At 39.2% G+C, this 57,671-nt stretch carries 49 protein-coding genes (2 of these 49 running past the window's edge); 14 read left to right on the top strand and 35 right to left on the bottom strand.

The window, feature by feature from the left end:
- From CRO16_RS09355 to CRO16_RS09385, 7 genes are all read right to left on the bottom strand, one after another.
- On the bottom strand, window positions 1–997 hold the 5' portion of the coding sequence (locus CRO16_RS09355; RefSeq protein ID WP_097056120.1) for a sulfate adenylyltransferase subunit 1. It extends 260 nt beyond the left edge of the window; 997 of the gene's 1,257 nt are visible here — the first part of the coding sequence; its start codon is at window positions 995–997; the stop codon falls past the left edge of the window.
- Window positions 998–1,008: 11 nt separating this feature from the next.
- Window positions 1,009–1,914, bottom strand: coding sequence for a sulfate adenylyltransferase subunit CysD (cysD, locus tag CRO16_RS09360; protein ID WP_097056121.1), 906 nt, complete (start codon window positions 1,912–1,914; stop codon window positions 1,009–1,011).
- Complete coding sequence (cysC, locus tag CRO16_RS09365) at window positions 1,907–2,506, bottom strand: adenylyl-sulfate kinase (protein WP_097056122.1); 600 nt, start codon at window positions 2,504–2,506, stop codon at window positions 1,907–1,909. The genes cysD (CRO16_RS09360) and cysC (CRO16_RS09365) overlap by 8 nt, the downstream gene beginning before the upstream one ends.
- 200 nt (window positions 2,507–2,706) lie before the next feature.
- Complete coding sequence (locus tag CRO16_RS09370; RefSeq protein WP_097056123.1) at window positions 2,707–3,174, bottom strand: DUF2061 domain-containing protein; 468 nt, start codon at window positions 3,172–3,174, stop codon at window positions 2,707–2,709.
- The gene (gene cysQ / locus CRO16_RS09375; RefSeq protein WP_097056124.1) at window positions 3,164–3,967 is read right to left on the bottom strand and encodes a 3'(2'),5'-bisphosphate nucleotidase CysQ; all 804 of its coding nucleotides are present in this window, start codon (window positions 3,965–3,967) and stop codon (window positions 3,164–3,166) included. Before cysQ (CRO16_RS09375) ends, CRO16_RS09370 begins: the two co-directional genes overlap by 11 nt.
- Before the next feature lie 222 nt (window positions 3,968–4,189).
- The gene (locus tag CRO16_RS09380) at window positions 4,190–5,263 is read right to left on the bottom strand and encodes a DegT/DnrJ/EryC1/StrS family aminotransferase (RefSeq protein WP_097056125.1); all 1,074 of its coding nucleotides are present in this window, start codon (window positions 5,261–5,263) and stop codon (window positions 4,190–4,192) included.
- A gap of 60 nt (window positions 5,264–5,323) precedes the next feature.
- Window positions 5,324–6,769, bottom strand: coding sequence for a lipopolysaccharide biosynthesis protein (locus CRO16_RS09385; RefSeq protein ID WP_097056126.1), 1,446 nt, complete (start codon window positions 6,767–6,769; stop codon window positions 5,324–5,326).
- Between the two features lie 140 nt (window positions 6,770–6,909).
- On the opposite strand from CRO16_RS09385, the gene CRO16_RS09390 reads away from it, so the two are divergent.
- Window positions 6,910–7,854 (top strand): O-fucosyltransferase family protein, encoded by a 945-nt coding sequence (locus CRO16_RS09390; protein ID WP_143544494.1) that lies wholly within the window; start codon window positions 6,910–6,912, stop codon window positions 7,852–7,854.
- Between the two features lie 8 nt (window positions 7,855–7,862).
- Complete coding sequence (locus tag CRO16_RS09395) at window positions 7,863–8,873, top strand: glycosyltransferase family 10 domain-containing protein (protein WP_179670521.1); 1,011 nt, start codon at window positions 7,863–7,865, stop codon at window positions 8,871–8,873.
- 44 nt (window positions 8,874–8,917) lie between these two features.
- Here the strand turns inward: CRO16_RS09395 and CRO16_RS16455 are convergent, their stop codons facing one another.
- The 12 genes from CRO16_RS16455 to CRO16_RS09450 form a co-directional block, all read right to left on the bottom strand.
- The gene (locus CRO16_RS16455; protein WP_394341393.1) at window positions 8,918–9,013 is read right to left on the bottom strand and encodes a hypothetical protein; all 96 of its coding nucleotides are present in this window, start codon (window positions 9,011–9,013) and stop codon (window positions 8,918–8,920) included.
- 140 nt (window positions 9,014–9,153) lie between these two features.
- A complete protein-coding gene (locus tag CRO16_RS09400; RefSeq protein ID WP_097056129.1) occupies window positions 9,154–10,410 on the bottom strand; it encodes a sulfate adenylyltransferase subunit 1 in 1,257 nt (418 codons plus the stop codon).
- 32 nt (window positions 10,411–10,442) lie between these two features.
- A complete protein-coding gene (locus CRO16_RS09405; RefSeq protein WP_097056130.1) occupies window positions 10,443–10,850 on the bottom strand; it encodes a GxxExxY protein in 408 nt (135 codons plus the stop codon).
- Between the two features lie 39 nt (window positions 10,851–10,889).
- Window positions 10,890–11,795 carry a sulfate adenylyltransferase subunit CysD gene (gene cysD / locus CRO16_RS09410; RefSeq protein WP_097056131.1) on the bottom strand — a complete coding sequence of 302 codons (906 nt, stop codon included), beginning with the start codon at window positions 11,793–11,795 and terminating at the stop codon, window positions 10,890–10,892.
- Complete coding sequence (gene cysC / locus CRO16_RS09415) at window positions 11,788–12,384, bottom strand: adenylyl-sulfate kinase (RefSeq protein ID WP_097056132.1); 597 nt, start codon at window positions 12,382–12,384, stop codon at window positions 11,788–11,790. The genes cysD (CRO16_RS09410) and cysC (CRO16_RS09415) overlap by 8 nt, the downstream gene beginning before the upstream one ends.
- A gap of 114 nt (window positions 12,385–12,498) precedes the next feature.
- Window positions 12,499–12,963 carry a DUF2061 domain-containing protein gene (locus CRO16_RS09420; RefSeq protein WP_097056133.1) on the bottom strand — a complete coding sequence of 155 codons (465 nt, stop codon included), beginning with the start codon at window positions 12,961–12,963 and terminating at the stop codon, window positions 12,499–12,501.
- Entirely contained in the window at window positions 12,953–13,666 is a 714-nt protein-coding gene (gene cysQ / locus CRO16_RS09425; protein WP_317042522.1) for a 3'(2'),5'-bisphosphate nucleotidase CysQ, read from the bottom strand. Before cysQ (CRO16_RS09425) ends, CRO16_RS09420 begins: the two co-directional genes overlap by 11 nt.
- A gap of 222 nt (window positions 13,667–13,888) precedes the next feature.
- Window positions 13,889–15,283, bottom strand: coding sequence for a UDP-glucose 6-dehydrogenase (locus tag CRO16_RS09430; protein ID WP_097056134.1), 1,395 nt, complete (start codon window positions 15,281–15,283; stop codon window positions 13,889–13,891).
- A 76-nt stretch (window positions 15,284–15,359) separates the two neighbouring features.
- Entirely contained in the window at window positions 15,360–15,728 is a 369-nt protein-coding gene (locus CRO16_RS09435; protein ID WP_097056135.1) for a four helix bundle protein, read from the bottom strand.
- Window positions 15,729–15,896: 168 nt separating this feature from the next.
- Window positions 15,897–17,177 carry a nucleotide sugar dehydrogenase gene (locus CRO16_RS09440; RefSeq protein WP_097056136.1) on the bottom strand — a complete coding sequence of 427 codons (1,281 nt, stop codon included), beginning with the start codon at window positions 17,175–17,177 and terminating at the stop codon, window positions 15,897–15,899.
- Window positions 17,177–18,184: an SDR family oxidoreductase gene (locus CRO16_RS09445; RefSeq protein ID WP_097056446.1), complete on the bottom strand. Its 1,008-nt coding sequence runs from the start codon at window positions 18,182–18,184 to the stop codon at window positions 17,177–17,179. Before CRO16_RS09445 ends, CRO16_RS09440 begins: the two co-directional genes overlap by 1 nt.
- An 87-nt stretch (window positions 18,185–18,271) precedes the next feature.
- A complete protein-coding gene (locus CRO16_RS09450) occupies window positions 18,272–19,282 on the bottom strand; it encodes a LacI family DNA-binding transcriptional regulator (RefSeq protein WP_097056137.1) in 1,011 nt (336 codons plus the stop codon).
- Between the two features lie 114 nt (window positions 19,283–19,396).
- Here CRO16_RS09450 and CRO16_RS16175 point away from each other — a divergent pair, with 114 nt between their 5' ends.
- The 4 genes from CRO16_RS16175 (at window position 19,397) to CRO16_RS09470 (ending at window position 21,422) form a co-directional block, all read left to right on the top strand.
- Window positions 19,397–19,540, top strand: a complete 144-nt coding sequence (locus CRO16_RS16175) for a hypothetical protein (protein ID WP_179670522.1) — start codon at window positions 19,397–19,399, stop codon at window positions 19,538–19,540.
- An 86-nt stretch (window positions 19,541–19,626) separates the two neighbouring features.
- Window positions 19,627–19,950 (top strand): phosphoribosylpyrophosphate synthetase, encoded by a 324-nt coding sequence (locus CRO16_RS09460; RefSeq protein WP_097056139.1) that lies wholly within the window; start codon window positions 19,627–19,629, stop codon window positions 19,948–19,950.
- Between the two features lie 64 nt (window positions 19,951–20,014).
- Entirely contained in the window at window positions 20,015–20,506 is a 492-nt protein-coding gene (locus CRO16_RS09465) for a Dps family protein (protein WP_097056140.1), read from the top strand.
- Window positions 20,507–20,510: 4 nt separating this feature from the next.
- A complete protein-coding gene (locus CRO16_RS09470) occupies window positions 20,511–21,422 on the top strand; it encodes a mechanosensitive ion channel family protein (protein WP_097056141.1) in 912 nt (303 codons plus the stop codon).
- Between the two features lie 251 nt (window positions 21,423–21,673).
- Here CRO16_RS09470 and CRO16_RS09475 read toward each other — a convergent pair whose 3' ends face one another.
- Entirely contained in the window at window positions 21,674–25,321 is a 3,648-nt protein-coding gene (locus tag CRO16_RS09475) for a metallophosphoesterase (RefSeq protein WP_317042523.1), read from the bottom strand.
- A 131-nt stretch (window positions 25,322–25,452) separates the two neighbouring features.
- Between CRO16_RS09475 and CRO16_RS09480 the strand changes: the two genes are divergently transcribed.
- Window positions 25,453–26,643 (top strand): Pycsar system effector family protein, encoded by a 1,191-nt coding sequence (locus CRO16_RS09480; RefSeq protein WP_097056143.1) that lies wholly within the window; start codon window positions 25,453–25,455, stop codon window positions 26,641–26,643.
- Here CRO16_RS09480 and CRO16_RS09485 read toward each other — a convergent pair.
- The gene (locus CRO16_RS09485; protein WP_245858977.1) at window positions 26,563–29,010 is read right to left on the bottom strand and encodes a GAF domain-containing protein; all 2,448 of its coding nucleotides are present in this window, start codon (window positions 29,008–29,010) and stop codon (window positions 26,563–26,565) included. The two genes, CRO16_RS09480 and CRO16_RS09485, sit on opposite strands and share 81 nt — an antisense overlap.
- Window positions 29,011–29,129: 119 nt before the next feature.
- On the opposite strand from CRO16_RS09485, the gene CRO16_RS09490 reads away from it, so the two are divergent.
- Complete coding sequence (locus CRO16_RS09490; protein WP_097056144.1) at window positions 29,130–30,254, top strand: TlpA disulfide reductase family protein; 1,125 nt, start codon at window positions 29,130–29,132, stop codon at window positions 30,252–30,254.
- Between the two features lie 68 nt (window positions 30,255–30,322).
- Here the strand turns inward: CRO16_RS09490 and CRO16_RS09495 are convergent, their stop codons facing one another.
- Both CRO16_RS09495 and CRO16_RS09500 read right to left on the bottom strand, forming a co-directional pair.
- On the bottom strand, window positions 30,323–30,994 hold the full coding sequence (locus CRO16_RS09495) for an SIMPL domain-containing protein (RefSeq protein ID WP_097056145.1): 672 nt from the start codon (window positions 30,992–30,994) through the stop codon (window positions 30,323–30,325).
- A gap of 43 nt (window positions 30,995–31,037) precedes the next feature.
- Complete coding sequence (locus CRO16_RS09500; RefSeq protein ID WP_097056146.1) at window positions 31,038–31,688, bottom strand: rhomboid family intramembrane serine protease; 651 nt, start codon at window positions 31,686–31,688, stop codon at window positions 31,038–31,040.
- Window positions 31,689–31,742: 54 nt separating this feature from the next.
- On the opposite strand from CRO16_RS09500, the gene CRO16_RS09505 reads away from it, so the two are divergent.
- A complete protein-coding gene (locus CRO16_RS09505; RefSeq protein WP_097056147.1) occupies window positions 31,743–32,654 on the top strand; it encodes a lysophospholipid acyltransferase family protein in 912 nt (303 codons plus the stop codon).
- Here CRO16_RS09505 and glmM read toward each other — a convergent pair.
- Window positions 32,641–34,032, bottom strand: coding sequence for a phosphoglucosamine mutase (glmM, locus tag CRO16_RS09510; protein ID WP_097056148.1), 1,392 nt, complete (start codon window positions 34,030–34,032; stop codon window positions 32,641–32,643). The genes CRO16_RS09505 and glmM overlap by 14 nt on opposite strands.
- 159 nt (window positions 34,033–34,191) lie before the next feature.
- On the opposite strand from glmM, the gene CRO16_RS09515 reads away from it, so the two are divergent.
- Window positions 34,192–34,776: an acyl carrier protein phosphodiesterase gene (locus tag CRO16_RS09515; protein WP_097056149.1), complete on the top strand. Its 585-nt coding sequence runs from the start codon at window positions 34,192–34,194 to the stop codon at window positions 34,774–34,776.
- Between the two features lie 594 nt (window positions 34,777–35,370).
- Here the strand turns inward: CRO16_RS09515 and CRO16_RS09520 are convergent.
- The 6 genes from CRO16_RS09520 to CRO16_RS09545 form a co-directional block, all read right to left on the bottom strand.
- Window positions 35,371–36,420, bottom strand: a complete 1,050-nt coding sequence (locus tag CRO16_RS09520; RefSeq protein ID WP_097056447.1) for a M12 family metallopeptidase — start codon at window positions 36,418–36,420, stop codon at window positions 35,371–35,373.
- A gap of 773 nt (window positions 36,421–37,193) precedes the next feature.
- The gene (locus CRO16_RS16420) at window positions 37,194–39,050 is read right to left on the bottom strand and encodes a thrombospondin type 3 repeat-containing protein (RefSeq protein WP_317042525.1); all 1,857 of its coding nucleotides are present in this window, start codon (window positions 39,048–39,050) and stop codon (window positions 37,194–37,196) included.
- A 74-nt stretch (window positions 39,051–39,124) separates the two neighbouring features.
- On the bottom strand, window positions 39,125–40,060 hold the full coding sequence (locus CRO16_RS09530; protein ID WP_097056150.1) for a hypothetical protein: 936 nt from the start codon (window positions 40,058–40,060) through the stop codon (window positions 39,125–39,127).
- Between the two features lie 111 nt (window positions 40,061–40,171).
- The gene (locus CRO16_RS09535) at window positions 40,172–41,593 is read right to left on the bottom strand and encodes a hypothetical protein (protein WP_143544496.1); all 1,422 of its coding nucleotides are present in this window, start codon (window positions 41,591–41,593) and stop codon (window positions 40,172–40,174) included.
- Window positions 41,594–41,713: 120 nt separating this feature from the next.
- Window positions 41,714–43,264 carry a hypothetical protein gene (locus CRO16_RS09540; RefSeq protein WP_097056152.1) on the bottom strand — a complete coding sequence of 517 codons (1,551 nt, stop codon included), beginning with the start codon at window positions 43,262–43,264 and terminating at the stop codon, window positions 41,714–41,716.
- Between the two features lie 174 nt (window positions 43,265–43,438).
- The gene (locus tag CRO16_RS09545) at window positions 43,439–44,437 is read right to left on the bottom strand and encodes a response regulator transcription factor (protein WP_097056153.1); all 999 of its coding nucleotides are present in this window, start codon (window positions 44,435–44,437) and stop codon (window positions 43,439–43,441) included.
- A 334-nt stretch (window positions 44,438–44,771) separates the two neighbouring features.
- Between CRO16_RS09545 and uvrA the strand changes: the two genes are divergently transcribed.
- From uvrA to CRO16_RS09565, 4 genes are all read left to right on the top strand, one after another.
- A complete protein-coding gene (gene uvrA / locus CRO16_RS09550) occupies window positions 44,772–47,603 on the top strand; it encodes an excinuclease ABC subunit UvrA (protein ID WP_097056154.1) in 2,832 nt (943 codons plus the stop codon).
- 16 nt (window positions 47,604–47,619) lie between these two features.
- The gene (locus CRO16_RS09555) at window positions 47,620–48,309 is read left to right on the top strand and encodes an LOG family protein (protein ID WP_097056155.1); all 690 of its coding nucleotides are present in this window, start codon (window positions 47,620–47,622) and stop codon (window positions 48,307–48,309) included.
- A gap of 202 nt (window positions 48,310–48,511) precedes the next feature.
- Window positions 48,512–51,325, top strand: coding sequence for a gluzincin family metallopeptidase (locus CRO16_RS09560; RefSeq protein WP_097056156.1), 2,814 nt, complete (start codon window positions 48,512–48,514; stop codon window positions 51,323–51,325).
- A 163-nt stretch (window positions 51,326–51,488) separates the two neighbouring features.
- On the top strand, window positions 51,489–53,903 hold the full coding sequence (locus tag CRO16_RS09565; protein WP_097056157.1) for an alpha-ketoacid dehydrogenase subunit alpha/beta: 2,415 nt from the start codon (window positions 51,489–51,491) through the stop codon (window positions 53,901–53,903).
- A gap of 57 nt (window positions 53,904–53,960) precedes the next feature.
- Here CRO16_RS09565 and CRO16_RS09570 read toward each other — a convergent pair whose 3' ends face one another.
- The 5 genes from CRO16_RS09570 to CRO16_RS09590 all read right to left on the bottom strand — a co-directional run.
- Complete coding sequence (locus CRO16_RS09570; protein ID WP_097056158.1) at window positions 53,961–54,506, bottom strand: hypothetical protein; 546 nt, start codon at window positions 54,504–54,506, stop codon at window positions 53,961–53,963.
- Between the two features lie 165 nt (window positions 54,507–54,671).
- On the bottom strand, window positions 54,672–56,186 hold the full coding sequence (locus CRO16_RS09575) for a PH domain-containing protein (RefSeq protein WP_097056159.1): 1,515 nt from the start codon (window positions 56,184–56,186) through the stop codon (window positions 54,672–54,674).
- Complete coding sequence (locus CRO16_RS09580) at window positions 56,179–56,712, bottom strand: PH domain-containing protein (protein ID WP_097056160.1); 534 nt, start codon at window positions 56,710–56,712, stop codon at window positions 56,179–56,181. The genes CRO16_RS09575 and CRO16_RS09580 overlap by 8 nt, the downstream gene beginning before the upstream one ends.
- Window positions 56,700–57,539: a 1,4-dihydroxy-2-naphthoyl-CoA synthase gene (locus CRO16_RS09585; protein WP_097056161.1), complete on the bottom strand. Its 840-nt coding sequence runs from the start codon at window positions 57,537–57,539 to the stop codon at window positions 56,700–56,702. Before CRO16_RS09585 ends, CRO16_RS09580 begins: the two co-directional genes overlap by 13 nt.
- 103 nt (window positions 57,540–57,642) lie before the next feature.
- Window positions 57,643–57,671: the 3' end of a DUF2059 domain-containing protein gene (locus CRO16_RS09590; RefSeq protein ID WP_097056162.1), read on the bottom strand. The gene runs 379 nt beyond the window's last position; only the last 29 of its 408 coding nucleotides appear in the window; its start codon lies off the right edge, out of view — the gene reads right to left on this strand; it ends in the stop codon at window positions 57,643–57,645.

Consider the following 57,671-nt stretch of genomic DNA (forward strand, 5'->3'; position numbering starts at 1 on the left):
GGTTCATAGCATCGTTGTTTAACCAGCACAGCATTACATCGAACTCCTGCTCCTGCTCAGGTTGGTTATTCTTCTTAACGATCATGTCACCCCTGCTTACATCAATGTCATCCTCAAGAGTTATTGCGACAGACATGGGGGCATATGCCTCTTCCACTTCCTTCTCCCCGGCATTGATCGATCTGATCTTTGAAGTAAATCCAGATGGTAGGACTGCTACTTCATCTCCAGTTCGATAAATACCACTTGCAATCCTTCCGGCATACCCCCTGTAATCCCTATACCTATCACTCTGCGGTCGTAATACGGTCTGTACAGGAAAACGTGCATCGATCTTATTGATATCACTGCTGATATGCAGATTTTCAAGAGTACTTAGAAGCGTTCCGTTTTGGTACCAAGCCATGTTCTCTGATTTGTTTACCACATTATCCCCTTTTAATGCACTAATAGGTATAAATCTTACATCCTTCATCAATAGCTTGGAAGAAAACTCTTCGAACTGTATTATTATATTATTATATACTTCTTCTGAAAAATCAACCAGGTCCATTTTGTTGACACAAACGATTAGGTGAGGAATATTCAATAAAGATGCAATAAAAGAATGCCGTTTTGTTTGCTCAATTACCCCATGACGAGCATCAATTAAGATCACTGCAGCATTAGCCGTGGAAGCTCCCGTAACCATATTTCGTGTATATTGGATATGCCCGGGGGTATCTGCAATAATGAATTTACGTTTAGGAGTGGTGAAGTAACGATATGCTACATCTATAGTTATCCCCTGCTCTCTTTCATCTTTCAAACCATCGGTAAAGAGGGCTAGATCGACCCCATCATGGCCTTTTTTTGCACTGGTAGCACTTACCGACTCCAACTGGTCCTCAAAAATGGATTTAGAGTCGTATAAAAGTCGACCTATCAAGGTTGACTTGCCGTCATCTACTGATCCGGCAGTTGTGAAGCGTAGTAGTTGGTTGTTATTAATTTCCATAGATTCTAATTCTAAAAATATCCTTGTTTTTTTCGATCTTCCATTGCAGTTTCAGAACGCTTATCATCAGAACGATCACCCCTTTCGGTTTTCCGCATGGCTGAAACTTCCTGAACGATCTTTTCCAGGGTGTCAGCATCTGACTCTATTCCCCCCGTGATAGTAATATCTCCTAAAGTTCTGAAACGAATCTTTTTCTTCTCTATATTCTCTCCTTCTTCCAGCCTCAAATATTCTGAAACGGGGATCCAGGAATTACTTCTGAATACCACTTTCCTTTCATGGGCAAAATACAAAGATGGAATTTTGATGTTTTCTCTTTTGATATAATTCCAGACGTCCATTTCTGTCCAGTTACTAATTGGGAAGGCCCTGAAATGCTCCCCTTCGAAATGTTTTCCATTCAGGAGATTCCAAAGTTCCGGTCTTTGGTTCTTAGGATCCCACTGGCCGAAGTCATCCCTATGGGAGAAGAACCTTTCTTTTGCACGGGCTTTCTCTTCATCTCTTCGGCCTCCCCCGATCGCACAATCAATTTTATTTTCTTCAATAGCATCTAGGAGGGTTGTGATTTGTAATGCGTTACGGGTTGCGTTCTTTCCTTTTTCCTCTGCTACACGACCACTATTAATGGATTCCTGAACCGAACCTACGATCAATTTTACACCCAATTCCTTTATCAGATCATCCCTGAATTTTATCGTTTCGGGAAAATTATGACCAGTATCCACATGCATGAGCGCAAAAGGTATTTTCGATGGAAAAAATGCTTTTTTAGCTAAATGGGTAACGAGAATCGAATCCTTACCCCCGGAAAATAGAATGACAGGATTTTCAAATTGAGCCCACACTTCCCGAAGAATATAAATGGCCTCAGATTCTAACTCATCCAGGTAGTTCAAATAATATTTACTCATTGTATTTCAATTTTTCCTTTAAAACTTTAATTACCCTCTCTACTGACTCCTCCACGGTTTCCTCCTCTGCCCTTATTTCTACAGCAGGATCTTCTGGAGCTTCATATGGAGAACTGATACCCGTAAAATTTTTGATTTCTCCGGCTCTCGCTTTCTTGTATAGACCCTTAACATCTCTTTCTTCACATATCTTCAGAGGGGTATTTACAAAGATCTCTACGAAATTATCCTGCCCAATAACCTTCTTAGCCTCTTCCCGGTCCTTTCTCAATGGGGAAATAAAAGCGGTAATAGTTACCATTCCGGCATCCATAAAAAGTTTGGCCACTTCGGCTATTCTCCTGTTATTTTCCTTCCTATCCTCAAGAGAGAAAGTCAAATCTCTATTCAGGCCACTGCGCACATTATCACCATCCAAAGAATACGTCCTGATACCGTTCTTAAATAATTCTTTCTCTAAGTGATTAGCAATGGTAGATTTTCCCGATCCCGAAAGACCGGTAAACCAGATCACGAAGGAATTATGATCATTCTGCCGGTTACGCTCCTGCCGGGAAATATGATAGTCGTGTTGTGTTATGTTGGAGGACATTTTTTCGTTAATTCGGTAATTCGTTAATTTGAGAATCCTTAATTCGTATTTTCAAAATTGATTAATTTCTTTATGCACAGCTATTGTTGTTCCGTGAACTTCCTAGTATTTTGCTACCTATTCTATCGATCTCATTTGTTCTTACTACTACGATTTAATACCCTCGTCTCCAAATCACAGGTTCCCTCGTCTAAGTGCCATCACGTCCCATAGCCTTCTGTAACTTCTGCTACTTCTTTATCTTTTTCTCTGCGATTGGGAAGTCCAAAGTCGATTTTATACCATGTACGTTCATGGAGATAGTACAAGATCATCTTAGTCACCACCTCTGCAAATCCGATTTGTAAGCCGGTAACAGGATTCCCCGTGATAATCCATGCCAGAAGCATAGTATCTAATGTGCCTACAACCCTCCAGGAGACAGTTTTTGCAAGATGTCTTTTTTTGCTGTCATCACCATTCTTTTTAAGACCTAATTTGACTTTGAACCACATTCTTTCATGCAAATAGTAAAAAACCATTTTGGTGATCACTTCTGCAAAGCCAATTTTTAAACCGATAAAAGCATCTCCCGATATGAACCAAGAAAGTAAAATAGTGTCAATGGTACCAACTATACGCCAGGTGACCGCTTTGGCAATATGTCTTTTATGGGAACTATCCTTCATGTGAAATAAAGAAATGACCGTTTAAAAGATCTTCCCGGTTATAAGTCATGGATTTTCCGGTCTCCCGGGAAATACAATTCAATCCAACTGCCTCACAAATTGCCTGCCCCGCAACGGTATCCCATTCCATGGTGGGTGCAAACCGGGGGTATACCTGGGCTTGTCCTTCTGCGACCAAACAGAATTTTAAAGAACTTCCTTTTGAGACTACTTCAATCTTTTTTCCAAACTTCTTTTTCAACTCCTCAATGTATTCTAAAGTATCATTGTTCATATGGGATCGGCTTCCCACTACTCTTATGCAATCTTTATGACCGGAAGGTAAAATTTCCTCAGCTTTGTTCAAAATATCATCGATATTAAGATCATCCGGGGCAATAGAAACCTTAAAAGCTTTATTTTCTGAAACATCTGCAAAATACAGACTGTTAAGAGCAGGTGCGAAGATTACTCCCAATCGTGGTTTTCCTCGGGAAACAAAGGCAATGTTTACCGTAAATTCTCCATTTCTTTTGATAAATTCCTTAGTTCCATCCAGCGGGTCTACGATCCAACACTCTTCCCATTGTTTTCTAACACTATAGTCAATTTGCTTATTCTCCTCACTGATCAGGGGAATATTGGTGGGAAAAAGAAATTCGTTAATAACTTCATTCGCTTTTTTATCTGCAAGAGTCAGAGGGGAATTATCTTCTTTGGTCTCTATCCAGAAATTCTCACTGTCGTAGATTTCCATGATCACTTTTCCTGCAGCCGCCGCCGCTTCAATCGCAATCTTTAAATTTTTATTCAAACTTGTCCAATAATTATGAGGCTGCAAATATACTCGGCCAATCTCACATAGCCTCAGAAAAAGGTCTTAAAGAACTGTGAAAAAGAAATTTTCTAAAAATTATCAGTAAAATCGAGCCCGAAAAAAGTTAGTAGCAAAAAGGAAGTGAGCAAATATAAGGACTAATAAAAACCTTTTCTGTCTTCCCTTTAAAATTAAAAAAATTTCATTCTGACAATCAAATTATTCCGCAGCCGTTAAGGTAGAGGTGATTTCTTTTAACTGTGCAGGATTCTGACCTGCATAAAAAGGAAGACAAAGAATTCTACCAGAAATAGATTCTGAAATTTCAATTTTTTTTCCTTGAATGTATGGTAAAGAATTCAAAGAGGGATAAAAATAGCGTCTTGGAAAGATTTCTTTTTCATTCAGAGCCTTCTGTACTTTTAAAAGTTCATTTTCATCAGAAAAAATTACCGGAAAATAGCTGTAGTTCCATTCTACACCCTCACGAAGTTTAATTATATTGAGCTCAGTATTTGTCAGGGCCACTTGGTAAAAATCATAGACCACTTTTCTTTGTTCTATATTGGATTCGACATAAGGCAAAACTGCTAATCCCATTGCCGCCTGTAGCTCGTTCATCTTAGCATTAATCCCAAGTCCTAAAAATTCTGTTGCGCTTTTGTGTCCAAAGTTGTGACTGTAAAATAGTTCCTTGTATAAATCAGGATCTTTACAAAACATTGCCCCGCCTTCCCCTGTATGGAAGATCTTTGTTGCATGGAAGCTACAGGTACTCACATCTCCATAATTAAAAATAGACTCTCCCTTATACTTTACACCAAAACAGTGAGCAGCATCATATATGACCTTAAGTCCATGTTTTTTTGCTATTCTGTCAATTTCCTCCACATTACAGGGATTTCCAAAAACATGTGTTGCCAGGATTGCTGTGGTTTGGTCTGTAATCGCAGCTTCTATTTTAGTTTCATCAATGGTCAAATATTCAGGGTGTATATCAACAAAAACAGGTGTGCATTTCTCCCACACGATAGCCGCGGTAGTAGCTACATAACTGAAAGGAGTGGTGATCACCTCTCCATTTCCTGCGAGCACTTTTAAAGCGATCTGCAAAGGCAGGGTCCCATTAGCGGTTAGAATAAGGTCAGGTGAATCGAGATAGTCTTTAAGCTTTGTCTGTAACTCATACCACAGTTTTCCTCCATTAGCGATCTGATTGGAATTCCAAATCTGCTCCAGGTATTTTTGATACTCCTCAATTGGAGGAAGAAAAGTTTTGGTGACGTTGATCATTTATTTGATTTCTCGTTTTTAAGTGTTTGCCTTTTGTTAGAACAGGCAATGATTTAGAAATTATTTTGTTCGATGTTCTCTAATTAAATCTTTTAACTGTGGTAATTGTTCAAACCTACCAAAAACAGATAAAATAAAATAAATACCCAAACCAATAAATCCTCCTGCCATTAATCTAACAAAATCCGGAAAATCATAGAAAAGATTCTGGTCCCCAAGAAAAACAATAGCGGCACCAAGAAAGGTTATGAAGTATACAGGAAAAACATCTCTTAATTGTGAACTCAGAGGATAGGTTATGAAAATCTGGGTATAATAGGCGTTTATAAAAAATGCCACCAGTGAAAGAACCACCTGCCCCCATAGCAAACCATATATTCCAAATGGTATAATTAATAACAGAGAAACTACAATGAGAATTTTCTTTACAATTTCCAGCTTCAGAAAAAGATCACTTCTACCATAGATATTCAACAGAGTTAAATTATAACTATGAAGAGGTAATAGTAATCCACCTAAACATAAGATCTGAAAAAAAGGAACAGCAGGTAGCCATTTTTCAGTAAAAAGAAATCTGAACAGTGGATCTGCCAGTGCAGCACTGATCATCAAAACCGGACTCACTATATATAAAACCATCTTCAAAAGTTTTCTAAAAACACTTTTTAGGCGTTCCGGATCATCTTTAATCCCTACAAACATTGGGAAACTAACCTTATTCAGAGCCCTCTCAATATTACTTAGCGGTAATTGTTTTGTGCTTTCGGCCCGGCTGTAGAAACCCAGTAATGCCGGAGAAAAAAATTTCCCTATTACTACTAAATACAGATTATTAAATAATCTATTAAGTAGATTGGCCACGCCCAGTTTATAACCATAATTCCAGTGTTTTATAAAAGTGTCTTTTTTGAAAATCATGGAAGGGAACCAATGAGAATATTTCCAGATAAGTACAGCGCTAATCAGGGAGGTTAATAGACTGCTGTACACCAGACTCCAAACCCCAAAACCTTCAATGGCAAGAAAAATTCCTAAGGCTCCACCAATCAATGCTGCAGGAATAGCAGTAAGGGTTTGAACTTTAAATTTCATATCACGTGTGAACAGAGCCAGATGAACAGAAGTTGCGGCTGAGAAAATAAATGTCAAACAATAAACCCTAATAATATTTGTAAGTAGGTCTTGCTTATAAAATTCAGCAATTAGAGGTGCACTAAAGAAAATTCCTGTGTAAATTAATAATCCTGCAAAGACGTTAAAAATAAAAACGGTAGAAAAATCCTTTTCATCAGCTTCGGTATCCCTAATAATCGAGAGGCTTAAACCACTATCTATAATTCCATTACCTACAGCTACAAAAACGGCAATCATTGCAATTAATCCGAATTCTGCAGGAAGTAGTAATCTGGCAAGGATCAAAGAGACAATAAACCCAATTATTTGATTCCCGAATTGCTGAGTAAAAGTCCATACCAGGCCGGATGTAACGACTTTCTTTAATGCCATTTAACAGTAGGTTATCTTAAAAAGATAGAACGAAAGTATGACTTATTCACCAAATAATACTTAATCCCAACCTAAAAGGGATATTATTAATTTTAAATATTAGCTTTGAGCCTACTATTATGGTATCAAAATCTGCAGAATTGGAATCTTTTAACACCAATGAAGTTTTAGTGCGTTATCAACAACTAAATAATTCGTTTGAAAAAAAACTGACTTTCCATTTAGGAGCAAATGCCGGGTTCTTTTCTGAATTCAATAATATGGTTTTTGCTATTCTTTACTGTTTAAAAAATAAAATTAAATTCAGTTTATATTCCAAAGGAGGCAATTTGGCTCACATTAAAGGTTGGCAGGATTACTTTCTGCCCTTTTGTGAAGAAACCAAATTTTTTCTTCACAAACGTTATAACCGAAGGGCATACCAGATGGAAAATGCCAAAATATGGCCTCCCGTTCTCCTTCGATCTCTAACAGGAAATGATTATTTAACACAAGATATATGGGATAGTTTTAGAACCCGGGAATTTGAATCTACGTCATTTACAATTCCTGAACTTGGTATATTTAATTCCACCCTTCCTAATGCAGCAAAAACTATAGTAGAAATGTTATGGCGTTATAACGAGCCTGCTGCAACTTATATTAAAGAATATAAAGAGTCTGTAGTTTTACCTGACAATTTCATAAGTATGCATATTCGAGCGGGCGACAAAACCAAAGAAAATGAAATTTATAATGTCGAGAACTATATGCAAGAAACAGTAAAATCGGGGCTATCCAAAAATATTTTTGTTTTGACCGATGACTACCGCTCAATAAAAGAACTTAGAAATAATTATCCATCCTGGAATTTTTTAACTTTATGCCAGCCGTCAGAACAGGGATATATTCATGCAGAATTTTTACAGCTGAGCAAAAGGGATAAATACCTAAGATTGCTAAAATTAATGGCCAGTATTGATATATGTGCTTCTTCTGAACACTTCATAGGCACCTATAGTTCCGGTCCTGGAAATTATCTAGCTATGCGGATGGGAGAAGAAAAGTGTACCGGGATTGATTATAAGAAGTGGTTATTATGGTAAATCAAGATATGGAAAAGAAGAAAGACACTTTCAAGCCTTTAAAAATCTGGTTCACCGATTTCTATAAAGGTTTTGATCCCGCCAATAATTATTTATATGAACTTTTAAGCCGCCACTATGAGCTTATTTTGGATAAGGGAAATCCCGAGTATCTCATTTATTCCTGCTATGGCAGAGATTTTCTTAAGTATAAAAACCCGGTAAAGATCTATTACACCGGAGAGAACCTGATCCCGGATTTCAATCTCTGTGACTACGGAATAGGATTCAGTTACCTGGAATTCGGAGACCGATATTTAAGATATCCTAACTTTGCACTTATTCCGGACCAGTTTAAAAAGCTCCTGAAGCCAAGATCATTTAATATAAAAGACCTTGAAAAGAAAGAATATTTCTGCAATTTCATATATTCTAATTCCCAGGCAGATCTGGCAAGAGATGAATTTTTTCACCTTCTAAGTAATTACAAAAAGGTCATGTCGCCAGGGAGCCATCTCAAGAACGCTTCAATGGATGTGGGGGGAAGATTTACAGAGAACTGGATGTACACAAAACTGAACTTTCAGTCAAAATGTAAATTCACCATTGCCTTTGAAAACTCTTCCTCGGCAGGCTATACCACAGAAAAGCTGATGCATGCCTACATCACCAATACTATTCCTATTTATTGGGGAAACCCCGAGGTGACAAAAGATTTTAATTCTAAGTCCCTGATCAACTGTCATGAATTTAAAACTTTTAAAGAGGTGATTGAGAGGGTGAAAGAAATAGATCAAAATGATGAGCTGGCGCTTCAAATGTTAAATGAACCTCCCTTACCCAGAAATGAAATTCCTGAGAATCTTAAGGAGGAGACACTGGAGAGGTTTTTAAAAACGGTTTTCGATCAGGATTTAGAAAAAGCTTATAGAAGGCCCAAATTTGGCACGATCAGAAATTATGAAAATGAATTGGCCAAAAAATTTCATTCGGGGAAACCGGATAAACTATCTTCTTTAAAAAGGTTACTTAAACTCTAATAAGAGATTACACGGATTTATCTGATTCCACGGATTTCATCCGTTTAAACAATCATCCCAGCGGCGATAGTTTCATCAGTTGATTCATCAATCAAAATGGAACTACCTTTATTCCTGTTCTCTCTATAGGAATCTGACATAATTGGTTCACCTCAACTTCACCCGGGCGATTACATTTCGAGACAAATTTTTGTCATTGGTTATCCTGTCATAAGCGTTGATATCGATCTGGAAATTAAAATGATTACGCGGATTACTACGGATTGCCCGGATTGACTGTTTATAATATCATACCTGCTGCCACCGTTTCATTTGTATTCTCATCAACGAGAATTATACTTCCAGTATTTCTGTTGTCACGGTAGGAATCAACCATTAAAGGACGAGTACACCTAATTTTTACACGAGAGATATCATTCATTTTTAATTCCTTATCCTCAATGATCCTATCGTAGGTATTGATGTCGATTTTATATATGACTTCCTTTATGATTGCACGCTGCTCATTAGAAGTATGAGTGATAGTATATTTCGCCCTTGGTTTGGCTGCATCATCATTCAGCCAGCAAAGCATTACATCAAACTCCTGGGTAGGCTCCGGCTGATTATTTAACCTTACTATCATGTCACCCCGACCCACATCTACATCATCTTCAAGGGTCATAGCGATGGACATAGGAGCGTAGGCTTCTTCAATTTCTGTTTCGCCTGAATTTATGGATCTTATTTTTGAAGTAAATCCAGATGGCAATACTGCCACTTCATCTCCTACACGGTAGATTCCGCTGGCCACTCTTCCCGCATATCCTCTGTAGTCCCGGTGTTCTTCACTTTGAGGTCTTAGCACCGTCTGTACCGGGAAGCGGGCATCAATTTTATTAATATCGCTGCTAATATGCAAAGTCTCCAGTATGTTCAGTAAAGTCCCTCCCTGATACCAATCCATACTCTGTGACCGGTTCACCACGTTATCTCCTTCCAAAGCGCTGATAGGAATGAAGCGTACATCCTTCATAAGCAGTTTTGAAGAAAATTCCTCGAATTGTCCAATGATCTCATTGAACCTATCTTCAGAGTAATCCACCAGATCCATTTTATTGATACAAACAATAAGATGTGGAATGTTCAGCAAAGAAGCGATAAAAGAATGCCTTTTCGTTTGTTCTATCACTCCGTGTCGGGCGTCGATCAAAATCACAGCAACATTTGCAGTAGATGCCCCGGTAACCATATTCCTGGTATATTGAATATGCCCCGGAGTATCGGCAATAATGAATTTTCTCTTCGGAGTCGTAAAGTACCTGTAGGCAACATCAATGGTGATCCCCTGCTCCCTTTCATCCCTTAAACCATCAGTAAACAAAGCGAGATCCACACCTCTGTGTCCTTTTTTTGCACTCGTGACACTAACGGATTCGAGCTGGTCTTCAAAGATTGATTTTGAGTCGTATAAGAGGCGGCCTATTAAGGTGCTTTTCCCATCATCCACCGAACCTGCAGTAGTAAATCGTAATAATTGGTTGTTATCTATATGCATTATGTCACTAATTATCGCGAATTTATAACGAATTATCGCGAATGGGTTGTATTAATAATTCTTTTATAGGTTAAGGATGTAGTGCCGAAATTCACAAGAACACCAAGCTCTTTTCGAGTAGCTGCTAAATAGTTATTTAACTGTGAAAGGAAAGCGACAGGTATATGTTTAACTGATTTTACTTCCAGAACAATTTTATCATAACAAACAAAATCAGCAATGTAATATTTCTTCAATTTTTGCTCTTTATAAAAAATATTCAACTTAACCTGCCGTTCGAAAGGAATTTCTGCATTTTTAAATTCTTGCTCCAGAGCTTCTTCATAAACAGACTCAAGGAAACCGGACCCTAAACCACGATGGACTTTCATACATGCTCCAATGATCTTATAGCTTTCCTCTTTATATAAGATTTTACTGTCGGACTCCATTCGTTTCATTCGCTTTAATTCGCGATAATTCGATTCTTTAATTCGTGATCAGAAGTAGCCCTGGCGCTTCCTATCTTCCATAGCGGTCTCAGAACGTTTATCATCACTCCTATCCCCTCTCTCGGTTTTTCTCATAGCTGAAACCTCCTGAACGATCTTTTCTAAGGTATCTGCTTCTGATTCTATACCACCAGTGATAGTAATGTCGCCAAGGGTTCGGAAACGGATTTTTTTCTTTTGGATTTTCTCCCCTTCTTCCAATCTCAAGAATTCTGAAACCGGTATCCAGGAATTGCTCCTCCAAACTACTTCCCGCTCATGGGCGATGTACAGCGAAGGGATTTTTATGTTTTCTCTTTTGATATAATTCCACACATCCATCTCTGTCCAGTTACTGATGGGAAAGGCTCGAAAATGCTCTCCTTCAAAGTGTTTTCCATTGAGCAAATTCCACAACTCCGGCCGCTGATTTTTTGGATCCCATTCACCGAAGTCGTTCCTATGAGAAAAGAAACGCTCCTTTGCTCTTGCCTTTTCCTCATCTCTTCTTCCCCCACCAATAGCGCAATCGATCCTGCGCTCCTCAATAGTATCCAATAAGGTTGTTATCTGCAAGGCGTTACGGGTTGCATTCTTTCCTCTTTCTTCAGCCACTCTTCCGTTATTGATCGAATCTTGCACGGAACCTACAATTAGCTTTACTCCAAGTTCCTTAACCAGATCATCTCTAAACTGAATGGTTTCTGGAAAATTATGTCCTGTGTCCACATGCAGTAATGCAAAAGGAATTTTAGCAGGATAAAATGCCTTTTTTGCGAGGTGAGTAACGAGAATGGAGTCCTTCCCACCTGAAAAAAGGATTACCGGGTTTTCGAACTGGGCCCAGACTTCCCTCAGGATAAATATTGCTTCCGATTCCAGTTCATCCAGGTAATTCAGAAAATATTTACTCATGATATAATATTTTTTGTTCAAGGAATTTTAGCAGCCTCTCCACAGATTCCTCTACAGATTCTTCCTCTGTTTTGATTTCAAAATCGGGAGTTTCAGGTACTTCATAAGGAGCGCTTATTCCAGTAAAATTTTTTATCTCCCCTGCCCTGGCTTTTGCATAGAAACCTTTGACATCCCTCTTCTCACAAATTTCAAGAGGCGTGTTTACAAAGATCTCCAGAAAATTCTCCCTTCCAATAATATTTTTTGCTTGGTCCCTATCCTCTTTTAAAGGAGAAATAAAGGCAGTAATAGTGAGCATTCCTGCATCCATAAATAATTTTGCAACCTCTGAAATCCTCCTGTTGTTCTCAAACCGATCTTCTCTGGAAAATCCAAGCCCTTTATTGAGTCCGCTGCGAATGTTGTCTCCGTCCAAAGCATAGGTCTGAACGCCCTGCTTAAATAGCCGTTCTTCGAGCTTACTTGCAATTGTAGACTTTCCTGAACCTGACAAACCGGTAAACCAAAGTACAAGAGAAGTATGACCGTTTTTTTTGCTGCGATCTTCCCTGGAAATATGGTATTTGTGTTTTATAATGTTGGGCATTGTTTTTCGTTAATTCGGGATTGGTTAATTCGTTAATCTGAGATTGGTAATTAGTTAATTAGTGATTTATTAATCAGAACTGCTCTTCGTATGTCTAACTTCGTAAATCTAACTTCAATCCACCTGCTCCTTCACTTCTAATACTTCATCAGTTTTGTTTCTCCTTCCCTGAAGTCCGTAATCAACTTTGTACCAGGTACGCTCGTGGAGATAATACAAAACCATTTTTGTAATAACCTCTGCTAATCCAATCTTTAATCCGGTAATTGGATTTCCGGTGATGATCCAGGCGAGAAGCATGGTATCCATGGTACCTACAATACGCCAGGAAATAGTTTTAGCTATGTGCCGTCTTCTACTGTTCCATTTTCCGGAGGAATGAGAAAATTCTCCTTTAAACCAGAGTCTTTCGTGAAAGTAATAAAGGATCATTTTTGTAATAACTTCAGCAAAACCAATCTTTAATCCCGTAAAGGGGCTCCCGGAGATAAGCCAGGCCAGCAGAATAGTATCCAAAGTTCCAACAATCCTCCAGGTAATAGTCTTGGCAATATGTCGCTTATGTGATTTATCCTTCATAAGAAACTACAAAGTTATCGTTTCTTAAATTTTCCCGGTTATATTGAATGCTTTTACCCGAATGGCTAAACTTGCAGGTAAAACCCACCGCTTCACAAATAGCCTGTCCTGCTTCGGTATCCCACTCCATAGTGGGGCCAAATCTTGGATAGTAATGAGCTTCACCTTCTGCCAATAAGCAAAACTTTAGGGAGCTTCCTATAGAAACCACCTGTACCTCCTTCTCTGCGGATTTTAGTTCTTTTATAAATTTGAGAGTTTCCTCGTTCATATGCGAGCGACTCCCGACAATCTTGATAGCATTTGACACTTTTTTCGGATGAATTTCTCTGGCAGACTTGATGATTTCAGTTGCATCTACTGCTTCTGCAGTTATATGAAATTTAAAAGCCTTTTTCTCTGAAACCAGGCTAAAGTAAATTACGTCAAGAGCCGGAGCATAAATTACGCCTATCTCAGGCTTTCCTTCTGAAACCAAAGCTATATTAACGGTGAATTCCCCATTGCGTTTAATGAACTCTTTTGTGCCATCAAGAGGATCTACAATCCAACAGCGGTCCCAATTCTTCCTTTCTTCAAAAGGTAACTCAAGGTTTTCTTCACTTATAACGGGGAGAACTGTAGATTTTAAATATCCATTTATGACGTCATTGGCTCTCTTATCAGCTATAGTCAAAGGAGATGCATCAGCCTTTATTTCCACCTGAAAGTCCTCTTTTTCCTAGACTTTCATAATCTCTCTTCCGGCTGCTATAGCAGCCTCAATGGCTATTTCTATATATTCTTTCATCGGCCACCAAATATATTCAAAGTTGATAAAAGAGCGAAAATATAGGGCACAAAAAAAGACGCTTCTCTCCTTTTTTAAGTAAGGTTATAAAACGTCTATTTTTAAAATTGGGGAAATCAGTACTAATCCGCCAAATCAGTTTCCTATCGCATAGAATTCAAATCCGATCTCCTTCTTGGTCTTAGGTTCCAATAACCTTCTGCCATCAAACAAGAATGCAGGCTTCAACATCTTATCATAAAGCTTTTGCCAATCCAGTTCTTTAAATTCGTCCCATTCAGTAAGAACGGCGATAGCGTGCGCATCTTCACAGGCTTCATAAGGAGAATTAACAACTGTAACGGCCTGCCGGTTTGCATCTCCGCTACGGGTGCCGAGATAATCAAGGTCTGAATAGATCTGCTCCTCGGTTACCTTAGGATCATATACCATGATCTCTGCCTGTTCATTAAGCAGATAATCTGCCACATAAATAGCTGCTGATTCCCGAGTATCATTTGTATCTTTTTTAAAGGCCCACCCTAAAATGGCAATTTTCTTACCGGCTACAGTGTTGTACATGGTTTGCACCATATTAGCTGCAAAACGCCTTTTTTGATGATCATTCATAATGATCACCTGCTCCCAGTAATCTGCGACCTCATTCAAATTGAAGGTGCGGGCAATATACACAAGGTTCAGGATGTCTTTTTGGAAACAAGACCCTCCAAAGCCAACAGATGCTTTCAAAAATTTCGGACCTATCCGGCTATCCATCCCTATAGCTTTAGAAACTTCATTTATGTCTGCTCCGGTCTTTTCGCAAAGTTCAGACATTGCATTTATGGACGAGACCCTTTGTGCCAGGAATGCATTGGCTGTAAGTTTCGATAATTCGGAGGACCAAACATTGGTGGTTAAGATCTTTTCTCTTGGAACCCATGTTGCATAAATATTTACAAGGGCTTCCATAGCCTCCCTACCTTCTTCAGTTTCTATATCTCCTCCAATAAGAACGCGATCGGGATTTCTTAAGTCTTCTACTGCAGTTCCTTCTGCTAAGAATTCCGGATTCGACAGAATTTGATATTTCACACCATTTCCTGTACTGTCTAGAATATCTCTCAACGCCGCAGCTGTACGTACGGGTAAGGTTGATTTCTCAATAACTATTTTATCATTTTTTGATACTTCAGCAATTTGGCGTGCACACAGCTCAATCCATTTTAGATCAGCTGCCATACCTTTTCCAATTCCGTAAGTCTTGGTTGGTGTATTTACGGAAATAAAGATCATATCGGCTTCGTCAATTGCCTTGTCTACATCAGTTGAAAAAAAGAGATTACGGCCTCTGGCCTCCTTCACTATTTCTGAAAGCCCTGGTTCGTATATTGGGATCTTTTCTACATCGGGATCATTCCACTGCTTTATTCTCTTCTCGTTGATGTCGACCACAGTAACATTTACGTTTGGACATTTTTGAGCGATTACCGCCATGGTAGGACCTCCCACGTAACCGGCACCGATGCAGCAAATATTTTTTATTTTCATTTATTTGTAGTTAATTGGGGATTGGTTAATAAGTTAATTGGTAGCTGTTCTCTACTTATATTAACCTGACCAATCTTTACTCATTCTGTTTTCTTAAATATTTAATATAACCATTTAACAACCTTATGCAGGAGTCGGTAGTATTTCTTATTTCCGCTAAATTCTCCTTTGTTATATAATTCCAGGAGTGTGCTTCAAGAGCATGATCTAAAACTTCGGCCACTGATCCACGAGCATTCAGAAGAAATTTGACGTTTTCTTTATAATGATAACGACCCCATCCCTCCGCAATATTTGCCGTTGCTGAACGGGAAGCCCTCAAAATTTGCGACCGTAAATCGAATTTTTCAGAATCCGGCAAGGCTAGAATAACTTTTTCCTTTATAAAAAGTTTAAGTTCAAAACACTTTTTCCAGCACTCCAATTTCTCGAAATTGTCAGCCATTCTTTTAGGTTAATTGGTTAATTGGTTATCGGGTTAATTAGTTAACTGGATTTTTTATTTTTCGAACCAAATTATCTTCACTATCTGTTATATTACTCATTAGTCCCTATTCCTCGATCACTAATCACCACTCCCTAATTCACCAATCCCCAATTAACCAATCACTAATCACAATTTTTTATCACACCTATCCCCTAATACTCCCTTCACATCATAAACCACTGTTTGCCCATTTTTCAATTGATCAAGGTCAAGATCAAGGAATTCTTTATGAGCAACAGTAAGCACCACAGCTTCAAACTTTCCTTTAGGCAATTCTCTGGTAGTGGTTAGCCCATATTCATGCTGCACTTCCTCAGGGTCGGCTAACGGATCATAAATGGTAATATTAGTACCGTACTCCTTCAGGTTTTTAATAACGTCAACCACCTTGGTGTTCCTAACATCAGGGCAGTTCTCCTTAAAGGTGATTCCCAGAACCAGGATATTCGCTCCTTTTACTTTTTGATCATTCTGAAGCATTAATTTTACTACTTCCGAAGCCACGTATTGGCCCATGGAGTCGTTCATTCTTCTTCCCGCCAGAATGATCTCGGGGTGGTACCCAATCTCCTGAGCTTTTTGAGCCAGGTAATAAGGATCGACTCCAATACAATGTCCGCCTACCAGTCCGGGTTTGAATGGCAGAAAATTCCATTTGGTTCCCGCCGCTTCTAAAACATCCTGGGTATCAATATCCATCATATTGAAGATCTTTGCCAGTTCATTGACAAATGCAATATTGATATCACGCTGAGAATTCTCAATCACTTTTGCTGCTTCTGCAACTTTGATCGTTGGGGCCAGATGCGTTCCTGCAGTAATTACTGAAGCATAAAGCTCGTCTACTTTTTTTCCTACTTCGGGAGTAGAACCTGCAGTGACTTTTAAGATCTTTTCAACCGTATGCTCCTTGTCCCCCGGATTTATTCTTTCGGGAGAATAACCTACATAGAAATCTTCATTGAATTTCAATCCGCTCGTCTTCTCCAATACCGGCACACATTCATCTTCTGTTGCCCCCGGAAAAACGGTTGATTCGTAAATTACTATATCTCCTTTTTTAAGCACCTTTCCTACAGATTCGCTACTTTTATATAACGGGGTAAGATCGGGTCGGTTATTTTTATCTACCGGAGTAGGTACAGTAATTACATAATAGTTGCAGTCTCTTATATCCTGAAGCTCTGCTGTACAGTACAAGCCGTTTTCATCAGAAGGAGATTCAACGAGCACCTCCTGAAGTATGTCATTTTCAACCTCAAGAGTGGTATCTATACCTTTCTTTAGCTCTTCTACTCTCTTCTTGTTGATATCAAATCCTATTACAGGAAATTTTGTTGCAAACAATCTTGCTAAAGGCAGGCCTACATAACCTAAACCTACAACTGCTATTCTTTTGTTTTCCATTATTTATTTACTAATAAATTCTCCCAATACCACTCCACAGCCTCTTTAAGCCCTGCTTCAATCTTGTATTGAGGTTCATAACCTAATAATTCTTTTGCTTTATCCACAGATGCCAATGAGTGTGGAATGTCTCCAGCCCTGTTCGGACCGTGTTCTACTTCTACATTAGCTATTTCAGGATCGTATTCTGAAAGATATTTCTTGAGGAGTTGTGTAAGTTGTTTCAAATTGGTTCTATCCCCTACAGCCGTATTATAAACCTGATTCAGCGCCTCCTGGTTCCCGGTTGTCAATGCCAAAAGATTCATTTGGATAACATTATCGATATAAGTGAAATCCCGGGAGTAGGTTCCGTCACCGTTGATCACCGGACTTTCATGCTTCATGAATTGAATTACAAACTTTGGGATCACGGCAGCATAAGCTCCATGCGGATCCTGTTTTCTTCCGAAGACATTGAAATACCGCAAACCAATAGTATCTAAACCATATGTAGTATGGAAAATATCGGCATAGAGCTCATTTACATATTTTGTAATGGCATATGGAGATAAAGGTTTGCCAATCTTATCTTCAACTTTAGGCAAGGCTTCAGAATCTCCATAAGTAGAGGAACTTGCCGCGTAAACAAATCTTTTAACCCCGGCATCCCTGGAGGCTACCAACATGTTCAGAAATCCTGATATGTTGACTTCATTACTGGTAATAGGATCATTAATAGATCTTGGAACAGATCCCAGTGCTGCCTGATGCAACACATAATCCACCCCGGCAACTGCTCTTTTACAAGCATCGAGATTTCGAATGTCTCCTTCTATTAATGTGAATTTGGAATTATCATGTATTGCAGAAAGATTTTCTCGTTTCCCTGTCGCGAAATTATCAAGGCAAACTACTTCAGCATTAAGATCCAGAAGAGTCTCACAAAGATTGGATCCAATAAATCCGGCACCGCCGGTTACTAATACTTTTGAAGAACTCAGCAATTCAAATTGTTTGCTGTTCATTAAATTAAATTTGGATTGTTTTTTTGAAATATCCGCCAAAGATAAAATTTCCCCGCGAGGTATTTCCTAATTTCCTCTTAAAGCAGTTCATTTTTTGAATTCCGTAGATTCCAAATGAACCACTTTAGTATCTATAATATATTTCTGAACCGGTCCTGTATTTTTTTTATTGATACGGTTAATAAGAACCTCCATCGCCTTTTCCCCCAGTTTATCAGGGAATTGATCAAAATAACTTACAGAAGGAGTGAGATATTTAGCGAGACCTCCCCTAATAAATCCAACAATCTTAAGGTCCTCCGGAATTCTTATCCCGTTCTCATAAGCCAGCCTGTAAGCCATCATCGTACTGTCAAAATCACTTCCTAACACAGCTTCCACTTTATCTTCAAGCAACATCTTCAGGATTTTTTCTTTGAGGCTTTCCATTTTTGCAGAATTTGCAACATAGAAAGTGTCGTTTTCCCTAAGAGCTTCTCTATACCCATCAATCCTGGCTTTACCTACTCCCATGTGATGTATGGAAGTTGCTATTCCAATCCGGTTAATACCTTTCTCCTGAAGTTCTTTAGTTGCATCATAAAACACCTTATGATCATCAATTCCTACTTTATCAACAGCCATATCAAAACCTATCCGGTCATAAAGCACTACAGGAATATCATACTGAAGCACATTTTTGATATGTTCAAATTCTTTTTTCCGCTGAGTCTCTTCTGCTATAGCTATTAGGACGCCGTCAACATATCCCGAGGTTAAAAGCTCTGCAATTTGCTTTTCCCTGTCATAAGATTCATTGGAGATATACGTCATGAGCTGCAGCCCCTCTCTCTGCGCCCTTTCCTCCATTCCGGAAAGTACTTTTGCAAAAAAGGAATTTGCGATGTTGGGAATTAAAACTCCAATAGTACCGCTTTTACTGCTTTTTAAGTTAACTGCAGTGGGATTAGGCCTGTAATTATGAAGAGCAGCCAATTCTTTTACCCTTTCAATTGTTTTAGGACTAATTTCGGGGCTATCATTAAGAGCTTTTGACACTGTAGAGACTGAAACATTGAGCAATCTTGCTAACTCTTTCAGGGTAATTCTGCTTTTCATTCAGAAGAATTTATAGGGATGAAATACAAATGTAATAAAGCCTTGTTAATTCGTTTCATTAATTACCGGCTCATCCTAAGAATATTTATCTTTTTCCGGAAAAAACTTCCAAAAATGAGATTTTTAAGCACTTACTGGTTTTACGTTTTAGCTGCAGTTATAACCATTGTGGGTTTGGTAACTGGTTGGTATGTTTTTTTCCTTTTTGCCCTTCCTTTAGGACTCTTCAACTTCAGAAGCAAGGACAAGGATGAATAGCGCGTTAAATAATTACTAAACCACCCGCTGTATTTGCAAAGACGGGTGCGCAGCCGTAATTTAAGCATCAACAAAAACAACCCGGAATGAAACAAAAAGGAACGGTATCGCAAACCTTAAATATGCTGCGTTTAGACTTCGGATATGAAGAAGATTTCAACCTGCTGGATGAAAAATTAAAAACTCCCGGGGAAAGGGAAGAATTTTTATCCCAGGATTTTGTGGTTGATGAAGTTTACAGGTTTGAAGGCCCTTCTAATCCAGGCGACGAAGCAACGATCTACGCTATAACTACTTCAAAGGGAAGAAAAGGGGTGCTACTTGACGGATACAACTATACATCGGGACAGGTTTCTGAAGAACTCCTTCAAAAACTTGATCTAAAGAAAAACAGACCCATCTCGGATTAACTTTCAAAAAAAGGAATTTTCTAATACATTTTTTCTGATTAATTAATTTAATTACAAAACAACTATGAGTTATCTAGGTTTAGACGAAAAAAAAACGTCAAATACTGTACAGGAGCTAAATATCCTTTTAGCCGATTATCATCTTTATTATCAAAAATTGAGAAATTATCATTGGAATGTCATTGGTAAGAACTTTTTTGATCTTCATGAGAAATTTGAAGAGCTTTATGATGATGCCAAGATCAAGATCGACGAAATAGCAGAAAGGATCCTTACGCTGCGCTATCAACCCACCAGCAATCTAAGCGAATATCTGGAGAAAGCGAATGTAAAGGAATCCAAATCTGACCTTTCCGATTCCCAGATGATCAAGAACCTCTTAGATGACCACGGAACGATTTTAAAGCAAATGCGTAAAGTAGTTGAAATCGCAGAAAAAGGAGGCGATGAAGGTACTATTGACCTTATTGGAGCCTACATAAGAGAGTTGGAGAAAACGAGTTGGATGCTTGATGCCTGGAAGATGAAGACTTCTGAACAACACAAGCCGGTCTAAATAAATGGACGACGGATTTAATATTAATGATTCCATTGAAGGAATCTGGGATAAATTAGGCGAATGGCTGGATTCTTTGATCCTGGGTTTGCCTAATTTTCTTTTGGCAATTCTGGTCTTTTTTCTATTTGTACTGGGAGCTAAATATCTTGGGCAGATTCTTAATAGGGTACTAAGGTTCAAAGTTAAGCAAGACTCCATTAGAGAGATCACGATCAAGATCGTAAAGGTTCTGATCATTGCCATTGGGTTCTTTGTTGCTCTTGGCCTCCTGAATCTTGACAAAGTCTTGACTTCGGTACTTGCAGGTGCCGGTGTTGTGGGACTGGCTATAGGTCTTGCTCTCCAGGGGACGCTTAATAACACCTTTTCGGGAATCCTTTTAAGTTTTCTACCAGAATTACAGATAGGAGACTGGATCGAAAACAACGGTTATGCAGGACGCGTAGTGGAAATCAACCTTAGAAGCATCGTTATAAGGGAAGCAGACAATAATTATGTGGTTATTCCAAACTCCCAGGTAATTGACGCCCCTTTTAAGAATTTTTCACGCACCTCCCGGTCACGGGTAATGGTCAACTGCGGAATTGCTTATAATTCTAATCTTGAGATGGTAAGGGATTTAACCATCAATACCTTAGCCGAAATTTTCCCGCAACAGGGAAATGAAGAGGTTGAATTTATGTACAACGAATTTGGAGACAGCTCCATCAATTTTGTCGTCAGATTCTGGGCACCCGTCACTACAAATCGGGATATTTTAATTGCCTCTAATTCGGCTATCATTGCTATGAAGAAGGCTTATGATGAGCATGGAATAAACATCCCGTTCCCAATAAGAACCTTGGAATTCAATAATAAACTGAAGCTGGACCAACCATCTCTTCCCGGGGAATCAGGAGCAAAAGGAGAATAGTCTTACCATCCTCATAAACCTCATAAAGGCTAAAAAATTATTCATCGTGAAATTTACCAGGAAATAATAATGGCCTTCTAAAATCCAAACCGATACTCAAACATCTGGGTTGGTAAGGCTCATAGAATTCATTGTTCAGGCAAGAAATTTATTCCTGAAAAATCAGGAAAATATTTTAATGTAGAATTTAACAAAATAAAATACCCTTCCAAAAATTATTTGGAAGGGTATTTTTGTTATTGATAATTCGGTTAGAAATTTACTCCTATACTAAAGCTGACCCTTGGTTTTTCACCACCAGTAAAAAGGTTGAACTTAGCCGAAACTGCATCTGCCCCTGTGATCCAGAATCCGCCGCCGTAGTTATCGTGCCACTGGTTACTATCTTCTCCGTCAAGCCATACTCTTCCAACATCATAACCTGCAAAAATTCCAACCTGAAATGGAAGAAAAGAGGTTTTGAATTCATTAAAACTATAACGAAGATCATTTCCCCACGCAAAAGCACTTTCTCCAATAAACCTTTGCTCTCTGTATCCTCTAAGGCTTTCCAGGCCACCTAAAGAAGCTGCCTGATAAAATTCAAAATCATCCCCCATCAAAATCTCTGCATTAAAACGGGAGTGAAGAACCAGCTTCCGGTTTCTGACTACCGCCCTGTAAAACTCTAAAAAAGGATTGAAATAGGCGTAGATTTTATCGGTCTCTGCAGTATTCATTTTTCCCCCGGCCACGAATTCAAATTTTAATCCGTTTGTTGGATTTAAGATATCATCATAACTTTCATACCTGAACAAGCCTTCCAGACCGGCAAAATATTGTCTGTCAAAAATTTCGGCATTTTCGGGGAAGGCTTCAGAAATTAGCCTATCCGGAGTATCTTCAATTTGAACTCCTTCAAAAGAAGCCATAAGTTCATAATAACGACCAAACGGAGTCTTTTTGTTGATTCCCGTTTCTCCTCCTATCCTGCTTATTCTTACCCGGTTATAATCCTTACCTAATTCTTCTTCAGGATTAACCGTTTCATTCCCTATTCCGAAGAAATTTCGAGTGTAGCTGGGGTTGGTAAAATGTGCTCCAATAAGTAAATTAAAATCACCAAACACATGTGCAAATTCTCCCTGGTAACTAAGGTCAAAACTTTGAGTTGCGAAGTAATATCCACCCCTTATCCTGTGCTGGGCTGTAAAAGGATTTCTTCTAAAACCGTAGGTGGTATAATTCCCACTTATTCCTACTTGAAAACCATCATCAGGGTTATAACCTACCGCCGGTAAAATCGCACTTGTGGTGTAGATTCGACGATCCTTGTCAAAAACATTTACATCATATTTATCGGTAAAATTAAAGTCGGCCCCGTCATTGATCTCCACCGTATTTGGTAAAGATTTATGGTCATAAACCTTAATATTTTTGCCATTTTTGATCCTGTAGATGTCATTGTTTTGACCACCAATGATCCTGATCCTGATGTTTGCCGGTCCATTTCCTGCAACCTCAAAGATATCATCATCATCCAGTCCATAGATCCACATTTCTTTAGTGTAATTCCAATCGTAAGTTTTATCGCTGACAACATCAGCTTTTTCTCCATCTTTGATTCTGTGGACCGCAACACGGGTTTTACCTTCAGGAAGTCGTTGAATATCCAAATAGTCATCCTTATCGGTTGCTGAAATGATTGCGACCTTAGCAAAGTAATCATAATACCTACTGGCAATATCCACTAAATTGTCTCTTCTTCCTTTGAGGCTACTTATGATCTTATCTGTTGATTCCCCCATAGTTTCCTTCGGAAGCTTACTGAAGGCTTCTTCTATAACTTCATCTGTGATCTGCTCCTGAAGGAATTTCGCTTGCTGAAGCCACTCTTCCCGGCCTACATTCTGAATAAGACTTCTATCCAGCCCAACAGCTGCCGAATTAAACCATTCTATATTATTGATATTATCACTGTAAACTGCAAATTGATTGGCAAAACCTGTTAACCCTCTTAAGGTATTAAAGAAGGCTCCGTCGAAATTTGAGAACACCTGATCCCTATCGCGGGGAATAGGCTTAAAAAGATGATTTCCTTCTTCGTCTTCAAATTCTGCCCATCTCCACTGGTCCTCATGCCTGTCCCAATCTCCCACCAGCATATCAAACATTCGGGCTTTAATATATTCCGGTTCGTCCAGCTTATATTTCTCATCCCTTCGCAGGCGTTCGAAGACACCTGATGTACTTTCAATATCATGATTTGGACTGCCAAAGGTTTCATGATCTTTCCAACCTTCTTCGGGGCGCTCTACGATCATATATAACTCATCCCCGTATTCCCTGTTATAATCTCCCAGTGCTTTTTGCTTCGGAACATAAAACACCTGCGGATTCGTATGAAAAATTCCTGCTGCTTTTGATAATGTAGGGATCGCTAAAAAAGCATAAGGATGTGCAGACGTATAGAAATCTCTGATAATATCTTCCGCTAAGGTATTTTCAAATTTAGTCTCCACCGGTGTATCCTTGTAGGCAACGGTTTGAAGAAATTGCACAGCGCTTTTTTCCAAAGCTCTCATGTTATAATCCCTTCCTTCTTTATCCTTTAATCTTAAGGAGCGGGTTTGATGACCGCCACCGGCTCTTTCCACAGTAAGACCGCCATACAAAGTGTCAAGAACAGCTACAGGAGCTTCGACCAAAGTACCATAAAGGTCCCGGTACCGGTCTCCCCAAATGCTTTCATAGACTTCAGAAACGGTAGTATCCCGTGGCTCATAAACTGAAGCATAAACAGTAGATGGAAATGCGGTTGTTAAGGTATCAGTATTAAATGGGACCGGGGCTTTTATCACCTCTTTTTGATATAGCAATTTTGGTGTTTTATCTTCACTTCCGTAGAAGCTAACCCAGGAGGAACCATCCTCAAAAACATCAACAGTAGCAAAGCCCTGTCCGGAATAAGCAAATAATCCGTCATTCCTTAATCCTACATAAGATGCTTTCGAAGCAGATCCCGAGACTATTTGTTTTATATCCTCATGTTCTATATATTGAAGAGAATGATCATGTCCCGAAGCAAAGATCACATTCCCCCAGCGCCCGGCTATGGTTTCAATTCGTTTTCTCATCGCTTTGTAGCGCTCATTTTGAAGATCTGTACTGGTTACACCTCCGGTAGTTCTCAAAAAGTTGGCAATAGTTCCAAGAATAGGAAGGGGTAATTTTCTTTGAGTGGGAAAAAGGTGATTATTCAATGCAAATTTTCCTCCGTGTAGACCGTTGGTGTAAAGAGGGTGGTGAATAACGAAAATAACCGTCTTGGTCTGATTTTTCTTTAGTTCACTATCTATCTCCTGAAAAAATGCTTCCCGGGTTTTAATTTCGGCGCAATCGTCATTGATCTTTGGATTATCATCCCAATCTTCAAGAAACCATTGGGAGTCGGCTACCAACACCTGGATCTTATCACTCACTTCAATAGAAGCCAACCCGCATCCCGGTTCTGGATAGAAGACGTTATCCTGTTTTAGCTTTTCGCGCAGGTAATCGGCCTGGCGTTTAAGTCCCGGAAGTCCCTGTGCATACCAGTCATGATTCCCGGCTACGAAAAATAAATTACCATCATAATTTTCGACGGCATCAATTTGAGCATCAAGCCTGTATTCCATGAGTTCCCTTTCCGGGTGATCTTCAGCGACCAGGCCGGCAGGGTAAACGTTGTCTCCCAGGAAAATGGTGTAATTGCCTATTTGCTTTACTGAATCAATATATGTTTTGAAAGCCAGGAGCGCTTCTGATGATCCCCCCGGAGGAGAATATCCGCCATCACCTAATAAATAGAAGGATTTCTCAATATTCTTATCCTGGGGATACCCAAAGTCCTGAGTGGGTTCTCCATTAGCATATTTCACCTGATTAATTTTGGGGGAACAGCCTGTAAATACTGCAAATAAAGCTAGTGTTAGAAATATGTTATTTTTTTTCATGCAAAATTTGTAGGGGTATTTTTTTGTAATTTGGCGTTAAATCTAATTTCTACTAAATGACACCTCTTGTTGAGAAAACAGCAAATTTTGTTCAGGACTTATTCACTAAAGAACTTCCCAATACATTCATCTACCACAATTATAAACATACTCAGAGGGTAGTTAAAAGTAGTAAAGAATTAATTGAAAAATCTCAAATTAGTGTTAAACAGGAAGAGGCGCTCCTGCTTGCCGCATGGCTTCATGACACCGGCTATACCAGAAAATACGCAGGCCATGAAGAAGAAAGCGTGGAAATAGCAAAGGAGTGGTTACAGCAAAATGACGCCGATGCAGAAACTATTGAAACTGTTTCCCGTTGTATCCTTGCGACTCGTATGCATGCTGAACCCAGGGATATTTTGGAAGAAATCATTAAGGATGCCGATACCTCACATTTAGCTAAAGATTACTTTGAAGAAACCAGTGAATTCCTGCGCCAGGAACTCAAGCTATTAAAGATCAAGAACTTTAGTGATAGAGAATGGATCAAGCAGAATATCGACCTATTTACTACTAAACACGAATTCTACACAGATTACGCGCGGCAAAACTGGAAGGAACAAAAGGATAAGAACCTATATGAACTGCTGGAAGCTCAAGGAAAAGCAAGAAAAAAACTGGCCAAAGAAGAAGCAAAGGCAAGGTTAAAGGTTAAATATAAAGACAAGAGTCCGGACCGGGGAATACAAACCCTATTTAGGGTGACCATGAGAAACCATCTTAAACTCAGTGATATTGCCGATACTAAAGCAAACATCCTGCTTTCTGTAAATGCAATTATAATTTCTCTGGCCATCTCCAATTTGATCCCCGACCTTACTGCTCCGGTAGACGCGGGAACTACCGTAATGATCCCCACTTTTATTCTCATGATCTTTAGTGTGGCTTCTATCATTGGGGCAATAATGTCCACAAGACCAAATGTAACTTCAGGAGAATTTACGAAAGAACAGGTCAAAAACGGGGACGTGAATGTGCTTTTTTTCGGTAATTTTCACAGAATGCCTTATGATCAGTTTGAGTGGGCCATGCATGAGATCCTCAATAACCGGACAGATGTCTATGAATCTCTGATGAAAGATCTTTACATGCTGGGAATCGTCCTTAACCGGAAATATTATCTTCTAAGAATTACCTATACGGTCTTCATGATAGGAATTATCCTCAGTGTCCTGAGCTTTATTGTTACTTACTATCTGGTCTAAGACCTTTTCAAGATCTTCATAAGTGAAAATTTGTTCTGAGTGGTTTTCATCTTCGAGATGGTAAAGGATATTTACCCTTATCGCTTTAAGACCTATTACTCCCTGAACATCTTCCAATTCAAGTAATTCCACCTGGTCACCCAGGTATTTTTTAGCCTGCAAATATTTAATGTAGCGAAGGTACTCCCGCTCATCCCTCCTGTTGGAATAAATTATAGCAATTTTTCCCTTTTGAGTAATACGCTCTTCAGAACCTTTTACATTGGCCTTATCAATTCTTTTTTTGATGATCTCATACCTTGCATTATAAGTTCCATCAACATCGAATTGCTTTTCATCCATTCTGTATCTTATGGAAAGGGTACTGTTGTACACCAAAATAAGAGAAGCAGCCTCTAGTTTTAAAGGCATATTTTCCTGTATCTGATAGAACCTGTTTTCCATTTCGCACATGGTGGTGAGCTGCCATAATCGTAGGTTAAAAAGATAAACTTCATCAAAAGGCTTAATTCTACTATTTGTCAGCGATGCTCCAATATATATATTGTGCTCTACTCCGTCTGTCTTATATCTTTCAAAATAATGAGGATATATCTTTTGGGCATCCACCTGTTTTCGGTCGATATACCTGGCCATGGTACGATTGATCTGCTGCACCGCTTCATCATAATTCTTACGATGATTATAGATGATCCCGGTTTCTGAATTAATGTTCTTTCTGTAATCAGAAACCATATTTTTAAGCTGCGGAGTCTGCTTTTCAATGTGGTTCATTACAGGCTCGATTTCCCTCTGAAGCAGATTAAATACCTTTTGCTCACTTGAAGCATTAAGATTTTCTGAAAGCTCCTCTACAAATTCAGCTATTCTGAATTCTACCTGCTCATAAATGTTGAGCTTTTCGACTTCTTTAGCTTCACAGATGATCTTATTGATCTCTTGCAGTTGATCCAGAAGATCCTGCTGAATAGCTTCATTTCGTGCTTCCGAAGAAGCTACGATATCAATTTCACCATAAAGCGGAAAAACGTCAGGAAAAGTAATGTCTTTAAAGGATGCCAAACCATCCTCATCAAGATCCTTGATGAATTTCCTTGCTTCCTTCTCAAAGATCCAGAGCACGCTGGGATGAATCGAAGTACATTCGCTCTGGATCACAGCTTTGACCCTGTTTTCAAATTCTGTCCTGCTACGTTCTACTGCAGTTACAATAAAAGGAAGAATGTCCTCAAGTTTAGTAGCGTTAACACTGTTAAGCACATTCTTTTGATAGGAGATCAATTCCAGAACTCCCAGTAAAGTATCATTTTTGGCAATTGGAGCAATGATGGCACTTTTTGCATTTTCAGCTTTTAAAGAATCAGCTAAAAAATTGGTGGCAGTGTTCTTAGCAAAAAGATCCACATTTGGTATACTAAGGTTATGATGGTTGACCACCAGTTTTTGATAAGCATCTTCATCAAGAGCAGCCCGGCAGTCGATTTGCTTTTCGTTTCTCAACATGAAGCTGGGGGCCCTGTTGCCCATCATTTTTTCAAACGTGGAATCCTGCTCATTGTACATAGTGAACCCCACCCGTAACTTCGGAATCTGATAAATAGATTTGAAAATTTCTTCAAATTTCTCCATTTCCTCCCTTCCGGAAGTATTTTGCTGTAAAAGCGTGGTCTTTAGATCTGAAATAGCATCATCAACAGTGACATCTGTAAGAGAAATAATAGTAAAACCTTTGAAGATCCAACTTTTTCGTGGGAATTTTTCTTTCCACAGCTTTACATCCTCTATATTCTGAATAAGAAGGTCAACATCCTTTTCGGTAATTTCCTTGTGTCCTTTACCCGGATGTATCTCTACAAAATCTGAATTGAGGTCAATCCGGAAATGTCTCAAAATGCCGTTGGAATCGGGAATATCGTAGTACAGTGGCCTTGAAAAATCAATGTCGTAACCATAATATGTATTCAGAATAAGAATGCAGCCGAAAATATAATCCAGGTCTTCATCAAGATTCCTCATAGACAGGGAAAAATCCTCTCCTGCACAGGCCAGGATCTCCCTGAATTTTTTTGTTGAATTAAAGATTATATTATGAAAAGGTATAGAAATAGCCTTGATCTGGTTTTCCGAAAGTATCTCCGGAAAAAGATCTTTCATCAGGATCCTTATTGGATCTTTCAACTTTACCAGATCTTCGGTGTTTTCAATACCATCTGTCAATGCCGGGAATGAAGAAATATATTCCAGAACCTTTCCAATGTACTCCCTGGAAATATTGCTGGGCTCTGTCTCCAGCTGCTTTTTATATTGCTCGACAACCTTTTGAAAACTTATCTTAAGATCAAGAGGAAATTCTTTTTGTTGCTTCATATGTTAAAATTAATCGATTTTAGTACCAAGCCTGCTCCCCTTCCATATATTAACAATTATTTATATTATAATTCCCTACAGGTGATAAAGGATAATTATTTTTGTGAAAAATGTAAATAATGATACGTAAGATTTTATTAGTTGCTCTAATTGCCCTTTTAGGCGCCTGCGAAGATTCCAGCAATAATGGTTACTATATAAGCGGGACAGTAAACAATGCAACAGAAGGTCAGCAAATTATAGTTTCCGAACTTAATGACACTAACACTCAGGCTATACCAATAGATACAGCTGTGGTGAAAGACGGTAAATTCGAACTTGACCTTCCTGAAAAAGATAACCCTACAATAAGTTTCTTAAACCTTGAAGGTACCCGCGGTAATATCCTTTTTATAGCAGACAATACTCCTATTTCCTTTGAAGTTTATCCGGACAGTTTGTTTGCTTCAGAGGTTACCGGCGGAAAGGATAATGAAGTTCTTTATACCTATTTAAAGGATGTGAGGAATAGCAATTCCCGTATGACCGAAACCAGAAATTCCATGCGTGCAGCTTTCCAGGCTCAGGATACTGCAACTTTAAAAACTCTGGAAGATAATCAGAAGGAATCTTTTGAAATGGATAAGAATAATAGAAAAGAGCTCATAAAGAATAACCCCGGTTCCATAGTGTCCATTATGATCCTACAGGATATGTTGAATACAAAAGCTTATTCTTCTTCAGAAATGAAGTCTCTTTATGAACAGTTAGATCCTGAAGTGCAACAAACTTCACTTGCTCAAACTTTTAAATCAAGCCTCGATAGAATGAGTAAAACCGATATAGGAAGCCCGGCGCCCAATTTTAGTGCACCTACTCCTGAAGGTAAGGAACTTGCTTTAAAAGATGCATTAGGAAAGGTGACCCTGGTAGATTTCTGGGCTGCCTGGTGTCGCCCCTGCAGAATGGAAAATCCAAATATTGTAAAGGTTTATAATGAATATCATGATAAAGGTTTCAATATCATTCAGGTGTCACTTGATCGGCCAGGTCAAAAAGATAAATGGGTACAAGCTATTGAGGAAGATAACCTTGGCCAGTGGAATCACGTTTCTAACCTAATGTTTTGGCAGGACCCTATTGCTGCAGAATATGGAATCAGAGCAATCCCTGCTGCCTTTTTATTGGATGAAGACGGCAAGATCATTGCAAAAGATCTAAGAGGACCTGCTTTGGGGCAAAAAGTTGGTGAATTACTGGATTAAAAGAAACTATAACAGATCAACAAAAAAGGTGCTTTTCAGCACCTTTTTTTATTCATCCTTTATCAATCCTATTTAAGCAGGAAGTCTACATTTACCTTCACCCTTACCTCCATCTCTCCCGGAGCGATAGTTTCCTGTTCTGAACTATCCTGTTTCATTTCCATCACCCTATACACCGGCTGATAATGATCGGTCTGTATTTCTGAAATTCTAATTGCTTTTCCGATTTCCTGTCCCAAAGCTTCAGCGTATTCCTTTGCTTTCATTTGTGCGTCAAGAACAGCCTTCTTCCTGGCTTCAGATTGTAATTCCTCTTTTTTGGAAGTCATAAATTCAATTCCGTCGATCCTGTTCAAACCTGAATTTAATAATCCACTCATGATGTCTTCGTACTTCTTCAAATCCTGAAGCTCAATTGAAATAGCCTGGTTGGCCGAATAAAAAGTATCCTTAGTGTTGTAGTTAAATTCCTTATTTAGTCGAATATACTCGGTTTGAATATTTTCCGAAGCTATTCCCTGGGATTTTAGATACCTGATCACATCATTTACAACGTTATCATTCTGCTTTTTTACTTCTACGGCAGACTTGCCGGTATGCTCAATTCGTGAGTTGATCAAAACCTTATCCGGGATAATATTTACGGTACCCGTTCCTATTACCGATACAGTATTCTGTTCTTCCTGTGCAAAGGTGGCGGCTCCCATGAGCATCACCAGTAGTAGCAATATTCTTTTCATAAAATGGTTGTTTAGCAGCTGTGATTCAATTTCAATGCCAATGTCAGATTTTCCCTGTTTTTTGTAGGAAAAATAACAAGATGATCGGAATTGCCAATAGAATGACCATAAAGAGATTGGTCACAAACAAAGCGGGAATAAAGATAAGAGTAAGTAAATAACCTCCCACGGCACCTCCAAAATGAGCATCATGCCCAATGTTCCCCAGTTGTCTTTTCATTCCGTAGATAGAGTACAACATATAACCTATCCCAAAAATGTATGCAGGAATAGGAATGGGAATAAAGAACAGGTACAGGCTCATATCCGGATAAAGTAATATGGCGGCATAAATGATCCCCGAAACTGCCCCACTCGCTCCTACAGCATTATAGTGTGGTTCATCTTTATGAAAGTAATAGGATAACAAATTACCTATCAAGAGGCTGGCCAGGTAGATGATAATGAATTTTAAGCTCCCAAAAATGGCAATAACCACATCGGCAAAGAAGTATAGGGTAAGCATATTAAGGAAGAGATGAGCAGTATCCACATGCAAAAATCCTGAAGAAAAGATCCTTATCTTTTCTCCTCTCTTTACCGCGGCAGAATTAAATTTATATTTTTCAAAGAATGCTCTGTCATTAAATCCTTTAAAAGAAATGATCACATTGGCAGCTATGATGACGATAGTTACCAGGTTTAAATCTCCCATGTATGCTTAAGTTTAGTGCCAAATATACCATATATTTGCCTAAATTATTTTTCCATGCAGCGTTTAGTTTTCTGGCTGGTCTACCCTTTTCTCCTTCTTATTTCCATACTCCCGTTTAAGCTGTTCTATGCCTTTTCAGATTTAGTATATGTAATAGTTTATTATGTTGCCGGTTACAGAAAGCAAACGGTAAGAGAAAACCTAAAGCTGGTTTTTCCCGGCAAACCTGATGCTGAAATCAATCAAATCACTAAAGATTTTTACCACCACATGGTAGATATGTTTCTGGAAATGGTGAAGAGTATCTCCATACCCAATGACGAGCTGAAGAAGCGTTTTGCCTTTGCCAATATTGAAGAGGTCCACAAAATTAGAGAAATGGACAAAAGCATTCTTCTTGCATGCGGGCATTATGCGAGCTATGAATGGATGAATGCCCTGCAGCTTTACGGACTCGACTATCGTGGTTTCGGAGTTTATAAGAAGATCAAAAATCGCTTTTTTGATCAAATGGCTAAAGATATCAGAGGCAGGTATAATGGAGTGCTGATTCCCACCACCAAAGCCACAAAAACAATCATTGCAAATGAGAAATCCGGAATACGCGGGGTGTATGCCATGATCGCCGATCAATCCCCAAAATTAGACAGGGCAAAAGCCTGGACAGATTTTATGGGAATTCAGGTGCCGGTCTTTACCGGATTGGAAAACTTATCGAGATCCCTGGATATGCCGGTGATCTATCTGCATGTTGAAAAAGTAAAAAGAGGCCATTATTTAGCCTCTTTTAAAACGCTTTCTTATGCACCGGGGAAAGAACCGGAATATTTCATTACCAAAAGATATTTTGAAGAACTGGAAGCCCAGATCAAAAAAGATCCTCAGTATTATTTATGGACGCATAAAAGATGGAAACACCAAAATGCTCCTATTTCTAAAAATGCTGTAGTTATTAAACGAGATTAGCTATTTTTTTTATCTCCCCGATCATTTGCTCTGCTACTTCATCGGCCTTTTCCTGGGACTTAGCTTCGGTGTAAATTCTAATAATGGGTTCTGTATTGGATTTTCTCAAATGCACCCAATGTTCAGGGAAATCAATCTTTACTCCATCAATGGTCGACACTTCTTCTTCGGAATATTTTGCTTCAACTTTTTGAAGTATATCATCCACATTAAGTTGTGGGGTGAGTTCAATTTTATTCTTACTCATAAAGTAGGATGGATAGGTCTTCCGAAGCTCTGAAACCTTCATTTTCTTTTCTGCCAAAAAGGTTAAAAATAAAGCTACTCCCACCAGGCTGTCGCGACCGTAATGAAGTTCCGGATATATGATCCCGCCATTGCCTTCACCTCCTATTATGGCATTAGTATCCTTCATGAGCTGCACGACATTCACTTCTCCTACTGCACTAGCTTCATAGCTGCCTCCGTGCTTTTGGGTAACATCTCTCAAAGCCCTGGAGGAAGAAAGATTGCTCACCGTATTTCCAGGGGTTTTGCTCAATACATAATCTGCACAGGCCACCAAGGTATATTCTTCCCCAAACATTTCCCCGTCTTCACTTATAAATGCTAAACGATCTACATCGGGGTCCACAACCACTCCAAGATCGGCCTTTTCCCGCTTTACAAGCTCGCAAATTTCTGTTAGATGTTCTTTTAGAGGTTCGGGATTATGTGGAAAATGCCCTGTTGGTTCACAGTACAATTCGATCACATTTACTCCCAGTCTTTTCAATAATTTCGGAATGGCAATCCCTCCTGTAGAATTCACTCCGTCCACCGCAACTGTAAAATTAGCTTCAGCTATTTTTTTTGCATCCACCAGTGGAAGCATTACTACCTCCTCAATATGTGTGTCGATGTAATGATCAACCCTTTCTATTTTTCCCAAAGCGTCAACTTCAGCAAAAGTAAAATCTGCCTTTTCTGCCATTTCCAAAATTTGGGCACCTTCGTCCCCGTTTAAGAATTCTCCTTTTTCATTTAGCAGTTTTAAAGCATTCCATTGTTTAGGATTATGACTTGCTGTAAGGATAATTCCACCGTCGGCTTTTTCCAAAGGCACGGCAACTTCCACTGTGGGTGTCGTAGAGAGATCCAGGTCTATCACATCTATTCCCAATCCAATTAAAGTGTTCATTACCAGCTGCTGGATCATGGAGCCGGAGATTCTGGCATCCCGACCCACGACCACCTTCAGTTTTCCTTTTTTACTGCTGTTTTTAAGCCAGCTTCCGTAAGAGGAGGCAAATTTAACAGCATCTATCGGGGTAAGGTTTTCTGAAGGTTTTCCTCCAATGGTTCCGCGTATTCCTGAAATCGATTTTATTAAGGTCATAAGTTTTTCTAAAGGTTGTTCTAAAATGTCATTTTTGACGCCTCTTCTTCCGTAGAAATCTAAACTACAAAAACAGAAGCGCGGCAAAGATACAGCCCTTCTACAGCAGTCCCAAACCTTAACAAAAAATAAACACTCAGAAAGCTTATCTTAGCCTGCATGAATTTTCTTGCGCATATATATTTATCCGGTGACAATGAAGAATTGATCCTGGGAAATTTTATTGCCGATTCTATAAAAGGGAAAAAATATTTAAATTATCCCCCCGGAATTCAAAAAGGTATTTTACTACACCGCAGAATAGATCATTTTACAGACACACATCCCATAGTTAGAAGAAGTTCTTCAAAGCTCCATAAAAATTACAGTCATTACGCGGGGGTAATTGTCGATATTTTTTACGATCATTTTTTGGCTTCTAATTGGGAAGAATATTCTAATGTGCCCTTAGAAAATTTCGTTGCAGACTTCTATATCCTTCTCAAAAAGAATTTTGACCTCCTGCCCACTCCTATTCAAAGTTTCCTGCCCTACATGGTTGCAGAGAATTGGTTGCTAAGCTACGCAAGTATAGATGGCATTAGCAGGATCCTGTACCAGATGAACATACGTACAAAAAATATTGTTCAAATGGACAAGGCTGTAAATGAACTGCGGGAACATTATTCTGAATTCGAAAAAGACTTTTCCGAATTCTTTCCCATCCTTAAAAATTTCTCTGCTGAAAAAATTAAGCTTCTTTAGTTACTGAGTTTCTTTTCTCTTAAAGATATTCTGATGTGGAGTAGTCAAATTTTAAAAAAACTTCCCGATTATTCTAATAGGTATTCCATTTATTGAAATAAAAATTGATTGCTTGCCAAAAAACTGATAATAGAACATTTTTTTTATAATTAGAAAATTATTCATAATAACACCTAAAATTCAGAGCTCTAAACTCCTCCGAAAATAAAATTGGACGGTAATAAATTCAGGAAAATCCAAAGTCAGGAAAATATCTGAATTTTAAGACTATCTCCCGGTATTCCAAACAATTGTCAAATCATAAAATACTTTTGGTAACCTGTGGGTAGGATTATAAAGTCAGCAAAATTACAGGAAGCATTTTTTTTTATACAGAGGAGTAAAATTACTGAAGCTTCACTAAATCTATTTTTCTCCTGAAAGGCCTTTTTTGAGGAATTCCACACTTCGAAGGTCCACAGTGTGGAAAAATTACACACCAATTTAATAACCTTCCGGTGGTCCAAATATGGGTTGTATTTTCTGAAATCTAAGATACTAGCATAAAAAAAACCCGGCTCTGCAGCCGGGTTATTATCTCAAAGGGAATTGTTTCTATTTGTAGTACCAATATCCAGATCTTGTTACTACTTCTCTCCAGCCATACACTCTGTGATAGTAGTACCAGGCATCATTGTGTCTCAAAACAGTAATTCCATAGATCACATAACTTTGACCATTCACATATACCGGCTCGGTTGTAGAAGATCCCCCGCTATATGGATACATATTATTAATTCCTGTTTTGTCTCCTGTTGAAAGGCCTGTTCTCTGAACATTAAAAGTACTTCCGTCTTTCTTTACCATTGTTGGTTTCCCATTAGATGAGAAAGAGTAGGAACCATACATCATTAAAGAACCAAAATCAAGGGAGGAAGTATATTCCTTTCCGTCCATCCCCTGCTGGGAATAAGTGTGAAAATTGTGTTCTCTTCCACTCTGAATATTATCATAATTAATGGTAATAAAGTTTCCGCGATCCACACGGCTCTGCTCGTGCCATAGCCCTACAGCATGACCTATTTCATGGATAGTATTTCCGGTAGAACAGCTGGAAGAAAGGGTGATATTCTGCTTGCCGCCAATCATTCCAACATAAGAAGAACATCCTGATCCAGAAACAAAATATATATAATTTGACTGAGAAGTTCTTTGGACAAATTTTAAGTTAGTGTTTGATTCCCAGTGTCTTATCGCGTCATGCACTCTGTTTTGATCGCTGAGGTTACCGTCTATGGCATAATAAACGGTGTTATTTGGCCATCGGCCCGAGGTACGGCCCACACTTTTATTAGTTGATGGGGTTTCATCTTTTTCGAAGACCACTTTCACCTCTTCCTTGCTTACCATATCGGGTGGTAAAAGGATATCTCCCTGGTATACGTATTCTCCGTTGAATTCTTCTACAGGAAGCTTTTGTCCTGCAAAATAAACTTCAGCTACTCTTCCGGCATCCGGAGAAGCTAATTCTATATTTTCCTCGTTAACAGCAATTTCGGTTAACTCTGCATTGTCTATTTCTTCTAATTCATTCGGATTGTCTTTGCTACAGGAAGCAAAAAGAGCAATTGCAGGAAGAATATAAGCGAATTTTAAATTTTTCATAAGTAGGTTTTTTGCTTTTTCCAACACTAATGCTTTGGGTTCTTCAGTGTTTTTTGTCTTTTTAATTGTTTCGATGACGTTCAGTTTTTCGTTAAATAAAAGCTTTTAAAAACAAAAGAAAATCTTAATTTCTTTATATCTGCTGTTACCTTTGTAATAACTGTGCCAAAATAGATTTTAATAATAATTTAACTTAGTAGGTGGGGTCCGGAGGTTAGAAAAAATACTGTCTGTTTTGTTTGTCCTGATTTTTAATTTTTACTATTAACAATAAAAAAATAGAATGTCGACTTCTATAACAGAGATGTAAAAATATAAATTAATATTATTTTAATAGTATTTTTGAAAACTTTAACACTCTGAAAATTAAATATTTACGGAGGAAATTTCCTACATGAGGTTTTAAAAAATCCCCTCAAGTAGCGCCAGTGCTTATGGGAATAAGGTATAAAAAGAATATTTTTAACGATAAATTCAGTGGATTTTAATCATGTCTTTGAACAGATAAAGTATCGTCATTATCGAATAAGTTTAAAAAGTATTTGTAGGAAGGACAACTTGGGGTGTTTTTAAAATATTATTTAATCGTACCTGTCTTCGCAAATCCCGTTTCATAATTTCCCTTCAAACGCCTGGATAAATTTTTAATATAATTTTATAATGTCTGGCTAATCCTCCGAAGCTAAAAATACCATTAGAAATTTTACATTTTTAACGCATAAAAAAAGCTGCCCTTTTTGGGCAGCTTTAAAACATTTGGTTGCTGAATTAAATTAATCTGGAGTTCCTATCGGAGCTGTACAATTAACTATGTCAACCTTAACATAGATAGGATAGGAATATTCGAAATCGTCAAATGTATTTGAGATTGGGTCAAGTTGGCTTCCCTCTGCAACATTTGTGTTGCAAATAGATTCCCAACAAGTAGAACTCATTACATCACTTTCATTTGGACGAACCTCAATTCCATAGGCAGTGATTCTATCATCAGCAAATTCGCCATCAAGAATAACTGTTACCACTGTTCCACTAAGGGAAACAGTAACATCACCAAAAGGCTCATCTCCATTTAATCCACCGATTAATTGAAGTTCAGCATCAGAATTCACTTCCACCCATCCATTATTAGATGCGTCAAGCGAAGCATAGTAGCAATCTGCCGGTAAGGATACTCCGGTATCAAGAGCACATGCTGCGGGAAGATTTTCACATCCTTCTCCGGTAGTTGGATCCTCACATCCATCATTATCTTCGTCTACAACAGGATTTTCATTTGGACATGCATCAATTCCATCATAAATTCCGTCACCATCGGTATCTATAGGACATCCGTTAGCATCTACAATTGCACCTGAAGGAGTATCAGGACAATTATCGCTACCATCCAGTACGCCATCACCATCGGCATCTCCTTCTACAGGACAACCATCGTTATCTGCAGGACCGGCTTCATTTGGACAAGCGTCAATTCCATCATAAACTCCGTCATTGTCTGAATCAATTGGACATCCATTTGCATCTACAGTAGCACCTGAAGGAGTATCAGGACAATCATCATCTCCGTCTAAAACTCCGTCTCCGTCAGAATCAGTATCTCCATTTTCAGGACATCCGTTATTGCTGGCAGGACCGGCTTCATTTGGACAGTTATCATTTTCATCAATAACTCCGTCTCCATCCGAATCCACGGGTTGGTCATCACCACATCCAAATCTAAAATGTTCATATTCTACATTATCATCACCATCAAAATTAGCCATGATCTCAGCTCTGCTTAAGCTTCCGGTGATCACCATTTGCTCAACATCACCATAGGCATCTTCATCTTCAGTCCAGTCAAGAAGAGTTAGCGTATAATCGATATATTCTTCATTATCCTCGTAATCTTCAAGATTTGGAAGTGCAAAACATAATGCTTCGGCAAAAAGATCACCATCATCGTTTCTTCCTGTAGTATTGACCACATCTTCGTAAATGGTATTTCCATCAATAGAAATATCTACAGAGTATCTTGCAGGGAAATGTCTTCCTTCAGGAGTACAGTAGTTTGCAAAGAAGCAAAATTCAAAGGCTTCGTTGATATCTAATTCAAAGAATTGGTATCCATAAAGGTTAACATCTCTGTCATCATAACATAGTACAGATACATCAACATATTTTTTAACACCGGCACCCAATTCAATAGCTAGTGGTAGAGAATTATCTACAAAAGCTGCAAGAGCACCTCCACGAGGGGCTAACCAGAGCAGGTCTCCATCTGCATCATAAACCGAAAAGTGGTTTAAGGAGTAGTTACCTGGAGTAAGTTCAAGAGCTTCATCCTCTTCTGTAAACACCTGGCCGGCAACAAGATCAACACGATATGGATCTGCTGCAGTTCCTACTACTTCGTTGTCTCCCTGCATCAGCACGATCTCTACATAAGCCGGAGCGTCGTCTGAACAGACCGGCATGTCTTCAATAGCTGATTGCTTTTCTGTCGACTTGGCTGCCAGGTCTGCTACTATAGCTCCAAAAGAGAGCGTAGCTTTATCTGAATCGGTCGCATTGGAGCCTTCATCTTTGCTACATGAGGTAAATAGCAACGCGAAGATTGCTATAAAGCTCAGGTAAATTTTAATTTTTTTCATAATAAATAATTTTGATTAATAGTTAGAATGGTTAATTAAAAAGGTGGAAGCTTTGCAGCTTCCACCTAGTTCTATTATTCACATCCAAAACGGAAATGTTCATACTCTACATCGTCGTCTCCGGAGAAGTTAGCCATAATATCGGCTCTGCTTAAGCTTCCGGAAATCGTCATTGGAGCAACATCTCCGTAAGCATCTGCTTCTCCAGTCCAATCCAGAAGGGTAAGAGTATAATCGATATAATCCTCGTTATCTCCATACTCATCAAGGTTTGGAAGTGCAAAACAAAGTGCATCTGCATAAAGATCTCCATCTTCGTTTCTTCCCACATTATTTTCTACACCTTCATATAGAATTTCTCCGTCAATAGAAAGGGTGACAGCATATCTCGCAGGATAGTGACGCCCGTCTGGAGAACAATAGTTAGCAAAGAAGCAGAATTCAAATGCTTCATTAATATCCAATTCAAAGAATTGATATCCATACTCGTTCACATCACGATTATCATAACATAGAACAGAAACATCAACATATTTTTTCACTCCGGCACCAAGTGCAATATCCATTGGTAGAGAGTTGTTTACAAATTCTGCTAAAGCACCTCCTTTTGGAGCTAACCAAAGCAAGGTTCCATCTGCACTGTAAACAGAAAAATGGGTTAAAGAATAATTACCTGGAGTTAGTTCCAAAGCGGCATCTTCTTCAGTAAAAACCTGTCCTGAAACAAGATTTACTCTATAAGGATTATCTGCAGTTCCTACTACAGCATTTTCACCCTGCATAAGCACTATTTCGACATAAGCAGCTTCCTCATCTGAACAGTCGGGCATATCTTCAATAGCCGATTGACGATTTGTGTTTTTTGCTGTCAGATCCTGTACAATAGCACCAAAAGAAAGGGTCGCTTTGTCGGAATCTGTAGTTGTAGATGAACTGTCGTCCTTACTACATGAAGTAAATAGCATGGCGAAAACTGCCACGAAGCTCAGGTAAAATTTAATGGTTTTCATAATAAATTTGGTTATTGATTAATAATTGAATGGTTAATAAATATGAATGGTTAATAAATACTATTTAAAAAAAGGCCGGATAAACCGGGTCCATCCGGCCTCATAAACTATTTAGTGAAGGTTAGCTACTTCACCACACGCAGTTGGCATGGTAGCAACATACTCTTCTCCTACGTACATTCCATGTACAACTACAGCCAGGTTCTCCCAGTTGAAGTCGGCTCCATTTAGATCAAATGTTCTCTGATAGGTATAGAATCCAGCAGCATTTGCCATTGGGAAAGTACCGTCTTCATTATCCAAGGCTAATTTCACACCTCCATAATATGGAAGGCCTTCAACAAGACTTATATATCCGTCATTATTTGCATCTGCACTCGCAGGAGGACAGGTCGCATTTGCTCCGCTATCCAAACCATGGATATGTTGTGGGTGTGTCATATCTGGAGTAACTCCTGCTGCAAGAACAGTAGCCTTTAGAATATCTCCATCCAATTCCAAATAAGTTAGTGCTACAGATTTGCTTCCGTTTATTGGATATGCGCAAGTCTTGTAATATTCGGTATCAGATTCAGGATCTTCAAAAATTGGAGTGGAATCATCGCCACATCCTTCACCTTCTCTAAAGTGGTAGTAATCCAGGTTGTCTTCTCCATCAAAGAAGTTTCTCACGATGTTATCATTGATCACACCTCTACGAATTACTCTTTCAGTTACATCTCCATATTCTTCTGAAGATCTAAGGGTGATCTCAAAATAATATTCATCAAGTCCTTCTGTATCAGGAAGTGCAAAACACAATGGATCTGCATAGAAATCTCCGTTGTCATAATATCCGGTTGTATTGGATACATTGGTGTACAATGCAGTACCTGAAGCATTAGTTCCAGACCATACGCTCACGCTATATTCAGCAGGATAGTGACGTCCGGATGGTGGGCAATAGTTACCAAATACGCAGAATTCAATAGCTTTATTGGTGTCAATATCAAAGAATAGATACCCATATTCCACTACATCTCTGTCATCATAACATAGTACTGAAACATCTACATATTTTTTAACCCCTGCACCTAATTCAATAGATAAGGGAAGTGGATTTTCTATGAACTCTGCAAGAACTCCTCCTCGTGGTGCAACCCATAACAGGTTACCGGCGGAGTCATATACCATAAAGTGTTCAAGAGAATAAGTTCCTGGTTCAAGTTCCAGTTCAGGAACTTCTTCAGTAAATACCTGGCCGTTTACAAGATCAACTCTAAAAGGATCTTCGGTAGTTCCAACTACAGCGGTGGCACCTTCATAAAGTGCAATTTCCACATAAGCTGCGGTAGCACCATCTGTACATTCAGGTAAATCATCTGTACTGGATTGTTTGTTATTGGATTTGGCAAGATCATTTAAAATAGCTCCAAATGAGAGAGTAGCTTTGTCCGTATCATTTGATACGAGATTGTCTTCTTCTTTACTACATGAAGTAAAGACCATTGCTAAAACAGCAACGTAGCATAAGTAGTACGAAATTCTTTTCATAGTGGTTTGGTTTTAATTAATTAATATTTAGAATGGTTAATAAATACTTGGTTAGCCTCAGTAGTGGGCAGTTTAATATACCGCCCCGGTTTCCCGGGACGGTTTTAAAATTATAATTGATTAGTCACCGCATACTTCGGCGTGAACGATTACATATACAGGATCCCATCCGTTTACGCTATATACATCATCGTCATCATCCAGGTCAAATTGTCCTGGTGCACGGCTATCTGGCCAGTCAGATCCCACATAAATATGGGTATCGTTTATGGTTACACCGTCATTAAGTACAATGTCAACTTCAAGGTTGCCTCCTTCTAAAGTGAGTACAACGTGACCGGCTTCCCAACCTTTAGAAATGTCATTTTGACCGGCTCCTGCATAGAATGGGATTTCCCAAACTCCATCAGCTTCAGCTGCTATGTCGGCTGCAGTAATTTCAAGACCCCAACCCCAGTTATTACCTGGATAGTCAAGACTGTTCAATTCAACATCTCCAAACATGTAAGCTGTTTCACATCCTTCCCCTACTGGATTGTCCTCACAGTCATTGTCTGGATCGTAAGGGCATGGATCGTCATTGTTTGGAAGACAATCTCCGTCGTCATCCATATCTGCAGGAGTGTTTGGACACTCATCACAACCATCTGGGATTCCATCGCCATCGGCATCGGCGTTATCGTCAAAACCTGGACAAATATCATCGTCATTTGGCACTCCGTCATTGTCATCATCCGGTGGAGTAGTTCCATCACATCCGAATCTGATGTGTTCGTAGTTCACGTTGTCATCTCCATCGAAATTAGCTTCAACTTCATTACGGCTTAAGCTGCCTGTAATAACAGTACCCGGTCCATCATAAACTCCATCCCAATCCAATAATGTAATGGTATAATCAAGATATTCTTCATCATCTCCATACTGTGGAAGATCTGGAAGAGCAAAACAAATTGGTCTTGCATAATTATCACCCGCAGCGTTTACACCTACTTCATTAATGTTCTCTGCAGCTGTATAGATTACAGTTCCGTCAATAGAGAATTCTACTGAGAATCTGGCTGGGAAGTGTCTTCCTTCCGGAGTACAATAGTTCGCAAAGAAGCAAAACTCAAATGCTCTGGTAGTGTCGAACTCAAAGAATAAATATCCGTATTCGTTAACATCTCTGTCATCATAACAAACAACAGAAACATCTACATACTTTTTAACTCCTGCACCAAGATTGATACTCAATGGAAGTGGAGCATCAACAAATTCAGCAAGAACACCTCCTTTTGGAGCTATCCAGGTTAGATTACCGGCTGCATCATATACAGCAAAATGCTCCAGAGAGTAAGTTCCGGGATCAAGTTCCAAAGCCGGATCTTCTTCTGTAAATACCTGTCCGCTCACAAGATCAACTCGGTAAGGTGCATCTCCACCTACAATATACTCGTCCCCTTGCATTAGTACAATTTCTACGTAAGCAGGAGCAGCATCTGAACATTCAGGCAAATCGGAAAGATCTGATTGTTTGTTGGTGGACTGGCTAGCAAGATCAGCCACTATCGCACCAAAGGATAGAGTAGCCTTTTCAGTGGTGGGATCCACCCCTGTCTCTTCCTTGCTACAGGAAGAGAATAGCAGCGCGAAAACCGCTAGACCTGCCAGGTAATTTTTGAAATTTTTCATAATTAAAAGGTTTTTGATTAATAAATACTTAGAATGGTTAATAAATACTTAGAATGGTTAATAAATTTGCCTTTAGGTTATTTTTACAGCAAATGGGACACTTAATTTTAAGATTCCCCCTTCAATGTAGGATTTCTCTTATCCTGCCACAATAGGGGAAAACCCTGCTTTTCCTCATATTTCTATCATTTTATGGTTAAGTGCATATATGATGCTCTCGAGAATAGTTCCCGAGTGGGTCCGTCGTACAATATTTGCCCTGTGCTTTTCAATGGTCTTAGCCGAAATACACAGAGCTTCAGAAATTTCCTTGGTTTTATATCCTTTACATAAAAGGGAGATGATCTCTTTTTCTCTTTTAGTAAAAGCCTGTTCTTCAGTAATATGGTTTTTGGAAAAATAAGTTTCAGTTTCGGGGGAAGAAGTACCTACTTCTGCTTTTAAAGGAAAGTCATTACCGGTAAAGTTGATCATCATGATTAATTGACCACATAAAGATTTATCCAATTTTGAAAAAGTAATCTTCGCTTCTCTCAATTTCTCCTTCATGAGCAGAGTTGTCTTGGTAGTAGCTTTCATATGTTTACCTTTCACAAACTTCTTAAGGGTTTCCTTTACTTTTAGTTTATTCTTTTCAACTACCAGATCAGATAATCTAATTTGCTGCCTGCCGGTAATAAAAAAGTCATTTTTAAAGGAATCATTCATTGCCACGATCTTTTCGTCCTGCAATAGAATCACGGGGTGGTCCAATAGATTGAATAACCCCATAAAAGAGTCTTTCCAATAATTGGTAAGACATCGTTTTAATTGAATCCTTTCTTCGATCTCTTCTATGATTTGATAATAGGATCCTTTATCATAAATGATCCCATCTACCAGCTCCTTAAAGTTTTTATCCAAAGATTTTTTATTCTCCTGGTCCCCAAAAAGAAAGAGGAAAGATTTATTTAAAAAATGAGTGGATTTAAATTTCTCCAGGTTCTTAAGACTTTCAAGTCCTAAAGAAGAGTAATCTATCAGAATAACATCCGGGAGCATGTTAAGAGCCAAAGGATAACCTGCATGTACACTACCAACTATTGTGGTATCGAAATCATTGATAGCTTCTGTTTGAACGCTCTCGGAAAAATCCTGATTTTTGGTAATTAGTAGAAGTAGTTTCTTTTCCATATTCTTACAAGCTATTTTTGGGTTTTTCTCTTAAATCGATTTCAACCTCAAATTTCGGCTCATCCCTTATTTCAAGAGTAAAGATAGATAAGCATGTTTAAAAGTAATCCTAAACTTGTGTGGTATTCTTCTGACTTCTAAATAGTTAAAATCTGTTTTTTCCTACAGAATTATGTTTAATTAACCAAAATTTAATCTTCGAGGAGCATTTTTGGGAAAACCTTTGACAGAAAAATTTTAGCATTTGTAAGATAACCGGGGTCCATTTGTAAGAAGGTTATCTGCTTTATTAATTACTGCAGTTTCAGTACCTTTGCCCCCTTGCAAAAATTTTATGGCAGTAACAGAAGAATACATTGATATTTTAGGTGCCCGGGTACATAATCTCAAGAACATTGATGTAAAAATTCCCAGGGAAAAGTTGGTTGTGATCACGGGCCTATCGGGTTCCGGAAAATCTTCTCTCGCCTTCGATACTATTTACGCCGAGGGTCAACGTCGATATATCGAAACTTTTTCAGCTTACGCAAGGCAATTCCTAGGAGGCCTGGAAAGACCAGATGTAGATAAAATCGACGGATTATCTCCTGTAATTGCCATTGAACAAAAGACTACCAGCAAAAGTCCGCGCAGTACGGTTGGAACGATTACCGAAATCTATGATTTCCTGCGTTTGCTATTTGCAAGAGCCGGTGATGCCTACAGTTATAATACCGGTGAAAAAATGGTAAGCTACAGCGATGAGCACATACAAGAGCTCATCCTGGAGACTTTCAGGGATAAAAAAGTCAATATTCTTGCTCCTGTCATCAGGTCCCGAAAAGGGCATTACAGAGAGCTTTTTGAACAAATAGCCAAACAGGGATTTGTAAAGGTAAGAGTTGATGGGGAAATAAGGGATATAGTAAAAGGAATGAAACTGGACCGCTATAAGGTTCATGATATTGAAATTGTTGTAGACCGAATTAAAATCTCTTCTCTGGAAGATACCGGAAAACGTTTAGCTGAAAGTATTAAGACCGCAATGTACCATGGGGAAGATGTGCTCATGATCATGGAACAGGATAGTGGAGAGATAAAATACTTCAGTCGAAACTTAATGTGTCCTTCCACCGGAATCTCCTACCCCACCCCGGAACCCAATAATTTCTCCTTTAACTCGCCCAAAGGTGCATGCCCTGTCTGTAATGGTATCGGCACCCTGCACAAGGTGAATGAAAAGAAGATCGTGCCTGATGCTTCTAAAAACATAAAAAAAGGAGCTCTTGCCCCTCATGGGCCTCAGAAAAAGAACTGGATCTTTAATCAGCTGGAATTAATAGCGGAACGTTTTGACTTCAGTCTTAATGATCCCTGGAAGGATATTCCTGAAGAAGCTGTGAAAATGATCCTTTATGGAGGAAAAGAAAAATTCACCAAAGAATCCAAAACTTTAGGCATTACCCGGGATTATAAAATAGATTTTGAAGGGGTGGCTACGTTTATCGAGGAGACCTATCACAAAAATGAATCTGCTTCCCTCCGTCGATGGGCTAAGGATTATATGGACAAGATCCTTTGTCCCGAATGTGAAGGCAGCCGACTACGAAAAGAGTCCTTATATTTTAAGATAAACGGAAAAAATATTGCTGAACTCGCCCAAAAGGATATTGTTGATCTTGCCAAATGGTTTGAGAAGCTGGAACCACAGCTTTCTGAAAAACAGAAGAAGATCGCTTCCGAAGTAATTAAAGAAATTAGTGTTCGCCTGCAATTCCTGGTGGATGTGGGCCTGAATTACCTGTCCCTTAACCGCGGCTCAAAAAGCCTCTCGGGTGGAGAGGCGCAGCGTATAAGATTAGCAACCCAAATTGGATCTCAACTGGTAGGAGTTCTGTATATCCTGGATGAACCAAGTATAGGGTTACATCAACGCGATAACGAAAAACTTATTAATTCTCTTGTTGCGCTTCGGGACCTTGGCAATTCAGTTATCGTGGTAGAACATGATAAGGACATGATCGAGCGGGCAGACCACGTTATTGACATAGGTCCGGAAGCCGGAAGACATGGAGGCGAAATCATTAGCCAAGGAACTCCGGCAGAAATTAAAACCCACAATACCATTACTGCCAATTATCTCAATGGCAGTATGGAGATCGAGGTCCCAAAAAAGCGTCGTAAAGGGAACGGCAAAAAAATAGAACTTAAAGGTGCCACCGGGAATAACCTAAAAAATGTCTCGGTTACTTTTCCCCTCGGAAAAATGATAGCGGTGACAGGAGTTTCCGGAAGCGGGAAATCTACCCTTATCAACGAGACCCTCTACCCCATCATGAATGCTCATTATTTCAATGGCGTAAAAAAACCGCAGCCTTACAAGAGCATCAAAGGCCTGGAGCATATTGATAAGGTCATTGATATCAATCAAACACCTATAGGTAGGACGCCAAGATCAAACCCTGCAACTTATACAGGAGTTTTTTCTGAAGTAAGGAATTTATTCACCAAAACTCCCGAAGCCATGATACGGGGTTATAAACCCGGTCGTTTTAGCTTCAACGTGAAAGGGGGAAGATGTGAAACTTGTAAAGGAGGCGGATTACGGGTGATCGAGATGAGCTTCTTGCCAGATGTTTATGTGGAATGTGAAACCTGTCAGGGAAAGCGCTTTAACAGGGAAACCCTTGAAATTAGGTATAAGGGTAAATCAATTTCAGATGTGCTGGACATGACCATCAATGAATCTGTTGTTTTCTTTGAAAATATTCCGAAGATTTACAGGAAGTTAAAAACCATACAGGATGTAGGTCTTGGTTACATCACATTAGGTCAACAAAGTACCACCCTTTCCGGAGGAGAAGCCCAGCGTATCAAACTCGCTACAGAACTTTCAAAAAGAGACACGGGAAACACTTTTTATATTCTTGATGAACCAACCACGGGTTTACATTTTGAAGACATCCGTGTTCTCATGGAGGTGCTTAATAAACTGGCAAACAAGGGGAACACCGTCCTTATTATAGAACACAACCTCGACGTCATCAAAATGGCCGATCATGTTATTGATATTGGCTACGAGGGAGGTAAGAACGGCGGAAAAGTTGTCGCTACGGGAACCCCCGAAGAGGTTGCAAAGGACAAAAAGAGCTACACTGCAGAATTCCTGCGAAAAGAACTAAATTAGCCGCAATTATATTTTTATGAGAACAGAGACAAGAAACAAAGGTTGGAATGAAATAAAAACAAATGACTCCTGGGCGATCTTTAAGATCATGGGAGAGTTTGTAAACGGTTATGAAAAATTAAGTCAAATTGGTCCCTGTGTTTCCATTTTTGGATCTGCACGTACCAAACCCGATCATAAATACTACAAGCTTACAGAGGAAGTAGCAAAAAAAATAGTAGAACATGGGTACGGTATCATTACCGGGGGTGGTCCCGGGGTGATGGAAGCCGGGAATAAAGGTGCCCATCTTGCCGGTGGTACCTCGGTTGGTCTCAACATACACCTTCCTTTTGAACAACATGACAACCCTTATATAGACAGTGATAAAAACATCAATTTTGACTACTTTTTTGTTAGGAAGGTAATGTTCGTAAAATATTCTCAGGGTTTTGTCGTCATGCCGGGAGGATTTGGAACTCTTGATGAACTTTTTGAAGCTATCACCCTAATACAAACCAATAAGATCGATAAGTTCCCCATAGTTTTGGTAGGAAGAGAATTTTGGAGCGGTTTGATCGATTGGGTCCGAACCACATTATTGGACAGCTTTCAGAATATTAGTGCAGGAGATATTGATATCCTGCAGGTGGTAGACACAGCCGAGGAAGTTATAGAGATCCTCGATAAATTCTATGACGAATATAATCTGAGTCCTAATTTCTAATTTAAGAATACCTGGAAATTATGCAACAGCCTTTTTTAAGGCTGTTTTCAATTATATCTTCCCAAAAACAGCTTCTTGACTATATTTTATATTTAAATTTTTCCTGCTAAATTATTACTAAAGAAAGCAGTAATCTGTATTGAAATAATATCTTGCAGCACAATTGAATATCAAGTTAAACCCTATCTGCCTAAAATTTAAGTTGAATAAAAACTTCCTTCTTTTATCCCTTTTAACATTCCTGTGCATTCCGCTATACGGGCAGCATAATGTTACTGTAAAAGCAGAACTTACGGATTCCGTAAAGTCCCTGTACATTCAGGAAAGCATTGAATATCGAAATTTAAGCCAGGACACTTTGCGGGAAATCTACCTTAGCGACTGGATAAATGCCTTTTCGGATACCCGAACTCCGCTGGCCCGACGTTTTTTTGAAGATTATGATCGCAGCTTTCATTTTGCACGGCAGGAAAAACGTGGTGCTACAACAATAAATTCCATTACCGGCGAATCTTTTGAGCCTATTAAATGGGAACGGGTTAAAGATCACCCCGATCTTATTAGGGTAATACCTCCCTCTCCTGTTGCTCCACGGGAAAAATACATCATCAATTTAAACTACAGCGTAAAATTACCCAGTGAAGAATTCACCAGGTATGGATACCAAAACAAGGGAGATTATAAGCTGAGATATTGGTTTATTGTTCCGGGAGTTTACCGGGATGGCTGGCAGGTTCACAGCCACAAGAACATGAGTGACCTTTTTATACCAAAACTGGAACTTGATATAAAATTGACAATCCCTCCAGGTCTTGCTCCTATTTCGGCCTTTGAAGTGGAAAGTATGGGGCTGGAAGATGGGAAGAAAGTGGTTCACCTAAAAGGAAATGAAAGAATAGATACTGAACTTCACCTGACAAAAGAGGTGATCTTTGATGATTTTCAGGTGGATAGTTTAAATGTTCTCACCAACATTGCCGATGACGGATTAAATCCTGTAATGAAATCCTTTTTTGTGACACGTGTCATAGAATTCCTTCAGGAGAACCTCGGGAGTTATCCGCACCCGTCCCTGCTGTCGACTCAGGAAGATTATGCTTCTAATCCCGTATATGGGCTTAACCAGCTACCGAAGTTTTTGCGTCCCTTTCCTGAAGGTTTTGGATATGAATTGAAGCAGTTAAAAACGCTTTCAGAAAACTACCTGGAAAACACTTTACTGCTAAATCCCAGGGAAGAAAAGTGGGTCTATGATGCAATCCAGATCTATCTTATGATGGAATATATCGAGGAATTTTACCCCGATCTTAAATTGCTTGGCAGCCTTAGCGATGTTTTCGGTGTCCGCTGGTTTCATGCTTCCACTCTTGACTTTAATGATAAATATGCGCTTATGTACCTTTTCATGGCGCGAAAGCACCTGGATCAACCGTTGACCACTCCGCAAGACTCGCTGATAAAATTTAATAAGACCATTGCGAATCCATTTAAGGCGGGCGTTGGGCTTAAATACCTTGACCAATTTTTAGAAGATAACACTGTTCCTTATTCCATCAAAGAATTTTATAACGAACATAAGCTGAAACCGGCAACTGCCTTAGATTTTCAAAAGGTGCTTACCAGGAATGCCGGTAAAGAAATCGGGTGGTTTTTTGATGAATACGTAGATTCCAATGCAAAACTGGATTTTAGAATCCGGACAGTTTCCAAAGAGGGAGATTCTCTTAGAATAACTATTAAGAATAAAACAGGAACTGAAGCTCCTGTACAGGTTTATGGCCTTAATGATAACCAGATCGTTTATAAGACCTGGGTGGAACATACCCAGGATGTGCGCACTGTCCATATCCCCTCAAAAAGGGTAAAAACCGTCGCTGTTAATTATGAAGGTATCGTCCCCGAAATCAACCAGAGAAACAACTATCGCACTGTTGGGGGTATTATGAACAAGCCGCTTCAGTTCAGATTGTTTAAAGATGTTGAAGATCCCAGGTATCAACAGATATTTTTTATGCCCGAATTTCAATACAACCTTTATGACGGGCTGGCATTAGGGCTAAAACTTTATAACAAGACTGTGCTGGACCGAAATTTCAACTACAATATTTCCCCTTACTATGGATCCAGAAGTAAAACTCTCGTGGGAAGTGCAGGATTATCGCACCAAATATTCTTTGAAGATGATAATCTCTACATGATCAACTACGGAATTAGCGGAAGTCGCTTTTCCTATGGCTATGATCTCATGTACCAGCGGTTAACACCGTTTTTGTCTCTTTATTTCCGGAATTCGTATATGAGAAATGCACGCACCGAAAGGATCCTTTTAAGAAATGTAAATGTTTATCGTGATGAAGACCCTGCTGTTCCTTTAGAAGTGCCAAATTATAGTGTTTTCAATATCAATTACAGTTACAGCAATCCCGGGTTGGTAACCCATTTAGCAGGTAGCGTTGATTTCCAGGTAGCAGAGCAGTTTAGCAAGTCCTCCATAACCGTGGATTACCGACACCTGCTGGAAAATGACCGGCAAATAAGTTTTCGCTTCTTTGGTGGCGCATTTATTTATAATGACATGCCCAATTCAGATTATTTTAGTTTTGCTCTCGACCGTCCTACAGATTATTTATTCGACTACAATTACTACGGAAGAAGTGAAACCAGTGGAGTATTCAGCCAACAGATCATTCTTGCTGAAGGGGGCTTCAAATCTATGTTAGAGCCTGAATTTGCAAACCAATGGATTACTACAGTCAATGGTAGCGTCACCCTTTGGAAATGGATTTATGCCTATAGCGATGTGGGGATGATAAAGAACAAGAATCATTCTGCAAAAGTCCTTTACGACTCAGGAATAAGGTTAAGTCTGGTCCAAAATTACTTTGAAGTATTTTTTCCAATTCATTCCAGTGACGGATGGGAATTTAATGACGGAAATTATGATCAAAAAATAAGATTTATAGCCACTCTTGATTTTCCCACTCTGGCGAAGTTATTTACAAGAAACTGGTTTTAGCCAAATAGGATTTTCCTTAGCAACCTGCACTAAAACGATTGCGCTTTAAAATATTCCTATTATTAAGCCTGTTTTGTTACGAAAAATTTTATCAAAACCTAATTTACTGAATTGTAATTAATCATTGTTTTAGTTACATTTGTGCTAATTATAAATACGTGTTATGCAGAGTGAAACGTCCTCTAAAAGTGCTATATCTTTTGAAGATTTCAAGGAGCAGGTGTTAAGCGATTACAAGCTTGCGGTAACCAGTCGGGAATGCAGTCTTTTAGGAAGAAGAGAAGTGCTTACAGGAAAAGCAAAATTTGGAATTTTTGGCGATGGAAAGGAGGTGCCTCAACTGGCATGGGCTAAAGTTTTTCAAAATGGTGATTTCAGGTCCGGTTACTATAGGGATCAAACCTTTATGATGGCCATTGGCGCTCTTAATATTCAGCAATTTTTTGCGGGCTTATATGCCACTACAGATATTGAACAGGAACCAAGTTCTGCCGGTAGACAAATGGGCGGTCATTTTGCCACTCATAGCTTAAATGAAGACGGTACATGGAAGAATCTCATGCAGCAAAAGAATTCCAGTGCCGATATTTCTCCAACTGCCGGGCAAATGCCAAGGCTTTTGGGGCTTGCTCAGGCTTCCAAGATCTACAGAAATGTTGAAGGCATAGATGCTGAAAAGTTTTCAAATAACGGAAACGAAATTGCCTGGGGTACTATAGGAAATGCCAGTACTTCTGAAGGTCTATTCTGGGAAACAATCAATGCGGCAGGAGTACTTCAGGTACCCATGGTAATGAATGTTTGGGACGATGAATACGGAATTTCGGTTCATGCAAGACACCAGACCACTAAGGAAAACATTTCGGAAGTTTTAAAAGGTTTTCAAAGGGATGCCGGAGAAAATAACGGTTACGAGATCTTTACAGTGAATGGCTGGGATTATCCTGCGCTTATAGATACCTATGAACAAGCTAGTAAATTAGCTCGTGAAGAACATATTCCTGTGTTGATCCACGTGCAGCAATTAACTCAGCCGCAAGGCCACTCTACCTCCGGATCTCATGAACGATATAAGAGTGAAGAAAGATTACAGTGGGAAAGAGAATACGATTGTAATGTGAAGATGCGTGAGTGGATGATCGAAACCAATATCGCTACAGACGAGGAACTCCAGGAGATTGAAAAAGAGATAAAAAAATTGGTGCGTGATGGCAAAAAAGCTGCCTGGGAAGCGCATGGAAAACCTGTAAAGCAGGAAGCTCAAAACCTGCTTCCGCTATTGGATGAAGTAGCAGCTGCAAGTTCAAAAAAAGATTTTATACTTCAGCTTAAGAAAGAAGTTGCTGAAAATAGAGAACCTTTAAAAAGAGACCTGTTGGCGACCGCACGAAAAGCCTTAAGGTATCTAATAGGAGAAGACTCAGCAGCCAAAAATGAATTGATCAGCTGGATCGAAAGCTATAGAAAAGCCATTCAGCCTCAATACAGCAGTCACTTGTACAGCGGTTCAGAATTTAATGCTTTAAAAATAGATCCGGTTGCACCAACTTATGAGGATAAAAACGAAGATGTCGATGCAAGATTAATTCTGCGAGACAATTTTGACAAGATCTTTGAAAAATATCCTGAAACTCTCATTTTTGGAGAGGATACCGGTGAGATTGGAGATGTGAACCAGGGGCTTGAAGGTCTTCAGGAAAAATATGGGGAGCTACGTATTGCCGATACCGGCATTCGTGAAGCTACCATCCTGGGACAGGGAATTGGAATGGCCATGAGAGGTCTACGTCCCATTGCCGAAATTCAATATCTGGATTATCTGCTCTATTCTCTGCAGATCATGAGTGACGATTTAGCAACTCTCCAATACAGAACAAAAGGAAAACAAAAGGCGCCGCTTATTATCAGAACCCGGGGCCACAGGCTTGAGGGAATCTGGCATAGCGGTTCCCCAATGGGCGGAATTCTTAACCTTATTCGTGGTATTCATGTTTTGGTACCTCGAAACATGACCAAAGCCGCCGGATTTTATAATACGCTGCTGGAGAGCGATGAACCCGCCCTTGTTATTGAATCTCTCAACGGATACCGTCTCAAGGAGAAAATGCCGAATAATTTAGGAGAATTCAAGACAGCCTTAGGAGTGGTTGAAACTTTAAAAGTGGGAGCAGACATTACTCTTGTTTCTTATGGATCTACATTAAGATTGGTAGAACAGGCGGCAAGAGAGCTACTGGAAGTAGGTATTGATGCAGAGGTAATAGATGTGCAATCTTTATTGCCATTTGACCTCAATCATGATATTGTTGAGAGTGTGGCCAAAACTAACCGATTGCTCGTTATTGATGAAGATGTACCGGGAGGAGCTTCAGCCTTTATCATTCAAAAGGTCATGGAAGAGCAGGACGCATGGAAATATCTCGACAGTAAACCGCAAACACTTACTGCCAAAGATCATCGTCCCGCATATGGAACTGATGGAGATTACTTCTCAAAACCTTCTGTAGAAGACATCTTTGAAAAGGTATACGAGATTATGAATGAAGCAGAACCGGATAAATTTCCGCAACTGAGATAATGAATACAGATAAAATAGAAAAAGCCACAATTGGAATTCAATTGTGGCTTTTCTTTTTTACATCCAGTGGAATTCTGAAATTCTAATCCCTCTGTAACAGTCATCCTGACAACCAATAGGTACAAATCCGCAGAGCATCATCACCCCCACTTCATTGGTTTCAAAAAAGATCTCATTAGCATCAGTGTTAACAGTTAAGTACTTAGAAAGACAGGTACTGTAAAGATGATCAATAGTGTATGGAGGTGCCCCTAAAGAGTGACTTCCCAGCTCTTTTTTTGTGTCTTCCTCATAACTGTCGGTAATACTTTTAGAACCGTCTTCATCTGAAATAATAAATGCTATATAATGTCGTCTTTTGACCTTTCCTTCCTCCACTTCAATAGTGGTCTCACTTCCTGCTCCGGTAAAAGATTGTTCAAGGATGGTGTAAGCATAGGAATTTCCATGTTCTTTTTTCAAATCTTTCCAGGCAGCCCTGCTCTCCCGGAAATCATAGCCATGTTCACCCTCAATATCCAAAATACTCTGCATGGCATCTGCACTGCAGGAAACAAACATAAAGGCAACAGGTAGCACAAAAATTAAGTATAGCTTTTTCATAGGCAAAAGGTTTTATCTGAAAGATAAATCATACACAAGAAAAAACATAGAGATTTAAATAATTAATTTTCAGGAGCTTACCATATAAAAATGTTGAGAAAACATTAAAATATACTGTCCTCAAACCACGGAAAATGAATACTTCAGAAAGAATTTCAGAAAATGCTACATCCAGGCTTTTTCAGTCACTTCGATCTTATAAAGCAAATAGTTAAGAATAGGTTGCACCTCCTCCTTTTTCACCATTGGAAAACCTATATCTCCCCCTGCCGAGTGAAAAGTTAAATTGACCAAACCTCTTTTTTTATACCACAGAGGTTGTGAAACCGAAACTGCCTGCAACCGGAAAACTTCCAGATATTCCTCTTTTTGGATCCATACTCCGGAATGCCTTAGGAGAAATTCTTCGGAAATTCCCAGTTGAAGGTTTTTGAAATAGAAGAAATTATATACACTTAAAAGCACAATATATACTGAGGCTATTCCCAGGAACCAGGAAAGGCTAATCAGCTGTACATAGAAGAATAAAAAAGCTGAGATGATGACCAAAGGAATGAGTCCCCTGGAAATTTTTTTAAATAGGAGATATTTACTCGGTTTAATCCTGAAATTCTCACGAATTTTTGATTGGTAGAAATATTCTTTCACCTGCTCCACCACATGGGGTGGTAAGCCAACTACTTTGATCTGGTTCTTTTCCAGATCATTTTCACTACTCGCCAGGGATATCTTCACCTGGAAGAGGTCCATCTTCTTCTGAATTGGATTGGTAAGTACCTGCAGCAACTGAATTCGGCTGGCCTTAAGGTTCACCTTCGTATTGTTCCGCAGCCCCATTTCCACCTGCAGCGTATCTTTGTACTTCTGCAAATGGAGGCCGAAATATTTCACCACTATCTCCCCAACTGTAAGCAGCATCCCCACCAAAAGGAGGAAAATGATGAAAAAATATTTACCCTGGGAGAAATATACCTGTGGTTCCTGAAGTTGTGCAGAAAGATCTTCATTAAACATGAACTGCTCCCTCAGGGTAAAATAAAAAGCTACAATAATCCCTACTCCCCGAAGATAATTGGAAGTAAGACCTAATTTTACCAGGGTCCAAAGGCTCACCTTATGTTCCCATTGTGGTAAAGCTTTAGTAGAGTCCGGGCTGATTAATTCAGAATCATCTAAAGAACTTTCTGCAGCAGCTTCGGCCCTTTCCTCTTCGGCAAGAGCCATAAGTCTTTCAGCCAGAACATTAGCCTTCTCCTCAGAAAGTGCTTTGATTTCCACTTCCTTATCCTGACTCCCAGCTGTTTCCACCACCACGCTATATACCCCTATAATGCGCTGCAAAATATTCCTTCGGAAATTAACCTGCTGGATCTTCCGAAATGGGATATTTATAACATCGGTCGAAAAAACTCCTTTTTGAAGCACAAATTCCTCGTTCTTCTGATCTATGTGGAACTTGAAATTCAGAAAATAAATGATGCTATAAGCAAGGCTGAGCAACAATAAAAACATTAATCCCGCACCGGCAAAGAACAGGGTGCGTTGGTCAACTTCCTTAAATGCAAAATAAAATACCACCACCCAGAGGTTCCTCCCAATGTGATAGAGAGACGTGGCAAAGATCAATACCAAACCTACACCCGACTGCCGCTGAGGCTCAGAAAAATTGAAGTCAGGCATGATTATATATTCTTCCTGAAATTTCCTCTTTTACAGAGGTAGCTGTTTCAGGTTTGATCCCCGGAATACTCACATCACTACCCGATCCTCCTGCGGTAAACACTTTTAAAGTTGCAATGTTCAACATCTTGTCAAGAAAGGATCGCTCAACAGTGACGTGCTGAATGCGGTTGAATGGAACAACTGTAGTTCTTTCGAACAGGAAACCGCGTTTAAAGATAATATCCTGCTCCCGCAATGCATAGCCGCTCTTCTTCACGTACATGACGTTGTTAAAGATGGACCATACAAAAAGAAACAAGGTTAGTGCAACCGCCCAGAAAAGATAGCTGTGAAATTCGGCAGGTAAAAAGGTATACCCAAGAAATATTCCCACGGCAAAAAAGATAAATGAGAGGGTTGTTCCCACCTGTAACTTCACGAGATATTTTTTGGAAATAGGATGTAGCTTCACTTCCTCAAATTTGGGAAGGGAAGCTACATTCAGCTCAAAATTTGAAAATTCTTCAGCAGTTATGGGATCCATTTCTTTTCGAAATTTGGTTTTCTTTTCTCCAGAAAAGCATTACGGCCTTCTTTGGCTTCATCTGTCATATAAGCCAATCTGGTTGCTTCTCCTGCAAATACCTGTTGCCCAACCATGCCATCATCGGTAAGGTTCATGGCAAACTTCAACATTTTAATAGAAGTCGGTGATTTAGCAAGGATTTCCTGAGCCCATTCGTAAGCAGTATCTTCCAGTTCCTCATGCGGAATAACAGCATTGACCATTCCCATGTCGAAAGCTTCCCGGGCAGAGTAATTCCTTCCTAAAAAGAAGATCTCCCGTGCCTTTTTCTGGCCCACCATTTTTGCTAGGTACGCAGAACCGTATCCCCCGTCGAAGCTGGTAACATCGGCATCTGTTTGCTTGAAGATCGCGTGTTCCTTACTTGCTAAAGTTAAATCACATATCACATGTAAACTGTGTCCTCCTCCTACTGCCCATCCGGGTACTACCGCTATCACAGCCTTTGGCATAAATCTGATCAATCGCTGCACTTCAAGAATATTCAGGCGGTGCATTCCGTCCTCTCCCACATACCCCTGGTGTCCTCTTGCTTTCTGATCGCCTCCACTGCAAAAGCTGTAGACTCCGTCTTTTGGAGAAGGACCTTCGGCAGAAAGTAAAACAACCCCAATGGAGGTATCTTCCTGAGCGTCATAAAAGGCGTCATAAAGTTCACTTGTGGTTTTAGGCCTAAAGGCATTGCGAACTTCGGGACGATTGAATGCAATACGGGCTACTCCATTGCATTTTTTATAGGTGATATCTTCGTATTCTTTAGCTGTTTTCCAATCAATAGTCGTCATAGTCTAAATAATTTCCTGTAAAAATAAACCTTTCCCATAAGAATGTCGAATAAAAAAGTCCGGCCTAAAGAGCCGGACTTTCTATAACATTTTTTGGCAGATATTACTGTTGCATGTATTTCATCATAATTG

The organism is Salinimicrobium sediminis, from assembly GCF_900215295.1.
Lineage (GTDB): Bacteria > Bacteroidota > Bacteroidia > Flavobacteriales > Flavobacteriaceae > Salinimicrobium > Salinimicrobium sediminis.

What these genes read in the sequence shown, in the direction of transcription:
- CRO16_RS09405 (WP_097056130.1), bottom strand. Translation starts at nt 10,850, where the DNA reads ATGAAACGAATGGAGTCCGACAGTAAAATCTTATATAAAGAGGAAAGC.
- glmM (WP_097056148.1), bottom strand. Translation starts at nt 34,032, where the DNA reads ATGACCTTAATAAAATCGATTTCAGGAATACGCGGAACCATTGGAGGA.
- CRO16_RS09505 (WP_097056147.1), top strand. Translation starts at nt 31,743, where the DNA reads ATGCAGCGTTTAGTTTTCTGGCTGGTCTACCCTTTTCTCCTTCTTATT.
- CRO16_RS09500 (WP_097056146.1), bottom strand. Translation starts at nt 31,688, where the DNA reads ATGGGAGATTTAAACCTGGTAACTATCGTCATCATAGCTGCCAATGTG.
- CRO16_RS09380 (WP_097056125.1), bottom strand. Translation starts at nt 5,263, where the DNA reads ATGATCAACGTCACCAAAACTTTTCTTCCTCCAATTGAGGAGTATCAA.
- cysD (WP_097056131.1), bottom strand. Translation starts at nt 11,795, where the DNA reads ATGAGTAAATATTTTCTGAATTACCTGGATGAACTGGAATCGGAAGCA.
- uvrA (WP_097056154.1), top strand. Translation starts at nt 44,772, where the DNA reads ATGGCAGTAACAGAAGAATACATTGATATTTTAGGTGCCCGGGTACAT.
- CRO16_RS09540 (WP_097056152.1), bottom strand. Translation starts at nt 43,264, where the DNA reads ATGAAAAATTTCAAAAATTACCTGGCAGGTCTAGCGGTTTTCGCGCTG.
- CRO16_RS09465 (WP_097056140.1), top strand. Translation starts at nt 20,015, where the DNA reads ATGAGTTATCTAGGTTTAGACGAAAAAAAAACGTCAAATACTGTACAG.
- CRO16_RS09480 (WP_097056143.1), top strand. Translation starts at nt 25,453, where the DNA reads ATGACACCTCTTGTTGAGAAAACAGCAAATTTTGTTCAGGACTTATTC.
- cysC (WP_097056132.1), bottom strand. Translation starts at nt 12,384, where the DNA reads ATGCCCAACATTATAAAACACAAATACCATATTTCCAGGGAAGATCGC.
- CRO16_RS09575 (WP_097056159.1), bottom strand. Translation starts at nt 56,186, where the DNA reads ATGCCTGACTTCAATTTTTCTGAGCCTCAGCGGCAGTCGGGTGTAGGT.
- CRO16_RS09495 (WP_097056145.1), bottom strand. Translation starts at nt 30,994, where the DNA reads ATGAAAAGAATATTGCTACTACTGGTGATGCTCATGGGAGCCGCCACC.
- CRO16_RS09450 (WP_097056137.1), bottom strand. Translation starts at nt 19,282, where the DNA reads ATGAAAAGCAGAATTACCCTGAAAGAGTTAGCAAGATTGCTCAATGTT.
- CRO16_RS09440 (WP_097056136.1), bottom strand. Translation starts at nt 17,177, where the DNA reads ATGGAAAACAAAAGAATAGCAGTTGTAGGTTTAGGTTATGTAGGCCTG.
- CRO16_RS09400 (WP_097056129.1), bottom strand. Translation starts at nt 10,410, where the DNA reads ATGCATATAGATAACAACCAATTATTACGATTTACTACTGCAGGTTCG.
- CRO16_RS09565 (WP_097056157.1), top strand. Translation starts at nt 51,489, where the DNA reads ATGCAGAGTGAAACGTCCTCTAAAAGTGCTATATCTTTTGAAGATTTC.
- CRO16_RS09385 (WP_097056126.1), bottom strand. Translation starts at nt 6,769, where the DNA reads ATGGCATTAAAGAAAGTCGTTACATCCGGCCTGGTATGGACTTTTACT.
- CRO16_RS09535 (WP_143544496.1), bottom strand. Translation starts at nt 41,593, where the DNA reads ATGAAAAGAATTTCGTACTACTTATGCTACGTTGCTGTTTTAGCAATG.
- CRO16_RS09570 (WP_097056158.1), bottom strand. Translation starts at nt 54,506, where the DNA reads ATGAAAAAGCTATACTTAATTTTTGTGCTACCTGTTGCCTTTATGTTT.
- CRO16_RS09520 (WP_097056447.1), bottom strand. Translation starts at nt 36,420, where the DNA reads ATGAAAAATTTAAAATTCGCTTATATTCTTCCTGCAATTGCTCTTTTT.
- CRO16_RS09470 (WP_097056141.1), top strand. Translation starts at nt 20,511, where the DNA reads ATGGACGACGGATTTAATATTAATGATTCCATTGAAGGAATCTGGGAT.
- CRO16_RS09395 (WP_179670521.1), top strand. Translation starts at nt 7,863, where the DNA reads ATGGAAAAGAAGAAAGACACTTTCAAGCCTTTAAAAATCTGGTTCACC.
- CRO16_RS16175 (WP_179670522.1), top strand. Translation starts at nt 19,397, where the DNA reads ATGAGATTTTTAAGCACTTACTGGTTTTACGTTTTAGCTGCAGTTATA.
- CRO16_RS09580 (WP_097056160.1), bottom strand. Translation starts at nt 56,712, where the DNA reads ATGGATCCCATAACTGCTGAAGAATTTTCAAATTTTGAGCTGAATGTA.
- CRO16_RS09420 (WP_097056133.1), bottom strand. Translation starts at nt 12,963, where the DNA reads ATGAAGGATAAATCACATAAGCGACATATTGCCAAGACTATTACCTGG.
- CRO16_RS09555 (WP_097056155.1), top strand. Translation starts at nt 47,620, where the DNA reads ATGAGAACAGAGACAAGAAACAAAGGTTGGAATGAAATAAAAACAAAT.
- CRO16_RS09485 (WP_245858977.1), bottom strand. Translation starts at nt 29,010, where the DNA reads ATGAAGCAACAAAAAGAATTTCCTCTTGATCTTAAGATAAGTTTTCAA.
- CRO16_RS09460 (WP_097056139.1), top strand. Translation starts at nt 19,627, where the DNA reads ATGAAACAAAAAGGAACGGTATCGCAAACCTTAAATATGCTGCGTTTA.
- CRO16_RS09430 (WP_097056134.1), bottom strand. Translation starts at nt 15,283, where the DNA reads ATGAAAATAAAAAATATTTGCTGCATCGGTGCCGGTTACGTGGGAGGT.
- CRO16_RS16455 (WP_394341393.1), bottom strand. Translation starts at nt 9,013, where the DNA reads ATGTCAGATTCCTATAGAGAGAACAGGAATAAAGGTAGTTCCATTTTG.
- CRO16_RS09515 (WP_097056149.1), top strand. Translation starts at nt 34,192, where the DNA reads ATGAATTTTCTTGCGCATATATATTTATCCGGTGACAATGAAGAATTG.
- CRO16_RS09370 (WP_097056123.1), bottom strand. Translation starts at nt 3,174, where the DNA reads ATGAAGGATAGTTCCCATAAAAGACATATTGCCAAAGCGGTCACCTGG.
- CRO16_RS09490 (WP_097056144.1), top strand. Translation starts at nt 29,130, where the DNA reads ATGATACGTAAGATTTTATTAGTTGCTCTAATTGCCCTTTTAGGCGCC.
- cysD (WP_097056121.1), bottom strand. Translation starts at nt 1,914, where the DNA reads ATGAGTAAATATTATTTGAACTACCTGGATGAGTTAGAATCTGAGGCC.
- CRO16_RS09585 (WP_097056161.1), bottom strand. Translation starts at nt 57,539, where the DNA reads ATGACGACTATTGATTGGAAAACAGCTAAAGAATACGAAGATATCACC.
- CRO16_RS09545 (WP_097056153.1), bottom strand. Translation starts at nt 44,437, where the DNA reads ATGGAAAAGAAACTACTTCTACTAATTACCAAAAATCAGGATTTTTCC.
- CRO16_RS09435 (WP_097056135.1), bottom strand. Translation starts at nt 15,728, where the DNA reads ATGGCTGACAATTTCGAGAAATTGGAGTGCTGGAAAAAGTGTTTTGAA.
- cysC (WP_097056122.1), bottom strand. Translation starts at nt 2,506, where the DNA reads ATGTCCTCCAACATAACACAACACGACTATCATATTTCCCGGCAGGAG.
- CRO16_RS16420 (WP_317042525.1), bottom strand. Translation starts at nt 39,050, where the DNA reads ATGAAAAAAATTAAAATTTACCTGAGCTTTATAGCAATCTTCGCGTTG.
- CRO16_RS09530 (WP_097056150.1), bottom strand. Translation starts at nt 40,060, where the DNA reads ATGAAAACCATTAAATTTTACCTGAGCTTCGTGGCAGTTTTCGCCATG.
- CRO16_RS09445 (WP_097056446.1), bottom strand. Translation starts at nt 18,184, where the DNA reads ATGAACAGCAAACAATTTGAATTGCTGAGTTCTTCAAAAGTATTAGTA.